Here is a 56779-nt window from a genome sequence, read left to right on the forward strand (position 1 = left end):
ATCCGCCACGCCGTAGGTGATCTGTTCGATGCCGAGTATCGTCATGATGTGCGTCTCCGTGCGCGCTCAGGCGTTGGCCCAAGGCAACGCGCTTTCATTCAAACCCCAGTACAGGCTCTTTTGCTGCATGTACTCGCGGATGCCGAGCCGGCCCTTCTCGCGGCCCATGCCGCTCTCCTTCCAACCCGAGAACGGCGTTGCGATCGAAAACAGCTTGTACGTGTTGATCCAGACGGTGCCCGCCTCGAGCGCGCGTGCCGTGCGCCAGGCGCGCTTGTAGTCGCGCGTCCAAACGCCGGCCGCCAGACCGAACACGCTGTCGTTGGCTTGTTCGATCAGCGACGCTTCGTCGTCGAACGGCATGGCGACGAGCACCGGTCCGAAGATCTCTTCCTGGCAGATGCGCGCGCCGTTCGACAGGCCTTCCAAGATGGTCGGCTGATAAAAGAAGCCGTTCTCCCTGCCGTCGCCGACGGGCCGCTCGCCGCCGCACAGCAAACGCCCGCCCTCTTGAAGCCCGAGTGCGACGTAGCGCTCGACCGACTCGCGATGCTTCGCCGAGATCAGCGGGCCCATCTGCGTGTCGGGCCGGGTCGGATCGCCGACGCGCAGCTTGCGGGCGCCTTCGACGAGCCGCTTCATGAATGCGTCGTAGATCGAGCGCTGCACGAACAGCCGTGAGCCTGCGATGCAGGCTTCACCCGACGAACTGAAGATCCCGTAGAGCACCCCGTTCACGGCGTGGTCGAGATCGGCGTCGTCGAACACGATCGTCGGCGACTTGCCGCCCAGTTCGAGCGAGACCGGCATCAGCTTCTCGGCCGCGATCCGCGCAATCCCACGGCCCACGTCGGTGCCGCCCGTGAACGACACCTTCTTCACGAGCGGATGGCGCACCAGCACGTCGCCGATCACCGAGCCCTTGCCCGGCAACACGCTGAGCACGCCCTTGGGCACACCCGCCTCCTCGCAGATGCGCGCCAGCGCCAGCGATGTGAGCGGTGTGATTTCGGCGGGCTTCAAGACGACGGCATTGCCGCCCGCAAGGGCCGGCGCAAGCTTCTGCGCATCGGAGGCGATCGGCGAATTCCACGGCGTGATCGCGGCAACGACACCGATCGGCTCGTGCACGCTCATCGTCAGATAATCGCCGCGCGAGGGCGTCAGCTCCTCGTCGAGCGTCTCGAGGCACGCGGCGTAATAGCGGAACGTATTCGCGGCGCTCGCGACGAGCGCGCGCGTTTCGCCAATCGGCTTGCCGTTGTCGCGCCGCTGCAATTGCGCGAGCGCTTCGTGCCGCTGCATGATGAGATCGGCGATGCGGTACAGCACGAGTGCGCGCTGGTGCGGCTTGAGGCCCGCCCAATCGGCGCGGCGCCAGGCGGCATCGGCCGCTTCGACGGCCTCTTGCGCGTCCTCCGCGCTCGCCGTTGAAATCTCCCTGTTCAGCGACTGGTCCGCCGGATAGATGCTGGCGTAGGGGGTGGCACGTCCGCGCCGCCACTCGCCGCCGATCAGGATGTCGCCGTTCGGGACGAGGCTCGTATCGAATGCAGTCATGTCTTGGATCCCACGGGTCAAATCACGCAGCGCGCGGCGCGATTGCGCACGGCGCGAATCGCGCTGTACGCGGTCAACGCCGACGTCTTAGGGTTGTCCGGCAGCGGACGGCCGCACATCTCCAGCGACATCTCGCCGAACGCGCCGCGCGCGACGATGCGGTGCACGTTGCGCTCGACCTCCGGGTCGGCGATCAAGCGCACCTTCGTCTGATCGAGGCCGAGCCCCGCGAGCGCGACGGTCGCCGCCACGTTCGCGTTCTTCGGGAATAGACGAGCCGCTTCGCGCGCGCTCCCTTCGAAGATCACGCGCTCGCTCGTGAGCGAACGCAGATCGCAAAGCGCCTCGGCGGGCGTGTCGAGCCAGCCGAGCGGCGGCTTGCGCCCGGTGTAGAGCACTTCGTCGAGGCCGCCGAGCTTGGCCGCCGACAGTGCGTCGATCCCCCCGATCGCGCCCGAGAGCAGCGTGAGCGTCGCGTGGCCCTCGTCGGCGGCCAACGAAAGCTGCTCGAGCAAGTCGACGTGAGACAGAGCGCCGATCGACGCGACGGCGCAATCGGTACCGGCCTTCAGCAGCGGCATGACGTGATCGACGAGCGCGCCGTGGCCCGCGCATTCGAGCGCGAACTGCGGACGGCTCGACAGCGCCTCGACCGACGACACCACTTCGACGATCGCATCCACCTGCGCACGCACGAGATCGGCGTGATGCGCGGGGACGATCACGTGCGACACGTGCACGAGCGGATCCGCCTCGACCGCGCGGTAGACCGTCTGCCCGATCGCGCCGAAGCCGATCATCGCGATGTCCACGGGCGCCGGGTGTGGCCGCGGATCACGCATGTTGCGGCTCCTGCTTGCGCACGGGCGGGCCGGCGAATGCCGTCTCGAAGCTGCCGACCGATTGCATGTCGACTTCGACGAGGACGGGGCCGTCGAATGCGAGGCCCTCGCCGATGATCGCTTCGGCTTCGTCGAGCGACGACAGCCGATAGTGTTTGAGACCGAGGCTCGCGCAGAACGCCGAGAATTCGGGCTGATGCAGATCGACGTAGTAGCGGCGGCCGCCGTACTGCGCGTCCTGGATGTTGCGGATCACGCCGTAGCATCGATCGTTCATCAGCACGATCATCATGTTGGCTTTTTCCTGCACGGCCGTCGCGAGTTCGCCGACGTTCACCATCAATCCGCCGTCGCCGACGAGGCAAACCGTCTTCGCCGCCGAGCCCGCGAGGGCCGCGCCGATCGCCATCTGCATCCCTTGGCCGATACCGCCGCCGAGCGCGTGCACGCCGGCGCGCGGGTTGAAGATCTTCAGCATCCGGTTGCCCCAGGTGCTGTTCGAGATCGTGACGTCGCGCACCCAGTTGTAGTCGCGACCCACGGCGCGTTGCAGCGTCTCGACGAGACGCCGGTACGGGCCCAGTCCCTTCGCCGTCTCGGCAACGGCGGTTTCCCGCGCCGCGGCGAGGTCGGCGGCAAATGCGGGATCGATCTTCAGCTTGCCTTCGAGGCGAGTGGCGAGCGCGTCGAGCACGGCGGCCGCATCGCCATGGATGAACAAGTCGTTGCGATAGCCGCGATTGTCGGCGAGCGCGTCGGCATCGACCCGGTAGAGCGGCTGCGGCAATGCGAGCTTGTACTTCAGCGTTTCGTTGCCGCGCAGACGCGAGCCGACCACGACCATCGCATCGCAAGTCTTATAGAAGCGCTCCACGGCCGCGTGCACGTTGAACGCCCCGAGCGTGGCCGGATGATCTTCGGGCAACACGCCGCGGCCCTGCACGCTCGTGACCACGCCGAAGCCCAGCGAGACGAGACGCTCCACCGCGGCGCGCGCATGACGCGTCCCGCCGCCGAGCCACAGCAGCGGACGCTTTGCCGTGGCGAGCGCCTGCGCGAGTGCATCGACACGTGCATCGTCGTGCGTGAGCGTAGTCAGGTGCGGTGCACCAAGGTCGGCCGGCCAGGCCGTCAGTGCCGCTTGAATATCGATCGGAATCTCGACGCTCACGGGGCCGCTCGGTGCGGTTTGCGCCACGCGGACGGCTTCGCGTATCGTCGGCAGCGCCGTTTCGACCGAACGCACGCGGAACGCGGCCTTCGAGATCGACGAAAGCATCGCGAGCTGATCCGGTGCTTCGTGGATATAGGCGAGGTCTTGGTCGAGATATTCGGTTTCGATCTGGCCGGTGATGTGAAGCATCGCGGTGCCGGCCGTCAACGCTTCGACCATCGCGCCCGCCGCGTTGCCGGCCGCCGTGCCCGTGCTCGTGAATGCCACGCCGAGGCCGCCGGACACGCGCGCCAGCCCGTCCGCCATGTTGACGGCACCGGCTTCGCCGCGCGCGCCGACATAGCGGATGTTGCCGCGCCGGCCGATGGCATCGAGGATCGGCATGTTGTGGATCGAGATCACGCCGAACGCCGTCTTGACGCCGCATTGTTCGAGAAAGGCGGCGATCAGTTCGCCGACGGTAGTGGTGTTAGACATGTCGTGCAACGCCTCCGGATACATCGATGTGACTGCCCGTCGTGTAAGACGACAAGGCGGTCGCCAGATAAAAGAGCGCTTGGGCGGCTTCCTCGGGAAGACCGAAACGGCCCAGCGGAATGTGCTTCTTGCGAGCGAGCTCGCTCGTCCAGTCCTGCCAGCTCTGTCCGGGCTGCGCCTGCGTTTCGTAACGCCGGCGCCACTGCCCCGACTCGACGATGCCGATCAGGATCGAGTTCACGCGAACACGCTCGGGCGCGAGTTCGGTCGCGAGCGACTTGATCAGGCTGAGCACCCCGGCCCGCGCCGAGGACGTCGCCACCATGTGCGGCTCGGGCTGCAGCGCGAGCAGCGAGTTCACGCAGACGATCGACGCGTTGCCCGTCGATGCCGCCGCGCGCAGCATCGGCAAAAACGCGCGCGTCGGGCGGACGATGCTGAAATACTTGAGTTCGAGTTCCTCGCGCCAAGCCTCGTCGGTCGTATCGGCGAACGTCGAGACCCGCCCTTGGCCCGCGTTGTTCACGAGCATGTGCGCAGAGCCGAAGCGCGCCTGCACCGCGCTCGCGAATGCGCCGACGTCGTTTGCGTCGAGCACGTCGCAGCGCACGGCGAGTAGCGGGGCCTGAGGAAAGCGGTCGTTCAGGCGCCGCTCCGCTTTCGCCAAGCGCTCGGCATCGCGTCCGCAAATCGCGACCGACGCCCCTGCTTGCAGGAACAACTCGGCAGTCGCGAGCCCGATGCCCGACGTACCGCCGGTGACGACGGCGACCTGCCCCGTCAAATCGATTTGAATCATGAGAGCCCCAATGCCTTCATGTATTGGCTGCGCGCGGGCGGCCGGTAGTTGAGCCGCTTCGAGAGTTCGCCTGCCGCATGGCGGACCTTGTCGATCAAGCCCGCATCGAGCAAGGCCGTGTCGATGCCGGGGCGCGGAATCGTCGTCGTGATGACGGCGACGATGCGCCCAGTGTCGTTGCGCACGGGGGCCGATACGACCGAGATTCCGCGCTCGAACGACGACTCGCTCACCGCGTAGCCGCGGTCGGCGTCTTCGCGAATGCGTTCGTAAAGCATCTCGACCGTCTCGGGCGTCTGCGGCGTGAAGCGTTCGAGCTTCGGCTCCGGATACAGCGCCCGCAGTTCGGCGAGCGTCAAATCGCCCATCAGCACCTGCCCGTGCGTCGTCGCGTGCGCCGGCAAACGCGTGCCGACATTCACTTTCACCGAGCTGAATATCGGCGCGTGGCTCTGCGCCTTGGCGACGAACACGATGTCGCGTCCGTCGCGAATCACGATGTGTGAAGTCAGGCCGGTTTCATCGCGCAACATCTCGATCAGGGGCAGCCCGAGATCGGTGAGTTCGAGCGAACTCAGATACTCGAAGCCGAGCCGCAGCACGGCCACGCCCAGGCGATAGTTGCGATCGCGATCCGCGCGCTCCAGGAAGCCCAACGATTCGAGCGTCTGCAGCAAGCGAAACACGGTCGTGCGAGGAATGCCGAGACGCCGCGAAAGCTCGGGCGCATCGAGCACGGGCTCGCGCGGAGAAAATTCGGTGAGGATGCGCAGTCCTCGTTCGAGACCGGGCACGCGGTAGGCCGTGTCGCCGCGGTCGTCATCGGCGCCGGCGGCCGCGCGGGCGGATTCGGGCGTCATTTAGATACTCCGTTGTTCGAGCGCGATGCGATAAAACGCATCGATCAGCGCGTTGTAGGCATCGGGCGCTTCCACATAGCCGGCGTGCCCCGCGCCCGGCACGATCTGCAGCGGCACGCGTGCTGCTTGGGCGATCGCTTCGCAAGCGGCGGGCGGGGTGATCGCGTCTTGCTCCCCGACCGCCACGTGAATCGGCCCCGCGTAGGTAGCGGCCGAGGCCGCGAGGTCGGCGGCAAGATCCGCGTTCGCGAGCAGATGCGTCGCCTGCGCATAGCCATGCGGCACCACGCGCGACATGTTCCATCGCACCCATGTGCGCACGGCTTCGCCGGCACCGGGCGAGACCATGTTGCCGCTGCGCTGCCGCGCGAGCCCGTCGGGACCGAGTTCGTCGAGCATGGCAAGGCGCGCGTCGCGCTTTTGTTCGCGCACGGCCTGCGGTGCGGCGCCGTAGCCGGCCGCGGGCGAAATCAGCAACAAGCCGGCAAGACGCTCGCTCGATACCGCCGCGAACGCGCCGGCAACGATCGCACCGAGCGAATGGCCGACCAGTACGCAGCGCGCGACACCGAGCACATCGAGCCAGCCGCGCAGGCGCAGCGCGTAATCGGCGGCGACAGGCGAGTCGGCGTCGACGGGCGTCGATACGCCGTAGCCGGGCGCATCCCAGGCCAGCATGCGATGCGTCGATCCGAGCGTTTCGAGCTGCTGCACCCACGACGCCGCCCCCGAGCCGATCCCGTGCAGCAAGACGATCGGTATCGAAGCCCGTCCTTCGTGTGCCGCTCCGGCTGCCTCTCGGTAGCTCACGCATGCGCCCTCCACGGCCGCTTCGCGGACGGGGAAGCGGGCGAGGCGCGCTTCAAGCAGCGCAGTCGAATCGACTGCAGGGGACGGGGCGACGTAACTCATGGCTTCAACGAACGGTTTCGGATGCAATGGCAAAGGCAATGTCGATTTCGGCGACGTGGACAACGTGGCCGATGGCTTATCGCTTGATCTTGGCGAGCGGCGAATCGGGCGGATAAGTCGGCGTGATCGGCTTCGACGAACCGAGCATCACGCACATCAGCGCGTCTTCCTCGCCGATGTTGATTTCGGTCCGATACACACCCGGCGGAACCGAAATCAAGTCGCGCTCACCGAGCACCGCCTCCCAGGTTTCGCCGTCCTTCTCGCAGATCACCTTCATCTTTCCGCGCAGGACGAAGAAAATTTCCTCGACGTCGGTGTGAATGTGGCTCGGCCCGATGTTGCCGGCCGGAATCACCATCGTCGAAAACGTGAACCCGCCCGCGGGCACGGTGTTCACATCCTTGGCTACGCCCGTGCCGCCCGTGCCGACATAGCGCATCTGCGCGCGGCGGTACTTCGGGTCGTAGTCGGCTTGGAACTTCAGCGCATCCCAGTCGTAGCGGCGCGTTTGGTAGCGCGCGACGCGGGTTTCCATCCATTGTTCGAAGCTGGCATCCGCGGGACGGTCCCACGACTTGCGTTCGATATCGGCATCGGCCATCGATTTCTCCTTGCGGTTGAACTTGCTACGTTCGTTCAGTTCGTTCAGTTCGTTCATTTCATGACGAAGCCGCCGTTCACCGGCAGCAGCTGTCCGGTCACGAAGCGCGCGGCGTCGGACAGCAGGAACAGAACCGGACCCGTGACGTCTTCGGGCATCTGGGGCCGGCGCAGCGCGCGGCCTTCGAGGTAGTACGCGTGACGCTCGGCGGGAACATAGGCGGTCGCCTCCACTTCGGTGAGGCCCGGTGCGATCGCATTGACGGTGATTCCGTCGGCGCCGAACTCGCGCGCAAGCGAGTGCGTCATCGCGACGACGGCGCCTTTGCTCGCCACATAGGCAAGCAGCTTCGGCGCGCCCCAGAGCGCTGTGTCGGATGCGATGTTGACGATCGCGCCGCGGCCCGATTCGCGCAGCCAGCGCTGCGCAGCGATGCTGACGAGCCAGGTGCCGCGCACGTTCACGTTCATCACCGCATCCCACGTTTGCACCGCGAGTTCGCTCGCGAGCTTGCCGCCGGAGTTGGTGATGGCCGCGTTGTTGATGAGGCCGTCGACACCGCCCATGCGCTGCGCCGCGGCTTCGACGAAGGCGTTCACGCTGTCGGGGTCCGCCAGATCGAGCGGCAGGTAGCCGACGTCGTGCCCTTGCTGCGAAAGCGTCTCGGCAAGCGCGACACCGGCATCGTGCAATACGTCGCCGAACGTCACGCGCGCCCCCGCCTCGGCCAGTGCTTGCACGAAAGCGGCACCCAGCCCTCTGGCGCCGCCCGTGACGATCACGCGGCGGCCCGCAAGCGCGGTTTGCGCGATCTCACGCATGGCTGTGCTCCGCATCGCCCGCTTGGCCGGCACGCCAGGCGTCGAGGTCGGAGAAGTGCTGCTGCGCGCGCTGGCGCAGCATGCGCCGCACCCGCGTCATGCCGACGTCGTGCTGATAGAGGAATTCATGATCGCGCGCATGCGGCGCCATGCTTTCGAGCACATAGCGGTCTTGCTCCAGCACGGCCCAATGCAGCCCTTCCAGGCGATTGCGGTACATGAATCGCCATGCGTCGCGCTGCCAGCCCGACACCTTGCGCGTGCGCCAGAAGTAGACCTGGCAGTTGTTTTCGTCGACGGGCACGGCGAACCCGATGATCCCGAAGTTGCCGCCCGGGCCGAACTTCTTCTTGTACGGAATCGCGAGACGCATCCACAAGCAGCCTGTCTCGCCCAGTTCGACCCAGTCGAAATTGACGTCGCGCTGGCCGATCTTTTCGAATACCAGGCCGGATTCGGTCTTGCGCACGCGCATGTCCGCCTGCTTGTCGCCGTCGGCCATCGAATGCGAGGTGGCATGCAGGTAGGCGCCGTGCATCGGGTCCATCACGTTGTCGATCGCGTACTGGTAGTTGCACTTCCAGTTCGACATGCACAGAAAGTGCGAATAGGCGTCGTCGACCAATTCTTCCGGCAGCACGAGCGGTGCGGGTTCTTGATGCGCATCGTCGCCGAACCACAAGAAGATCGCGCCCGCGTGCTCCTGAACAGGATATGACTTCACGCACTTGCTCCCTTCGAGCGGGCAAGCGGATACGGCAGGCACGCTCTTCACAGTGCCGCCGCCGTCCACTTCGATACCGTGATACCAGCAGGCCACGCGATCGCCGAGATTCCAGCCCAGCGACAGACGCGCGCCGCGATGCGGGCAGCGGTCTTCGAGCGCGTGAACGCTGCCGTCCTTGTCGCGCCAAAGAACGATTTGATCGCCGAGGCGCGTGAGCCCGATCGGCGCGTTGCCGACCTGCCAGCTCGGCGCAACGGGATACCAGTAATTGCGCAGGCCTTGGTCAAGGTAAGCGCGGATCGGATCGGCGCCTGCGGCTGCGAGTGTGGGAGACGTCATCAAAGAACTCCGGGTACTTGATCGATGTGACAGGGCACGGCCGGCGCGAGGCTCGGCCGGGCGCGTTCGCTCATTCGGCGAGCCGGCGCAATTCCGCAGCGAGACGCGTCTCGTCCCACGCGGCGCCCTCGGGCGTGCGGAAGCCGATACGGTTCAAACCCGCCACGACTTCGTCGAGCTCCGCCGCGCCGGCCTCGAACGCTTGTTCGAGTGCATCGCCGAAGTCGTTTTCGTATTGCGTCGGCTCGGCCTTGCGCGTTTGCCAAACGAAGTTTTCCGTTTCGCCCGGCTTTTCGATCACGCCCTTGCCCGCGACGTTGTTCGGCTGCGGCGCGAGCCAGGGCTTGAGCCACGGATTGAAGTTCACGGGGATTTCTCGCATGTCATTCCACCTTGATCTGAATTTCTTCGCCGGCGAGACGCACCGAATACCGCTTCAAGTCGCGGCCGCCAGGCTCTTTCAGGCATTTGCCCGTAGGGATATGGAACACGGCTTCATGCAGCGGGCACTCGACCGTGTCGCCGTCGACGAAGCCCTGCGTCAGCAATGCGTACGCATGCGGGCAGACGTTTTCGAGCGCGTAGATCTCGTCGCCTACCTTGTAGATACCGATTTCCGTCTCGTCGAGCTTGTACTCGAGCGGGGCATCCTCGGTCAGGTCGCCGGCATGCCCGGCGCAGCGCCATTCTTCAGCCATGTTTCACCTATCTTGATCTGATTAGTTTGTTCCATATAAGGAACATCAGTTCGTGTATGGTTCATTATAGGCACGGCGGCTCGGCGAAAAAACAGAAATCTCGCCACCCTCGGGAAAACACTAGGTGACCCGCCAAGAAGGGCGCGATCAGGCGTATTCACCTGTTGATTCCAGGACTTACAGACGATGTGTCGGCCCGGCCCCTTGCTCGGGACCCAGGGTTTTCACTGCCCCAAAAAACTATTTCTCCGATCGAAGAGTGCCCCTATACTTTTCCATAGGTGTTACGTTGATTCATATATGGAACACGCACTCCAAGCGAGAACCGACCCAAGCAGCGGCGGATACGTTGGAGGTCAGGAGCCTGAGCCGGCCGCGATGCGCTGCCGGTCATTCGTCAAAACATTGAGGAGTCCTAAGTTGAAGAAAATCGTCGCCGCGGGGCTGACCGGAATCTGTGCCGTTTCCAGCGCGTGGGCGCAAAGCAGCGTCACGCTATACGGCAGTCTCGATGCAGGTGTCGCCTATATCAGCAACGTGGGCGGCAGCGCAAAGTGGATGGAAGAGCAAGGCAACACGCAGCCCGACCGCTGGGGCCTGCGCGGCATGGAGGATCTGGGCGGCGGCCTGAAGGCCGTCTTCCAATTGGAAAGCGGCTTTTACACGAACACGGGCGCTTTCGCGAAAGCGGGCACGCTGTTCAACCGGCAAGCCTTCGTGGGTTTGAGTTCGGATCGGTTCGGCACATTGACACTCGGCCATCAAACGCCGTTCTCGTTCGACGTGCTCGGCCCGTTCAGCACCGCCTATCTCGGCAGCAGCTGGTATGCGTTCCATCCGGGCAACATCGACGAACTCGCGGATACGGGCGTCGTGCCGTTCGACAATTCGGCCAAGTATCGCTCGCCTACGTTCTACGGCTTCACCGCGGAAGCGATGATCGGGCTCGGCAACACGACGAACTTCTCGAATGGCCGCACGATGAGCTACGCGCTCACATATGTGAACGGTCCTTTCAAGGCCGGAGCCGCGTGGTCGAACGAACACAACCGCACGGTTTCGATGGCGACGACCGATCTGGCGACGTTCCAGGGCCAGCCGGCTGCGACTTATGTTGCCGACAAGGTCGAGAACATGGGTATCGGTGCCTCGTACGGGTTCGGCAAGCTGCTCGTGCACGGCTTGTACACGCGGACGAAGCTGCAGTCGAACGGCCATTCCGATACGTTCCAGAGCTACGACGCGGGCGCGGACTACCAATTCACCGCGGCCAATTCCGTGGTGGGCGGCGCCGCGACATCGACGCTCGCCGGCCAGCGCTGGACGCAATTCATGCTCGGCGACGTCTACTCGCTCTCGAAGGCCACGCAGCTTTATGCCAACGTGCTCTACGAACGCGCGAGTTCGAACGCGCAAGCGGCCTTCTTCACGGCCGGCGTGGCGAGCGGACGCAATCAGTCCGTCGTGCTCGCCGGCATTCATCACTCGTTCTGAAACTTCGACATGGCGTGCGTGCAAGCTGTCCGCGCGCCTCTTCCGCCGCACCGCTGCTCGGCTGCCGCGCGATCGCCGATCGTGCGCCGCCGCGCGGTATTCAGCCTGCCGTCAGCGTGCGCAGACGCGCCGCTTGTTCGGCCGTGGGATCGTTCGCACGCTGTCGATAGTTCAAGCGCACCGAAAGGTCGATCGCGGCGGCGCACACGGTGGCGATCAGCCGCGCACGCTCGGCTTCGTCTCCGATGTCCGAACGCGGCACCGTCACCGTAATCGCCGCGACGATCCGGCCGGAATGATCGCGCACTGGCGCGCTGACGACGGAGATTCCCGCTTCGAACGCCCCCTCGCTGATCGCATACCCCTGCTCCGCGCTCTCTTGCGCACGCCCGTATAGGTCGGCGACGGTCGGCGGCGTACGCTCCGTATAGCGTTCCAGTTGCTTCTCGGGATAAAGCGCACGCAGCTCGCTCAACGTGAGATCGCTCATCAGCACTTGGCCGTGCACCGTGGCATGCGCCGGCAAGCGCGTGCCCACGTGGACCTTGACCGAACTGAACATCGGGTCGCGCGTTTGTGCCTTGGCGACGAAGACGACGTCGCGCCCATCGCGGATCAACAGATGGGCGCTGAGCCCTGTCGTATCGCGCAGATGGTCGAGCACGGGCGTGCCGACATCGGTCAGCTCAAGCGAACTCAAGTATTCGAAGCCCAGCCGCAGCACGGCAACGCCCAGACGAAACTGGCGATCGCCGTTCACGCGCTCGAGAAAGCCGAGTGCTTCCAGCGTTTGCAACAGGCGGAAGGTGGTCGTGCGCGGAATGCCGATGCGTCGCGACAGTTCGGGCGCGCCGAGCACGGGCTCGCGCGCCGAGAATTCGGTGAGAATGCGCAGGCCGCGCTCCAAGCCGGGCACGAGATACGTGGACGAACTCGCGCCCTCTTCCTCGGCACCCGCGGGTGCCGGTACATCCGACGATTCAAGCGCGGCGTCTTGCGCGTCGGCGGCCGGCGTCTCATCCTTGCTCGGCGCGGTGCCGCGGTGCGCGCTGCCTGTCATGTTTTGCTTAGCCATGGGCGGCTGATAACGCTTCTAGATTCATTGACCCTTGGCATGATAGCGCGAAGCGCGCCGGGCTTAAGCAGGGCCACGTCCGGGCGGCCGCGCTGCATCGATACCAATCGCTAATAGTCGTAGACGTGCTCGACCGTCAGCCCCATCGCATTCGCTTGCGCGAGAAACACCGACAAATGGCCGACCGGCATCAACAGCGCGATACGCCGCGTCGCCGCGGGCAACGTAAGCGACTGCTCGAACAGCACCTGGAAGTCGCCCGCCGGGAGCGTCGTTCGATCGCTCGCCCAAACGGTGACGAGGATCGGCTTCGACGCGCCGTTGCCCGCGATGTCGTCGATCGTCACGCCTTGCTGCGCGAGTTCCGTCGCTGCGATACGGAAGTCGAAATAGCGCGGCAGGGACAGCAGCGCGCGGCCATCGGCCAGGCGTTGCAATACGGTCACGCGTTCGGGCGGCGTAAAGCCTTCTGGTAGATGATCGACGACGACGTCGGTCGTCATCAACGCCGGCGTATAGGTGGCTCGCGTCGCCTTCTCGATCAACTTGCCGTAGACCGCCTTGACCGCATATTCGGTCGTCAGCGCATAGCGGCGCTCCCATTTGCGCACGAGCCCCGGCCCCCACCAAGGAACGTCGGTCCACAAATGCTCGAGCCGCGACGTGAAGTCGAACAGATACCACGGCTCCTGGCGGATGAAATCGACGTATTCCTGCGCGGCTTTCGCCCCGTAGCGATCTTCGTCGGTCAGGCGATCGCCGTCGAGCAGCCAACTTGCGCGCCCGAGCGTGTTTTCGTAGATCGAGCGCAGCGCGTATTCGACCGTCGTACTCGTCGAGATCACCATGATCATGACGTGATAGCCGAGATTGAGCGGGTAGTGCCCCCGGAACTGTGCCTCGGTCACGGTGGCATAGCTCGACCAGAGCTGCTCCGTCTGTTCGATGAACGGAAACCTGTGCGCCGGCTCCTGGCGCACGATGCGCGCGTATTCGGCGGGACTATGCACGAGATACCACTCGGGAAACGTCAACAGCGTCTGCTCGGTGTCTCGCCGCGCATCGGGCGGTACCGCGCTCGCGGAATCGGACCCGGCGGCGAACGCCATGATGGAAGCGAACGCCAACGTACCGACTGCTACGGCCGCACGCCACCGGTTGCGCATCATGCCGCCTCTCCGGTCGTGTCGACGTCCGTGTTCGCATTGGCTTGCATGCTCGCCCCGAACCGCTTGGCCTCGCCCGTGCGGATATCGGCGGCTGCGTTACGCACGAATGCGAGCAACAGATTGTCCGACGGGTCGCCCTCCTGCGCGAGCCGCACGCCCGTATGCCGAAAACCGGCGGCCTCGATGCGCGCGATCCATGTATCGACGCTCGCGAAATGCCGCAACTCCCGTCGATTGGTCTCCCATGATTCGCCGAGCCCGGCATTGAACACCGTATGCGCGAGCGAAACGAACGCATCCATCGCGGGCGTGGTCACGTCGTGGTCGCGAACGATGAAGTAGCCACCCGGCCGCGTGATCCGCGCGATCGAATCGAGAAACGGAGCAAGCTTCTCCGGTGCCATGTGATGCAGACCGACGAAACAGCTGACGAGATCGGCGCTCTGCTCGGGAAGCGCAATCGGCGTGTAGTCGTTCAATTTGACGAAGCCGCCGATTTTTCCGAATTGACCTCGCTCGACGACGTCGACCGGGCTCATGCCAGGCGCCACGTCGTGCACGAGCGTCACGTTGCCGGTCAAGCGCAGATGCTTTTTCATCGCCCGCACGTAGCGGCCGGTCGTGCCGATCTCCACGTAGTCGCGCAGCGCGGCGTCGCCGATGAGCTTGGCGGCCTGCCGCCCCATCTCGGTCTTTTGCACAGCAAGCGACGGCAGCGCGTGCGTCAGCATGGCGAGTGCCGGCGTGATCGATTTGAGTCCCGCCTGGATGCCCCGATAAATCGCCTCGTCGTTGTCGTGCTTCGCGGCTTCGGCTTGGATCAGCGTGTGCAGCCGATCTTCGGGCAACACGTGGAAGATGTTTTGCAGGAATGTGTAGAAGCGATCCGACTCGCGGCGATCGCCATAGACCTGTGCGAACAGAGACGACGAAGGTACCGGGTGCCGCGCCCCCCCTGCGTCATGCGCGAGCGCCGACGCTCGAGCGAGCAGCGGCGCGTAGTAGCGGTCCCACAACGCCCCGCGCAGCCGATAGTGCGGATCGAGTTCCGCTTTCAGCGCGAACATGTCCCGTGCGCGCGGATACGCGCGATGAAACTGCTCGTCGGTCGCGTGGAGCTGGTATGGCAAATAGTAAGTGCCGCCTGCCGCGAGCACCGCGTCGATCAGCGCGCGCGTCCACACGGCTACGCGCGTCTTCGCGCTCTCGCGCGTGCGCTGCTTGTAGTACAGGACGAACGCGAAGGTCTCGCCGCGCGCCCATGCCATGACGGTTTCGTTGTCTGCCAACGCATGCCGGATGGAAATGTTGACGACGTTGACCTTGTGCTTCTCGAGGATCGCGCCCATCGCCTGCGCGAAATCGCCGACCGCATCGGCCGGCACGAAATACTCCTGCAACACGTAGGTGCGCCGCGAGCGCCCGACGGGTTCGAGTTCGGCAACATCGTAGCCGGCCTCGTAGTTGCGCCAATGCACCTTGTGGCCCAGATGAAGCAGCGGGTCGTAAAAATACTCGCGCCGGAACTTGCCGAGCGGCGTTTCGGTGATCGCCCACAGCAGATATTTCGCCAGCCAGAACCCCCGCGCGAGCGGCTGCAGTCGCGGCGCGGTAGCGGGCGCTTCGGTCACCGTCCAACTCACGGCGCGGCCATGCGTGTAGTGCGGCGGATACAGATCGAAGTTGTGGAAGATGACGTCTTCATGGCCGCGTATCTCGGCGTCGAACCATGTTTTGTACTGCGTCGTATCCATCTTGCGGTCGCTGCGCGCCACGCGCGTGTTTTGCGCGAGTGCGAGTTCCACCTCGACGATGACACCGATGCCGCCGTAGCCGCCGAGTGCCGCCTTGAACAGCGGCGTGTTGACCGTGCGCGAGGCTTCGACGATCTCACCGCTCGCAAGCACGAGCGTGATCGTGCGCACCGACAGCACGACGGGGCCGAGCCCCATGTAGCGGCCGTGCGCGTTCACGGACAGCGCGCCGCCGACGGAGAAGTTCGCGTACGTCTGCATGATCTTCACGGCAAAGCCGTGGGGATCGATGAAACGCTGAATGTCGCACCAGCGGATGCCCGCCTGCACGCGGATGATGCCGGCTTGCGGATCGAAATGCAGCACGCGGTTCATCTGCCGCAGATCGAGGTGCAGCGTGTTGGGGCTGGCCGTGTGGCCGCCCATGCTGAAGTGGCCGCCGCCGATCGAGACCGGTAAATCGGTGTGGGTCAGCACGTCGACGACATCGCGCGTCGACGTGGGCGTGACGACCGACATGACCGGGATGCGGTTCAGCTGAGTGACGTCGTTGACTGTGGGCATGGTGTCCTCCGTCACTCCGCGATGTTGACCTTGAGATAGTCCGCGCGGGCGGCCGGATCGGCGCCGAAGCGATTCGCGTGTTCGACGCCGCGCTTGAGCAGTTGCACGACAACCCAGATCGGGCCGAGCACGGGCACGATGGCGAAGACAAGTACACTGCCGCGCCGGCCGATGTCATGCAGGCGCTGAGTGGCGAGCGCGATCGCCATCCAGATGAATAGCAGCGCGAAGAGTCCTGAGCCGACGTCGCCGAATGCATTACCGGCCAGATTGCCGAACGCGGCGCAAACGAGCGCGGCAATCGCAACGCGCGTGAGCCATTCGCTTCGCGTGATGCGGCCGCGCGGCAGGAAGAAAGCGGAAAAGAGAGGAATTAACGGCATGGTCGCGTCTTCCTTGTTAGCGTGGCTCCGGCGGCCTCCCGGAGATGCGGCTAATTATAGAGGCACGCGGTGTATCCCTCTTGCTTTGAATCGCCGTGGGACCGGCGCCACGCTTGAACCGCCGAGACCATGCCAACGGCTCCTCGGCTATCACGCGCATTGATGCGCTCCCTTCTTATCCATTCCGCTCGCGATTCAGCTTGTTCCGCCGAGTAAAAGCCGTCACCGCCGACGCGAAAAGAAGCGTACCGAAGAACAGCACTATTCCCATCTGGGCCCAAAAACTGGATGTCCACGGGCGTGTGTATCGCTTGTAGTATTTGAAAATAGGATCGTAGAAGATGGTTTCATGTTCTCCGAGCCGAAGCGCTGGAGGTGCACCGTTCATCCGGCTTTTCCATTGATCGGGACTCAGTCCTCTCCATTTGGAATACGTATTGTCAATGACAGCGAACGCGCCGCCGTCCGCACGCTCGACCTTGCATAGCGGATTCCGGTACTCGATCTTGTAGACCGTTTTCTGGTCGAACCCGATCACCTCGCAATCGAGTGCGGGCCGTTGTGCTCTAAGGTATTCATCGTAGGTGACTGGGTACAGAGTCAACACGAAGAAAAAGACGGCACCGAGACCGGAGAGCACGCCCGTCATCGCCAATTGACTTGCATCGCTCGAAAACATCGGCAACGAGCGCAGCCTCGCGCCTACGAAAATAAGAAGCGATCCCGCTCCGAAAGTCTTGAACCCGAGCGCGACATTATCGTGGCCAAGAAGGAAGAGCCCACTGGCGAGGAGAGCCCCCCCGGCCAAGTAAATGAGCGCTTGAAGCAACCGAAACATTGAGATCGTCTCCTTTTGCTATTTCATGGCTAGTCGCAATCTGGATCATCGGCGTCCGGACTTCCTGCGTCGTCGTCCATGCAGCTTCCTGTTATGGTTGGAGCCGTGAGCGTTCCACCGCTCTGCAGGCCGGTGATGTTAATACCCAAGGCCGAACCGAGTTGGGTTTGTGTTAGCGAGTCCAGCACGCTGCTCACTTCCCGTCATGATGAGATCGACGCTCGATCGCATCATGACGCTGTTGTTGAGATGCAAACCGATGAGACTGCGTTCGTTCGCGGTCGAAACGGTGTTGGCCGAGAACGCTTGCACGGCTTGCCAGTGGTTCCTGGCCGAGCCGAAACTGATCGTCAAATAGTTCAGGAAGTTCTTCGAGATCTCGTCTGGAGACACACCGTAGGACGCAACGGTCGGCAAGTCGATGGTCGTGACACTCAGCGTGTTGGTGGTCACCCCGTTTTGAGTCACGTCTCATACAGCACGCAATCTGAAGATGCCGGACTTATCTTTACAATTGCATTATCTTGGATCATCGCCCAGCAAGAATACGCAAACCCGAAAACATCGCAGCTAATTATGGTGGCCGGCGACACCGCCTCAAAGGCCCACGGCAGTACATTCCGCGCGCTCGAGCCAATTTTCCATCGTCACAGCCTAAAGTTTCCCCGTGAGCTGCCGATATCTACAGACGGCGGGAATAAGAACCGGATCCGGGCTCCTCGCCGAGCAACAAGAACAACTCGATAAGTAAAAGGCCAATCTTCATGAAGAAAATCATTGCAAGCGCAATCGTCGCGGCTGCCGCCAGCTTCACGTTAGCTGGATGCGTTACCGGCAACGCATCGATTACGGACGAGCAAAAAGTCTCATCGATTCAAATCGGAAGGTCGACGACGCATGACGTCGAAAACATTCTCGGCAAGCCGGGCGACGTTGAACTGCAGCAAGGCGGCGAGCAAGTCTGGACGTATCAGACCGTCAAAACCAATGCCGTGGCCTTCATCCCGTTCGCCAACATGATGGGCAAGTCGGAACAGGAAAATAACCTGACCGTGCGCTTCAACAGCAAGGGCGTCGTCACCGCCATGGGTCGCGGCCAGCACAACATGTAATTTCGGTTCGGTCGAAATCGAAAGCGACAAGCCTGTAACCGGTATCACCCGGTCACAGGCTTTTAATTTCGGTCGACGAGAAGCCGGGACCCTACTTCCCGCGCGACAGCGCTTCCTTGCGCAAGACATCCGGCTGCGCCAAAGCGTGCTCGACAGGTGCGTCCGCTTGATGGGCTTCCGGCCGATTGCGATGCACGTCCCGCGTGACGAAGCCGATCTCATGGCTCGGAATATCGAACCACTCGGGGTGGCCGAACGAACGGCGAATGTCTTCGAGGCCGCTCGACCAATGTTCGAGCATCGTGCTGTTGCTGAACTCGTAGTCCTTGTAGTGCCCTTCGAACGACTTGTTCTTGTAGATCAGGTGCACGACGTTCACCGCGCCGCCGTTCGCCGTCTGCTGCGCCTCGAGCAGCAGAGGATGCGTACGGCGCACCTCTTCCGGAACGTGCTCGAGCAGCGCCTTGATCATTCGCGCATGCTTTTGGTTCTGCGACATGAACGCCGTAATCGCTCTCGTCCGGCTCGAGTACTGAATGTCCTTGGTGCGTTCGCTGACGTCCATAAGATTGCCCGGAAGCGTGCCGCGCGAACTCCATAGATCGACTTGAAACACGAGCGTGTCCCGATGCTGGCACTCTCTGACGATCTCGGTGAGCGGCGTGTTCGACACGAGCCCGCCGTCCCAATAGAACTCGCCGTCGATCTCGACCGCCGGAAATCCGGGCGGCAACGCGCCGGATGCCATGAAATGCTCCGGTGCGAGACGCATCAGCAAATTGTCGAAATAGACGAGATTGCCGGTTCGTACGTTCACGGCCCCGACCGAGACGCGAATGTTCCCGTTATTGATGCGATCGAAGTCCGCGTATTTCAGCAGCGTTGCACGCAATGCCGAGGTGTCGTAATAGCTCACCTGGTCGGGGCTTTTCCGCGCGAAGCCGGCGAAAGACGCCTCCACGCGCGGCGAGAAGAATCCCTGCTGCCCTTCGAACAGCGTGCGCGTCGCAGACCACGCGCTCGACCACGTGCGCCGCATGTCTTCGAGCCCAGGCCACGCCGGAATATGCGAGCCGAAGTGGGAAAGGAGATCGGCCTTCTGGCTGATCGTGCTCCAGAAGCCGCGCAGCGCCTCGACGCGATCCGCCGGCGCATTGCCGGCGATGATCGCGGTGTTCAGCGCGCCAATGGAGATGCCCGATATCCGCGTCGGCTCGATCCCGACTTCGGCCATGCCCGCATACACGCCGGCCTGATAGGAACCCAACGCCCCGCCACCCTGCAGCACCAGCGCGATTTCGTCGTAGGCGGGAAGCGTCAGATGGTTCGGTTGTTCGAGCTTGTTGCGCCGGCTCGCGTGCATGGCCGTCTCCTTATTGGACTTGTTGAGCTTATTGCATGAACCAGCCGTGGCTGACCACGATCGACTGCCCGGTCAGCGCGTTCGACTCGAAGCCGGCCAGGAACGCAACCGTATCGGCCACGTCGGCGACCGTCGTGAACTCGCCGTCCACCGTCTCCTTCAACATGACATTGCGGACGACTTGCTCTTCGGTGATACCGAGTTCCTTGGCCTGCTCGGGGATCTGCTTTTCGACGAGCGGGGTTCTGACGAACCCGGGGCAGACGACGTTGGCGCGCACGCCGCGCGGGCCGCCTTCCTTCGCCAAGACCCGGGCCAGACCGAGCAGCCCGTGCTTCGCGGTCACGTAGGCCGATTTGAGCTGCGACGCCTCGTGCGAATGGACCGAACCCATGTAGATCACCGAGCCGCCTTTGCCGGACGCGTACATGTGCTTGATGGCGGCCTTGGTCGTGAGAAACGCGCCGTCGAGGTGAATCGCCAACATCTTCTTCCAATCGGAGAATGCGTAGTCTTCGATCCGGTTGACGATTTGAATGCCGGCATTCGACACGAGCACGTCGATCCCGCCGAGCCGGCTCACCGTCTCGGCAATGCCCGCCTCGACCGCTTCCTCGCTCGTCACGTCCATGGCGACGGCGATGGCTTTGCCGCCGTTGCGCTCGATATCGTCCGCGACTTTTTGCGCGTTGGCGAGATTCAAGTCCGCAATCACGACGGCCGCGCCTTCCGCGGCCATTTTGCGTGCGCACTGCTCGCCGATACCGCTTGCCGAGCCCGTCACGAGCGCGACCTTATCCTTGAGTGACATAGAGATGCTCCGTTAAGAACGATTACGAGCTTTTGACGACTGCTTGCTATAGCTTGCTATTGCTTGCTGTTTATTGATTGGCCACGAGCTTCACGGGCTCTTCGGGCGCGAGATAGTCATAAGCGACTTCGCCGATGTCGAGCGTCAGATTCGCAATGACATGACGCGCGCCGATGATCTTGCGCACGGGCAAGTCGGCGACAGGCGCCAGCGCGTGCGGATGCAGTTCGAGCGCCGCGGGGCCTTCCCATGCGCCGAGCACCTCGACATCGCGCAAGAAGAAACGCACGAGTTCGCACACGCGGGCGGAGCCGTCGACGTGCGGGATCACCTTGAGCAGATAGTTAGGCGTATCGGCAAGCTTGCGGCGCTCGAGCTCCTTGTCGAGTTCGCCATACTTGTAGCCCATGGTGCCGGTGGCGATACGCTGCGTGCCGTAGTCGAGCGTCCCGAGCAGCGTGTCCTTGCCGTCGACGGACAGCCGAGGCGAAGCGAGCTTCTTCGGAAAGCCCCAGATCTCGCGGCCGCCGGCGATCGGGCCTTCGTCGTCGAGGTACATCGCGTGCGTATAGCTGCCGCGGTTGCCGTCCTCGTCGATGACCGAAATCACCTGGCCGCTTTCCGTGTAATCGCCGAAACCCGACGAATCGGGCATGCGGATGAATTCGTAGTGGACGATCGGCGAATCGACGGTCAACGGCGCGGGGACAACGGCCTTGAGCGCGTCCATGTCCGTTTCGTACGAAATAATGAAGTATTCGCGATCGACAAAGCGAAAAGGCGGGCGCGGATAGGCCGGATTGAGTACGGGCATCGCAAACGCGTTGTTGCGGATTTCTTCCTCTGTCACGGGTCGTCCCTCGATGAATGGTTGAGTGCTACGTATCGCGGATCGCAACGGCTTTGCCGTCGCGGCCAATGAAGTGCGTCAGCGGCGGGCGATGAGGACAGCTACGCGCCTTCGCACGATGTGCGGCGATGTCGTATTGCCTTACGGTCTTATTACTGCATGACTGCTTCAGACGGGTTGCCCGGCCACTGTCAGGGCAAATCGTACGCGCGACCGCCGAACGACGGTAGCCGCGAGAAGGAACTCAGTCTGTTGCACCCGCAGCAACAATCGACGCTGATGTTACGACTCATTCCAGCATCGCGTGTTGCTTTTTGACACCGCCGCGACTGTTCAACGGATTTAACAAAAGAATGTGACCGGATGCTGACGTTTGGGGTTGTTTCTGAGATCACATCAATCTCGATGCACATCGAATTGGATCTCACCGATGCGGTTCGTGCGTCAATGAACGTTTCCGGAAAAGCAACATTTGGCGCGACCGTACCTAGTTCTAGCATCGCCGACAGCCCCGCAGCGGCGCAGCCGATTCCGACTTTCAAGTCACACGCTTGCGTTCCGTCTTGTTTTTAGCGCGAGATGCGGCGCCCCGACCGGTTGCCAGTAGGCTCGCCGGATTGCCGAAGCTCGAAGGGGTCCGAGCCATCGAGAGCACTAGCCAGTTAGATGCCGCGACGGCATCGACATCCGTGCCGTTGGCAAGAGGCGAAGACAATCAGCGGAGCATGACCGAAGGATGAGCAACAACTCAATGCAGAAGGCGCCGTTTCCCCTGCGCGAAGATAGATCGCGCCCGGACGCTGGCAGCTACACAGGCGCGACCAATGTTCAGGGAAAGTACAGCAACTTCGTCGTCTACGTCGACGAAAGTGGCGATCAATGTCGCGGCAAGAGGGAAGACAACGAGCTTGAACTCGAATTCCGCCGCGTTTGCGAAGGAGCTAACGGGCTCGGAAAACCGTTGCCGTTCGACATCATCTTTGCGAACAAGAAGGTGGATTCGCCAGGGCTTCAACTCGCTGATCTAGTGGCTCGACCGGTCGGGATGAGCGTCGTTCGGTCCGGCCAAGAGAACCGCGCGTTCGACGTGCTGAAGCGCAAGTTTTTTTGCAACGGAGGGCGCGAGCGGGGGTACGAGGACTGGGGACTAAAGATTTTTCCGACAGCAGAAAGCGAAAAGCCCCGGTGAAATCACCGAGGCTCCGACGCCGACCGGGTACTCCCAGCCCACTTGGAAATTATTATGAGGGAGACGCGCCCGGTAGGCAAGAGCCAAAACGGTAAGCCATGGACCGCGCCTATGCGCCCCTTCCCTCTCGTGGACATGACCGAAGGCCAACTTGTGCCTCGGACAAAAGTCCGCGTCAGGTGCGCTCAGCGCTTCCCGGTGAAGAAACGCTCGGCAGCCTACAGCTGCACACTCGCTCAACCCGGTGTCACGAGTTCGGCGGCACCGGCCATGTTGAAAAGGGGCGCCTAGCGCGCCCGAAGAAAGCGACTACGAGGAAGGACGGCCTCGCGAACCAGACTTCCTCACCGAAGAGAATAGCCGGCTTCGGTTCGCAATTTCCCCTCATCCGACCCCAGCAACCTCAGGCCTTCGCAGCTCCGCCGACAAATTTTCTGCTGTCTGCGTAGTCGACTTTCATTGTCGATCAAGACCGGCACGAACGCAAAGATCACGACCACCACAAGTTATCCGGCCGCCGCGCGCGGCGTAACGGAGCGTCGCGAATTTGACGTTCGATGTCGAAGGCGAGGCCGCCTGCCAGTTTCGGAGCAGTCAGGGGGCGTGCTCGGATTTAGGGTGAAGCGACGCGGCTTCTGACAACCACATCGTGGGGCTCCTAGGCCAACGGTGAGACAGAGAATCGCAGCCAATTGCAAGAAGACGAACCGCCCATCTTGTAGCACGTTTGCGCTACAGGAAAACCCAATTCCTCTGAATATACTCGTGCCAAACGAAGAATGAAGGACCGGGGAATTCGCCATGTCACGTACAACTCGCTGGATCGCCATCTCCTACGAAAACAGCCCGCGCAATGCCCTATGCGGCAACTGCCACGGCATAGCTGCCGCATCCGATCCGCCGAGATAAGCGGCAGCACTCCCCATCAAGAGTCAGCAGGACATTCGAGGCACATAGTTCAACTCGGCAAAACGTGCAGTCTTGCCGACATTCAATTAAATCAAACAATCTTTACGATCCCGGGGACGGCCATTCCCGGAATGGTTCAGTGCGTTCATTTCATGAGATTGAAAATGAGTACACCCAATATCGAAGTGCTCGTGCACGTTCAAAACGTCGGGGACGTCAAAGTCGGTCCGAACGAATATGCCGGCGTGCCCGGAAAAGAACATCGCATAGAAGGCTATGAAATCAAGTTCACGGCACCGGCTGGGCTTGGTCTGCTCTGCATGGCCCATGTGAGCGACAGAGGCGACATCGGGTGGTTCAAAGACGGAGAATTCGTAGGCGGCCGCGGCCAGAAGCAACCTTTGCAAGGATTCGCGATCAAGCTGACCGGAGAGAACGCCGCGCAATACGAGATTCGCTACATGGCATACCAGCATAACGGCGCCCAAACCGGTTGGGCCAAGAACGGCGAATTCTGCGGAACGCGCGGTCAGAACATGGCCCTCGATGCCATCGTCGTCAAGCTCGTCCCCAAAATGCTTTTCCAGCGCGACTATACGCAGTACAACACCAATCGCGGCGTTCCGCCGTCCGTCTGCGCCTTCGGCGGGCAATTTCATTGCTTCTATCAGCAGCCAGGCAATGACCGACTGACGCATATCCGATCGTCGAACGGCCTGTATTGGCATAGCAAGCGTGAGATCGCCAATATCGACCTCCGCGACAAGACATCCATCGTCACCAGCTCCGGCCCTTGCAGCATCGTTTTCAACAATAAGCTATATGTCTTCTTCCGCGCGGAACGAGATAACAGGGTGTATTACATCGTCTCGCCCGACGGCGAACAGTGGAGCGGCCCTCAAGCGACGGACGCTCGTGCCATGTCGCATCTGTCCGTTGCCACGACGGGCGACTCCCTTGTAGTCGCCTATCGGAATTTTGAAGGCGACGGGATCATGTATTACAAGCTGCGGACCAATGGCCAATCCACCATCGGAAACACCGGCCATAACACCTCCGCCAATCGTCCCGGCATTGTCGCTTTCAAGGGCAAATACCATATCTTCTACAAGGACGGTGGGACGAAACACGATTTCCCGAGGGTCAAGCCGCGGTTCAACACCGGTGTCATGCATATCGTGTCCGCCGATGGCCAAAGCTGGCAGGCAGCAAGGGATTTCCACGTCCTGAATACCCAGACCAGCGCATCGCCCACCGCAGTCGCCTACGACGGAGCACTGCACCTCTTGTATCGAGACGACAGCGGCAACGCCGTCTTCCACGTCTTTTCCACAGACGGCGACGCGTTCGAATGGGCGGAGCCCTATAACACCGGCTTCGACATCGACGAGGGCCCGTCCGCTGCCGTGCTCGAGGACACGCTGTGCCTATTAGGCGTAGATGCCGGCGGGAAGAACGGCATCATGCGGGCCGTCCACTTCCCCTTGATCGAGTCTCCCCTGAAAGGGTGGGATTGCATCGTGGCATTGGACTCGGCGCTCGTGCCGAAGCACTTGCGGCCATGCTCGCTCGCCTCCCGAGAAATGGAACTGCCGGATACGCTACGAGACCACTTTCTAGGCGCACATCTTGAGCCGGGCATTGTCGATGCCGCAACGAACGAAAGCGATACCGCTCCGATTGTTTCCTTCCCCGTCAGCGTCCGGCTGAAAGGCGAAGAGCGTGGGGAAGCGGCGAACATACGCCTGATCGTGGCGCCATCCCCGAAGGTCGTTCCCTCTCAGGATCACGCCGGGGGCTGGGACATCGTGCTCGACTTCGAACACCTTTCGTCGCAGCCTCGGCTCGACGGCATGCATGGCGATCCCGCTGCAATCGCGCAACTGCGCGACATGCTTTCCGCCCAAGTCGTGTCCCAGCCCGCGTTGCGGCTCGGGTCGATCGACGCACTGATCGGCAACGCGGAAATGTTCAAAATGCCGCGATTCCGATGCGTGGAGGATCCCAAGCGGCCGAACGGGATCTTGCTCGTACTGTTCTCCACCAAGGACAAAGCGCCTGACGTAGACGATCGCACCTTCACGCCGTCCATACTGCCGGACGGAAGCGACGCCGCGCTCTACGTATGCAACGACAGGGTGATTCGCCTCGTCGGCGGTGCGGTTCAAGCGAAGCTCCGGCAAAGCATGGGCGACCAGAAAAAGCACGGCGCCAACGATCTAACCTATCAATACGAACCCGTGCCGAACGCGTGGCCGCGCGTGCGCGCCTCCACCGGCAACGAAAACTGCCGCTTCTGGCACAAGAGCCGCGAGCCGAAGGTCGACTGGTCCTGGGTCGACGCGGCGCATTCACGGGTAACGGTCGATCTTCGATTGCGCGTCACAGTCGTGCTGGACACGACCGCTGTCTACGTCGAAGCGATGCCTTCCCTCACGATGCAAATCGGCGACGAAGGACGGAAGATCTCCTTCCAATTGGAGACGCCCATTCCGAGATCGCACGAGGAGAAGGGCATGGTGAAGTGGTGCGCGGACGATGAAGCCACCGATGGCGCCAACGAGCTAGCCAAGGAATTGGGCGACACCCTGTCTGGTATCGCACCGATCGACACTCGAGGCTTCGCGCAATTCACCCATGCATCGATCAATCGACTCGGCGAGTTGTTCATCGCTGCCAAACGAAAGAAGTGAACTGAAGTAACCGAGGGGAATCGCCGTGAAAGCATTGAACAACGTCGAACATTTCATCGTGCTCATGCAGGAAAACAGGTCGTTCGACCACCTGCTCGGATTCATGCAATCGCCCGAATATCCGATCGACGGATTGCGGGGCGACGAATCGAATCCGGGGAATCCGAACGACGCCTCGTCGCCCCGCTACACGGTGAGCAACGACGCGAATCGCGGCGATCCCCCTCTCGACCCCGGGCATAGTTTCAACCCGGCGTCGATCACCCAGATGTTCGGTCTGAGCAAGGAGGCCCGGCAGAAGCTGTCGCGGCTTCCCGATACCGAGCCGACGAACAATGGCTACGTCTACGACTACCAACAGCGTATTGGTGGTCGCCCCGAAGACGCCATGAAGTGCTTCGCGCCCGCGAACTTGCCGGTCTTGACCACACTGGCCCGCGAGTTCGCGGTCTGCGACAAATGGTTCAGTTCAGTGCCGGGCGCCACCTGCCCCAACCGCCGGTTCGCCCATGCGGCGACGTCGGAGGGGTATCTAGGCGGCACGCAAAAAACGACCGAGGCTCGCACGATATTCGAAGTGCTTAAAGCGCGCGGCCTCAGCGCTGCAATCTATTACCACGACATTCCGCAGTCGCTGACTTTCACTAAGCTGCTCGGAAAGCAATTCTTCAAACCGATCCAACGATTCTGGGTCGATCTGGAGAAAGGCACGCTGCCCAACTACGTGTTCATAGAGCCGCGATATCTGAATTGGCCGGGCTTTCCGGCCAACGATCAGCATCCCTCGAACGACATGCAAGAAGGCGAGAAGCTGATTGCCTCCCTGTACAACGCCGTTCGCAAGTCATCGTTGTGGGAGAAATCGGCCCTCATCATCACCTACGACGAAGCCGGCGGCACCTACGATCACGTGCCGCCGCCGCGAACGGTGAAGCCGGATGCGAACAGCGGCGCGGACGACGACGAAGACGGAAAGTACATCGCGTTCGATTTCGACAGGCTCGGCTTCCGAGTTCCGGCGGTCGTGGTGTCTCCGCTAATTCCGCGGATGACGATCGATTCGCGCGTGCACGATCACACGGCGATTCTCGCACTGGTCGAGAAGCGCTTCGGCCTGCCCCATCTGACCGAGCGCGATAAATGGGCCGGCGAGAACGACCTCTCTACGTTGTTTTCGCTGACACAAGCGCGAACCGATACGCCAGTGAAGGTGATGCCGGCCGCAAGTAGCGAAGTGCAGTTCCATGCGCAGGCCGCGTCGCTCAACGACCTTCAGGTCGAACTCGTCGAATCGGCGGAATCGCTTGTGGAACACGATGCGGCGCTGGCTCAACTCAGGCAGCGTGCGATAACGGAGCGAAACCAAATCGACGCGGCGAATTACCTGAGCGAGGTCATGCGGCGCGCGGGGATCGAAAGCGAAGCTAGCCCGCCCCCTCACGATGGCCCATGATGCCGGCGAAGGTCGCGGACAAAATCAGCGCGCCGCCGGCCAACACGCTCGCGTGTAGCGTCGCACCGCCCCACCACACGGCCGTCAGCGAGGCAAACAGCACCTCGGCGGGCATCACGACGGCCGTCACCGTGGCCGACAGCCGTGCGGCGCCGTATTGCAAGCATAGGTTCGACAGAAGGAAAGCAACGGCCAGCCCCGCTGCCGGTATTGGCCAGGCCATCGACAACGCCGGCCACGCCACCCCGACCGCCGAGCCGTGCGGACCGGACGACAGAAACGCCGCTACTGTGCCCGCCACGGTCGCGCCGCCCAAGAACATCGCAAGGGCGCGGCCCTCCTCCGGCTCCGCCGCAGCGCGCTTGAGCATCACGTTGTTCAATGCGAACGCAAAGCCGCCGATCAAGGCTAACGCTTCGGGCAGCGAGAAGCCCTCTAACGCGTGGGCGGCGGCGCCATTCGCAGGCTCCGCGGGATGCCAGAGCACCAGCATCGCACCCGCCATCGCAAGCAGCACGCGCAGAATCGCCCCGCGCGTCATACGCTCTTTCAGCACGATCCGCGCGAGAAGCAATGCCCATAGCGGCATCAGGTAAAACAGCAGCACCACGCGCACCACGTCGCCGATGCTGACCGCCCAATTGAAGGCCGCGTTCGTCGTGCCCGAAGCTAGGAAGATCAACCATAGCGCCGGCTTCGTCGCCAGCTGACGCCAGGCGCGCCGACGCCACAGCCCGATCACGAAAACCGACAGCAGGTAGACGATTGCCGTCGTCCATAGCGGGTGCAGCCCCATCGCTTGCAAACGACGGAACGGCCACCACGAAACACCCCAGACGAAGGCGTTCACGAGCAGCGCGAGAACGGGCGTCAAAGCGTTCGCGGGTGACGCACGAGTAACACGAGCAGCGGATGTCATCGGGGTGCGTCGGTAAGGGACTTTTCCATGAAGACGCTGTTCGGATCGTCCTCATACGAGCCAAACGGCCCCCTGAGTCGATACCCGGACCGCTCATAGAAGGTGATGGCGTCCGGCTGCAAGTAACCGGTTTCCAGCATGAATCGCGCGCAGCCATGAAGGCCGGCCGAGTGCTCGAGGAGCGAGAGCACCGCCTTCGCCACGCCTTTGCCACGGTGGCCCGGCACCGTATACATCCGCTTCAGCTCTCCGTACTCGGCACCAATGACGATGGCACCGCAAGCGATCGCCTCTCCGGCGTCGCCGCGCGCCACCGCGAACAGCACGTTCGGCTGGCTCAGCGCATCGATGTCGATGCCATGGTGGCTCTCCGCCGGATAGAGCGGCCGTTGATAGTCATCGAGCTGGTCGATGAGAGCCAGCACTTCCGGCTGCATCGCGGGTTCTAGTGCGACATTCATTCGAAGTTGGGGTTTCGTCGGGATGATGAGACGACGCGGCCGAAAAAAAAGCCTGCAGCTTCAAGACTGCAGGCCTTTTGGCAGCACCTACTTAAAAGTGCGTCTTAGAACGGAATATCGTCATCCATATCATCGAGCCCACCGCCGGCAGGCTGACTCGGCCGGCTAGCACCACCACCGCCGCCGCCGCCGCTACGTCCACCGCCACCGCCCATCGACCGGCCACCGCCGCCACCGCCACCGCCACGCGACTCCGACGGCTCACGGCTATACCCACCGTCATCCCCGCCGCCCATGCCGCCGCCGCCCGCACCGCCGCGGCCGCCGAGCATCTGCATCTGATCGCCGACGATTTCCGTCGAATACCGATCTTGACCGTCCTGGCCTTGCCACTTGCGCGTACGCAAACGCCCTTCGATGTACACCGACGAGCCCTTCTTCAAATATTCGCCGGCGATCTCGGCCAAACGCCCGAAGAACGCGACGCGGTGCCACTCCGTCGCTTCCTTGAATTCGCCCGACGCCTTGTCCTTGTAGCGATCCGTCGTTGCAAGCCGGATGTTGGCGATCGCGTCCCCGCTCGGGAGGTAACGAATTTCGGGATCGGCGCCGAGATTGCCGACGAGAATGACCTTGTTTACGGATGCCATGAATATCTCCAGTTAATCCATTTGCGCAGCCGCGCCCGCTCCCCGGGCACGCGCCGCGCAACGCCTCGTTCGCATCAAACCTTACGAGGCGCCTTCATATTGGCGGCGATTATAAGCCACGCGAAAACGAGCCCCGAGCACGTGAAGAACACCGCGTTCTGCCCAACCGACTTCATCAGCCAGCCGCCCACGACGCCGCCCAGCGCCAGGCCGATCGACTGCGTCGTGTTGTAGACGCCCGCGGCCGCCCCTTTGCGCGCCCCAGGCGCCAGCTTCGACACGAGCGACGGCTGCGATGCCTCGAGGATGTTGAAGCCGAGAAAGTAGACGAACAAAATCACGGCCACGGACAAGATCTTATGCGGCGCCATCCCGAGCAACAATTGGCCGATCAGGATAAGCGCAATCGCACCGCACAAGACAGGCTTCATCTTGCCCCGTTTTTCGGCCGCGATGATGGCGGGCACCATCATGACGAACGACAGGCCCATGACGGGCAAATAAATTTCCCAATGCGACGCGACGGGCAGCCCGCCCGCCACCAGTATGCGCGGCACGACGAGAAACAGCGCCGTCTGCGTCGCATGCAGCACCAGCACGCCGAAATTCAGGCGCAGCAGCTCGACGTTGTGCAGCACTTCGGCGAACGGCGCGCGCACGTGCACCGGCGGCTTGGGCGCGTTGGGCACGATCCAGAACACCACGCCGATGGCGATCAGCGACAGCACGCCGACGAGTGCGAACAGGCCGTTCATGCCCACCCACTGATAGACGATCGGCGCTCCGATGATCGCCACGGCGAACGACATGCCGATGCTGCCGCCCACCATCGCCATCGCCTTGGTGCGGTGCTCGTCCGCCGTGAGGTCGGCGATGAACGCGATGATGGCCGACGATATCGCCCCCATCCCCTGAATGACGCGGCCGACGATGATCCACGTCATGTCGTGCGCCATCGCGGCGACGAAGCTGCCGATCGCGAAGATGAGCAGGCCCGTGACGATGACGGGCTTGCGCCCGAGTTTGTCGGAGGCCCAGCCGTAGAAGATGTAGAGCATCGACTGCGTCACGCCGTAGGCGCCGAGCGCAATGCCGACGAGCCATATGTTGTCGCCGCCGGGGATCGTCTTCGCGTAGACGGTGAAGACGGGCATGATCATGAACAAACCGAGCATGCGCAGCGCGAAGATGCCGGCAAGCGACATGGTGGCGCGCATCTCGGGCGCGCTCATACGCGAGGAAGTAGCGGACGGATTGGACATCGGAGCGGGCAAGGAGGAACCGTGGCGGCGCCGTGAATGCAGCCTTCCGCTCCCCGAGCGGATCGCCCGGGTGCAGCGAACGCAACGAGCGTGGGGCTCGTTCATTCCCGCGCGCTGTAAGGTCGCCGTAACGGCGGTCTGGAAAAGTCGTTATAGTAGCAGGTTTGGCCCCCTCCCCTAGTCGGGTTCACAGGTTTCATGGAACAGATTCGCATCCGTGGGGCGCGCACCCACAACCTGAAGAACGTCAATCTCGACCTGCCTCGCCATCAACTGATCGTGGTCACCGGCTTGTCCGGGTCGGGCAAGTCGTCGCTCGCGTTCGACACCCTCTACGCCGAGGGTCAGCGCCGATATGTGGAGAGCCTTTCGGCTTACGCGCGCCAGTTCCTGCAATTGATGGAGAAGCCCGACGTCGACTTGATCGAGGGCCTCTCGCCCGCCATTTCGATCGAACAAAAGGCGACGTCCCACAATCCGCGCTCGACGGTCGGCACCGTCACTGAGATTCACGACTACCTGCGCTTGCTCTACGCGCGCGTCGGCACGCCGTATTGCCCCGATCACGAGATCGCGCTCGAAGCGCAAAGCGTCTCGCAGATGGTCGATGCCGCGCTCGCGCTGCCCGAGGAAACGAAGCTCATGATCCTCGCGCCCGTCGTGGCGAATCGCAAGGGCGAGCACGCCGAGCTGTTCGAGCAGATGCAGGCGCAAGGTTTCATCCGGTTCCGGATCCGCTCGGGAGGCGGCACGGCCAACGAAGGCACGGCCCAGATCTACGACGTGGAATCCCTGCCGAAGCTGAAGAAGAACGACAAGCATTCGATCGACGTCGTCGTCGATCGCCTGAAGGTGCGCCCCGATATGAAGCAGCGCCTGGCCGAGTCGTTCGAGACGGCCCTGCGTCTGGCCGACGGCCGCGCGATCGCGCTCGAAATGGATACGGACAAGGAGCATCTGTTCAGCTCGAAGTTCGCCTGCCCGATCTGCTCGTATTCGCTGCCCGAACTCGAGCCGCGCCTGTTCTCGTTCAACAATCCGATGGGCGCTTGCCCCGATTGCGACGGGCTCGGCCAGATCACGTTCTTCGATCCGAAACGCGTCGTCGCGCATCCGACGCTCTCGCTCGCGGCCGGCGCCGTCAAGGGCTGGGATCGCCGCAATCAGTTCTACTTCCAGATGCTGCAGAGCCTCGCGGCGTATTACGAGTTCGACATCGACACGCCGTTCGAGGAACTGCCCGAAAAGATTCGCAAGCTGATCCTGTTCGGCTCCGGCAAGGAGCAGATTCCGTTCTCGTACATCAACGAGCGCGGCCGCGCGACGGTCAGGGAGCACGTGTTCGAAGGCATCATCCCGAACCTCGAGCGCCGCTATCGCGAGACCGATTCCGCCGCCGTAAGGGAAGAACTCGCGAAGTATCAGAACAATCAGGCGTGCCCGTCGTGCGACGGCACGCGGCTGCGCCGGGAAGCGCGCTTCGTGCGCCTGGGCGCCGACGGCGACGCCCGCGCGATCTACGAAGTGAGCGGCTGGCCGCTACGCGATACGCTCGGCTATTTCCAAACCCTCAAGCTCGAAGGCGCCAAGCGCGAGATCGGCGAAAAGGTCGTCAAGGAAATCGTCGCGCGGCTCATGTTCCTGAACAACGTGGGGCTCGACTACCTGTCGCTCGATCGCAGCGCCGATACCCTCTCTGGCGGCGAAGCGCAGCGCATCCGGCTCGCCTCGCAGATCGGCTCGGGCCTCACCGGCGTCATGTACGTGCTCGACGAGCCCTCGATCGGGCTGCACCAGCGCGACAACGACCGCCTCATCGCCACGCTCAAGCATCTGCGCGATCTCGGCAATTCGGTCATCGTCGTCGAGCACGACGAGGACATGATCCGCATGGCCGATTACGTCGTGGACATGGGGCCCGGCGCCGGCGAACACGGCGGCATGATCATCGCCGAAGGCACGCCGAAGCAGGTGCAAGCCGATCCGGCTTCGCTCACGGGCCAATACCTGAACGGCGAGCGCCGCATCGAATTTCCCGACGAGCGCAAGGAGCCCGACGAGCGGCACCTGCGCATCGTCGAGGCGCACGGCAACAACCTGAAGCACGTCACGCTCGATCTGCCCGTCGGCCTGCTCACCTGCGTGTCCGGCGTCTCGGGCTCGGGTAAATCCACCCTGATCAACGACACGCTCTATCACGCCGTCTCGCAGCATCTGTACGGCTCGTCGGCCGAGCCCGCGCCCTACGAGCAAATCGAGGGGCTCGAGCATTTCGACAAAGTCATCAACGTCGACCAATCGCCGATCGGCCGCACGCCGCGCTCGAATCCGGCCACCTATACGGGCGTGTTCACACCGATCCGCGAGCTCTTCGCGGGCGTGCCGTCCTCGAAGGAACGCGGCTACGATCCGGGCCGCTTCTCGTTCAACGTCAAAGGCGGGCGCTGCGAAGCGTGCCAGGGCGACGGCGTGCTGAAGGTGGAGATGCACTTTCTGCCCGACGTCTACGTCCCGTGCGACGTCTGCCACGGCAAGCGCTACAACCGCGAGACGCTCGACGTCCAGTACAAAGGCAAGAACATCAGCGAAGTGCTCGACATGACGGTGGAGCATGCGTACGAGTTCTTCAATGCCGTGCCCGTGATCTCCCGCAAGCTCAAGACGCTGCTCGACGTCGGCCTCGGCTACATCCGGCTGGGACAATCGGCTACGACGCTCTCGGGCGGCGAGGCGCAGCGCGTCAAGCTCTCGCTCGAGTTGTCCAAGCGCGATACGGGGCGCACGCTCTACATCCTCGACGAGCCCACGACGGGCCTGCACTTCCACGACATCGCGCTGCTGCTGGAAGTCATTCACCGGTTGCGCGATCATGGCAATACCGTGGTCATCATCGAGCATAATCTCGATGTGATCAAAACTGCGGACTGGGTGATCGACCTGGGTCCGGAAGGCGGTGCGGGCGGCGGGCAGATCATCGCGCAAGGCACGCCCGAGCAGATCGCGAAATCGAAGGCAAGCTTTACCGGGCGCTACCTCGCACCGTTGCTCGAGCGCCGCTGATCGCGGCGAAGGACCGCGGCGCGACATGCCCCCGCACGCCGCGCCGCCCGACACCGGTTGGAGATCAAGAACATATGGCTAAGCGCAACGATGCCCCCGAAGACCCCCACATCCGAGAGGTCGGGGCACGTCCCGTGCGGCTCACGAGCGACATGAGCCTGCCGAAACTGTCCGCCGTCGAAATCGGCAGCTACCTGCTGGTCTTCTTCGGCATGTGGGCCGTCCTGCACTACAACTTGCTCGGCGCGCTGCTCGGCGGGATGCTCGTCTATCAACTCGTCCATACGATCTCGCCCGTTATCGAGCGCCACATGCCGAGCCATCGCGCGCGCTGGGTGGCCGTCGTGGTCATTGCGAGCGTCGTGGTGGGCGGCCTCGCCGGCCTCTCGATCGGCATCACCGAGCACTTCGAACGGACGGTTCCGAACATTCAAACGCTGCTCGATCAGGTGATGCAGATCGTCGACCAAGCCCGCTCGCGCGCGCCCAGTTGGGTGTCGACCATGCTGCCCGGCGACGTCTCGGAGATCAAGCAAAGGGCCGGCATGCTCATGCACACGCACATGAGTCAGTTGCAGCAGGGCGGCAAGAACGTCGCGCGCGGCTTCGGGCATGTCCTGTTCGGCATGATCATCGGCGCGATGATCGCGATCACGAGCGAGCGCCACGTGCAGCGCCTGCCGCTATCGACGGCGCTGGCCGCGCGGGCCTCGCGCTTCGCCGATGCGTTCCGGCGGATCGTCTTCGCCCAGGTGAAGATTTCGACGATCAACGCCGTGTTCACGGCGCTCTATCTGCTCGTCGGGTTGCCCGTCTTTCATCAGCGCCTGCCGCTGTCGAAAACCCTTGTGCTCATCACGTTCATCGCAGGGCTATTGCCCGTCATCGGCAATCTGATTTCGAACTCGCTGATCCTCGCCGTCTCACTGGCGGTAAGTCTGCCGACGGCGATCTCCTCGCTCGTCTTCCTCGTGCTGATTCACAAGTTCGAATACTTCTTGAACGCGAGGATCGTGGGTGGGCAGATCGAGGCGCGCGCATGGGAGCTGCTGCTCGCCATGCTCATCATGGAAGCGGCGGCCGGCGTGCCCGGGCTCATCGCCGCTCCGATCTTCTATGCGTATATCAAACGCGAACTCATCTACCTGCGGCTGATTTAGCGGAATTATCGGAACACGACCGTCTTCGTCCCGTTCAAGACGACCCGATGCTCGACGTGCCACTTCACCGCACGCGCGAGCGTCACGCATTCGACGTCGCGGCCGATCGCCGTCAATTGATCGGGCGTCATGCTGTGATCGACGCGCTCCACTTCCTGCTCGATGATCGGACCTTCGTCGAGATCGGTCGTGACATAGTGCGCGGTTGCGCCGATCAGCTTCACGCCGCGGTCGAAGGCCTGGTAGTAAGGCTTCGCGCCCTTGAAGCTCGGCAAAAACGAATGATGGATGTTGATCGCCCGGCCCGAGAGGTGCTCGCACAGATTCGGCGACAAAATCTGCATGTAGCGCGCGAGCACGACGAGATCGGCCGAGTGCTGATCGATGACTTCCAGCACGCGCGCTTCCTGCGCGGCTTTCGCGGCGCCCGTCGATTCCGTCAGCGGAAAATGATGGAACGGAATGTCGTAGCTCGCGGCCAGCTGATAGAAGTCCTTATGGTTCGAGATGATGGCCGGGATTTCGATCGGCAGCTGCCCCGTGCGATAGCGGAACAGCAAATCGTTCAGGCAATGTCCGATCTTCGACACCATGATGACGACTTTCGGCTTGAGCTCGGCATCGTGGATCTCCCAGCTCATTTCGAACTCGCCCGCGAGCACGGAGAACGCCTCGCTCAGCGAATCGAGCCCCGGGTCCCCGCCCACTTGCTGGAAGTGCACGCGCATGAAGAACTCGCCCGTGCGGCTGTCGCCGAATTGGGCCGAGTCGAGAATGTTGGCGCCGCGCTCGAACAGGAACCCCGATACCGCGTGAACGATGCCGGGCCGATCGGGGCACGACAGTTTCAGAATGAAGCTGTGTTGGGTCGACATAGGACCTGTGAACTCCTTTAATTGACTCGCATCGACTCGCGAACGCTCAGCGCGTGACGAGCGGCGCGGCGAAAAGCGATTCGATGCCGGTGCAGGCGTCGTCGTCGATCCAGCGATGGCGCAGCATGCAGTCGAGCGTCGCCAGGCTCGCATCGACCGTCATCTCGCCGTCTTCGATCCAGCGCGCGACTTCTTCGATGCGCGCGAGACGGTGCTCACCGACTTCGCCGTCCTGATTGCGCGGCGCGAAATCCTCGGGCAGCGCCAAGTCGTAGACGAACACTTGCTCGGCCTGCGTGCCCTCGGGCAGCGACTGCAGCACGTGCACGGTGCGCCCCGGCTCGGCTTTGCAAGCCAGCGCGGCCTCGATGCCCGCTTCTTCCCAGCACTCCTTGACGATCGTTTCGCCGATCGAAAAGCCCCAGCCGATACCGCCGGCGACGACGTTGTCGAGCATGCCCGGATCGGTCGCCTTCGTTTCGCTGCGACGCGCGATCCAAAGCCGCGGCGCGCGGTCGGCATATTTTACGATGCCGTTCAGATGCACCGCGTACGTCATCGTGCCGAAGAAGCGGGAGGCCGCACGCTCGATGAACGCGAGCGGCGGGCCGTCGAACGTGTTGCGAATGGCGTAGGTCTCGTCGCGCCAGCCGACGATACGCCCTTGCCCCGCCAGCGCGCCGATGACCGTGGCGAGCGCGGCGGAACGGCTATCGGCATCGACGTCGAAGCGTGCCGCGAGCGCCACGCCGGCCGCATCGATCTCGAACACGTCGGGCCAATGCGCGAGCAGCGGCACGTCGCTTTCGCGAATCCACCCGACCTGCTCGGCCGACATGAAGAGCGGCCGGTGCGCGCTCGGCTCGAAGCGGCGCGCACTGGCGATGCAGGGCAAACTCATGGCACTCCTTGCTCAGTCCTTCGATCGTTGCGATGGTACGTCCCTACGTCCCTACGTCCCTACGCCTTTCATTCTTTCGCTCAATCCCTCAATCTCGCAATGCGACGCGCAGCCCCAGTGCGATGAAGGTCGCACCGGCGAGCCGGTCGAGCCACACGCCCACGCGCGGCCGACGTTTGAGCCAAGTCCCGAGCGCCCCCGCGAAGAAGCCGAATACCGAAAAAATCGCGAACGTCTGCAGCATGAAGATCAGGCCGAGTTCGACCATCTGCACGCCAATGCGCTGCGTGCCGCTCGGATCGACGAACTGCGGCAGGAAGACGACGAAGAACAAGGTCACCTTCGGATTCATCATGTTGCCGACGACGCTCTGGCGAAACACGGCCGAGAGCGGCTGCGGCGGCCTCTCGTGCGCGCGGGCCAAGCCCCTGCTCGTCAGCGCCTTGATGCCGATCCAGATCAGATACAGGCCCCCGGCGATCTTGACGATCTCGAACGCGTGCGGCGACGAACGCAAGAGTGCCGCCACGCCGAGCGCCGCGAGCGTCGTATGGAACGTCAAGCCGGCGGCGAAACCGAGCGCGGCCACGAGACCGGCGGCGCGGCCTTGCGAGATGCCGCGCGCGAGCACCTGCAAATTGTCGGGACCGGGCGCGGCCGTGATGGCGATGGATGCGGCAAGAAAAAGCGGAAGGTTCGGCATGGTGCTGTCGCTCTATCGAATGCGCTGGAAAATGAAAAAAGCAGCCTCTATCTCAGTGGCCGCCGAACTCCGTCACGGTGTACAGCGGCAAGCCGCTCTCGCGCAGCAGCTTCGAGCCGCCGAGATCGGGCAGATCGACGATCGCCGCGCCCTCGACGACGACGGCGCCGAGCCGCTCCAGCAGCTTCTTGCCGGCCATCATCGTGCCGCCCGTCGCGATCAAATCGTCGACGATGACGACGCGCTCGCCGGCCCGGCACGCATCTTCGTGGATTTCGACGGTCGCCGTACCGTATTCGAGCGCATACGATTCGGCCACGGTCTTGTACGGCAGCTTGCCGATCTTGCGGATCGGAATGAAGCCGATGTTCAGTTCGTAGGCGACGATCGGCGCGATGATGAAGCCGCGTGCATCGAGCCCCGCGACGTAGTCGAGCTTGGCCTCGACATAGCGCTCGATGAACAGATCGATGAGCACGCGCAACGTCTTGGGCCGCTGCAGCAGCGGCGTGATGTCGCGGAACTGCACCCCGGGCAGAGGCCAATCGGGAACCGTGCGAATTTGGCTCTTGATGAACGCCGGGGCGTCAAGGGGCGCATCCGCGGGCGTATGGGACATGAAAATCTCCGCTGGCAGTAGTTCGCTCGCGCTCGGCGAGCAAGTCGTGTTGCATGAATGGGCGCGGGACGTGCCGTCTCAAGCGGCCGTCACGCCGGCGCGGCGGTTGCGCAGCAACCGTTCCTCGGCCAGCGCGAGCGCTTCCGGCAGCCCGCGCAAGACGAGGATGTCGGCTTCCCGCAGCTTCGTTTCGGGGCCGGGTTCGACGCCGCGAATGCCGTGACGCCGAATCGCCGTGACTTCGACGCCCATCGAGGCGAGCCCGAGTTCGTCGAGCGTGCGCCCGACGGCGTCGGCGTTACCGTCGACCGACACCGATTGTAGCCGCACCTGGTCGTGCCCGTCCTCCTCGCCCAGATCGTCAGCGCCGTGAAAATAGCCGCGCAGCAGGCTGTAGCGCGCGTCGCGCATTTCCTCGACGCGCCGCACGACGCGCCGCATCGGCACGCCCATCAGCACGAGCGTGTGCGACGCCAGCATGAGGCTGCCTTCGACGATCTCGGGAATGACCTCGGTCGCGCCGGCCGCGAGCAGCTTTTCCAGATCGGCGTCGTCGACGGTGCGCACGATCACGGGCAGCGCCGGCTCGAGTTCATGAACGTTGTGCAGCACGCGCAGCGCCGAGGGCGTGTTCGCGTAGGTGACGGCCACCGCCGCGGCGCGATGGATACCGGCCGAGACCAGCGATTCGCGCCGCGCCGCATCGCCGAACACGACGGATTCGCCGGCCGCGGCCGCGGCGGAGACGCGATCGGGATCGAGGTCCAGCGCGACGTAGGAAAGCCCTTCGTGTTCGAGCATCCGCGCGAGATTCTGTCCGGCGCGGCCATAGCCGCAAATGATGACGTGGGCGTTTTGCCGCAAGCTTTGCGTCGCAATCCGCGTCATCTGCAGCGACTGCTGCATCCATTCCGTCGACGAAAGCCGCAGCACGATGCGGTCGGCGTTCTGGATCATGAACGGGGCCGCGAGCATCGACAGCAGCATCGCCGCGAGGATCGCCTGCAGCATCGCCGCGCCGACGAGATGCTTGTCGAGGATCAAGTTGAGCAGCACGAAGCCGAACTCGCCCGCTTGCGCGAGCCCGATGCCCGTGCGCATCGCCACGCCCGGCGTCGCGCCGAACAGGCGCGCGAGCCCCGTGATCATGACGATCTTGAGCAGCACCGGAGCGATCAGGAAAGCGAGCACGAGCAGCGGATGCGCGATCAGCACTCGGGGATCGAGCAGCATGCCCGTAGTCACGAAGAAAAGGCCGAGCAGCACGTCGCGAAACGGCTTGATGTCCTCTTCCACTTGGTGGCGGTAAGGCGTTTCGGCGATCAGCATGCCGGCGATGAACGCGCCGAGCGCGAGCGAGAGCCCGAATTTGTCGGTGATGAACGCCGCGCCCAGCGTGACGAGCAGCAGGTTCAGCACGAACAATTCCTGAGAGCGCCGCCGCGCGACGACGTTGAACCAGCGCGTCATGAACTTCTGGCCGACGAACAGCAGCAGCGACAGCGCGACGACGATCTTGAACGCCGCGATGCCGAGCGTCATCGGCAGATCGTGCGAATTGCCGCCGAGCGCCGCGATCACGATGAGCAGCGGCACGACGGCCAGATCCTGAAAGAGCAGCACGCCGAAGATGTTGCGTCCGTGCTCGGTTTCGATCTCGAGCCGCTCCGCGAGCATCTTGCTGACGATGGCCGTCGACGACATGGCGAGCGCGCCGCCGAGCGCGACGCTGCCTTGCCAGGTCACGTGCATCCAGCGTTCGAGCAGCAGGCCGACGAGCACCGACACACCCACCGTGCCGATCACCTGCAGCAGCCCGAGCCCGAACACGAGCGTGCGCATCGCCCGCAGCTTCGCGAGCGAGAACTCGAGCCCGATCGAGAACATGAGGAAGACGACGCCGAATTCCGCGAGGTTCTGCGCGCGCGAGGAATCGGGCGCGATCCCGAGCGCGTGCGGCCCGACGACGATGCCGACCGTCAGGTAGCCGAGCATCGGCGGCAGATTCAACGAGCGGAACAATACGACGCCCACCACTGACGCGAGCAGCAGGAAAAGCGTCATTTCGAGCGGAGAAATCACGTGCGAAGCGTCCTCGTTCGTCAGCGGAACACGGACACGCGAACGCGCCGCGCATTCGGCGGTTTAGAGCGCCTTGATGCGGCCAAGGGCCACGATCGGCCATGCAGCGGCCCGGCGCGGCGAACAACGCCTTTGCTATACTCCGGCGAATGATAGCGAAAATCAATGGCGACCGGGCGTTAGCGCTCGCCCGGGAAGTCCTCGACATCGAAGCCGACGCCGTGCGCGGGCTTCGCGATCAAGTCGACGAGCGCTTCGTCGCAGCCGTCGACTTTCTTCTGAGTTGCCGCGGCCGCGTCGTCGTATCCGGCATCGGCAAATCCGGCCACATCGCCCGCAAGCTTGCCGCGACGCTCGCGAGCACCGGCACACCCGCGTTTTTCGTGCACCCGGCGGAAGCGAGCCACGGCGATCTCGGCATGGTCACACAGGACGACGTCTTCATCGCGCTCTCGAATTCCGGCGAATCGGAAGAACTCGTCGCGATCCTGCCGCTCGTCAAGCGTCTCGGCGCCAAACTGATCGCGATGACGGGCCGGCCGCAATCGACGCTCGCCACGCTCTCCGACGTCCATTTGTATGCCGGCGTGGAAAAGGAAGCCTGTCCGCTCGAACTTGCCCCCACGGCGAGCACCACCGCCGCGCTCGCGCTCGGCGACGCGCTGGCCATGGCCGTGCTCGACGCTCGCGGCTTCAGCGCGGACGATTTCGCGCGTTCGCATCCGGGTGGAGCGCTCGGGCGGCGGCTGCTCACGTACGTGCGCGACGTCATGCGCACGGGCGACCAGCTGCCGAAGGTGAACGCCGGCGCCACGGTGCGCGATGCGCTGTTCCAGTTGACGGCCAAGCGCATGGGCATGACGGCCGTCGTCGACGAACTCGGCCGCGTCGAAGGCATCTTCACCGACGGCGACCTGCGCCGCGTACTCGAACGCACGGGCGATTTCCGCGATTTGCCGCTCGTCGACGTCATGACACGCGCGCCGCGTACGATCGGCGCCGATCATCTCGCCGTCGAAGCGGTCGAATCGATGGAGCGCCACCGCATCAATCAAATCCTCGTGGTCGATGCCGACGGCAAGCTGATCGGCGCGCTCAACATGCACGACTTGTTCTCGAAGAAGGTGATCTGATGGCTGCCGCGCCCCTCACGGCAAGCGAACGCGCGAGCCGCGTGAAGCTGATGATTTTCGACGTCGACGGCGTGCTGACCGACGGCGGCCTGATGTTTACGGCTCAAGGCGACACCATGAAGTCGTTCAATTCCATGGACGGCCACGGCTTGAAGCTGCTCGGCGAAGCCGGCATTCGCACGGCGATCATCACAGGGCGCCGCTCCGAGATCGTGGCCGTGCGCGCGCGGGAACTGCACATCTCGCATTTGTACCAGGGCGTGGCCGACAAGATCGAGGCATTCACGGAACTCATGCGCGAGGCGAACGTCACGGCGGAGCAATGCGGCTACATGGGCGACGACTGGCCCGACCTGGGCGTGCTCACCCGTTGCGGGTTCGCCGCGGCGCCGGCCAACGCCCACCCCGAAGTGATCGCCCGTGCCCATTGGGTTTCGGAAGCGCGCGGCGGGCACGGGGCGGCACGCGAAGTCTGCGATGCGATTCTACGCGCGCAGCACCGCTATGAAGCGCTGCTCGCGGCCGCGTGCGGAGCATCTCGAGCATGAATGCCTCGCGCGCCACGTCCCTGGTGTCCCTGATCGCCCTCGCGGCGCTTGCCGGCGGCACCTATTGGCTGCTGCAAGCGACGCGGCCGCCGGCCTCGCAGGACGAGAACGGTCCGATGACGCATACGCCCGATTATTTCGCCGGTAACTTTTCCGTCTCGGAACTCGACGAGTCGGGCACGACGCAATACCGGCTGACGGCCACCAAGATGGTGCATTACGAGGACGACGAGAACAGCGATCTCACGCGCCCGGCCATACGCGCGTTTCAGCCCGGCAAGCCGATTGTCACGGCCACGGGCGACCGCGGCACGGTCAACGGGGACGCGTCGATCGTCGACTTGTACGACAACGCTCACATCGTTCGCGCGGCCGGCGCCGGCGACCCGGAGATGCAGGCGGATTCGTCTCACTTTCGCGTCTTCGTGAACGACGATGTGATTGTGTCGAAAAACCCGGTTAAACTTCGGCGCGGCCCGTCCGTCGCGACGGCGGATGCCATGAATTACAACAATGTTACCCGCGTGATGCAGCTTTTCGGCACGGTCCGGGGCTACATCGCGGCTTCGGACATCTCGGGCGGCGGTACACCCGCCGCCGGTTCGAAGTAATCGGGTCCTATCCTTTCGTAGTGTGACTGCATGAACGAATCGTTCTCTCTTAGCGGACGCCGGCCTACGCGAGTCGGCCTGGCGGCGGCGCTCGTGCTCCTGTTGAGCTGCTTCGCGTTCGGGCCTGCCGCCCATGCCGAGCAGGCCGACAAAGACAAGCCGATGAACATCGACGCCGACAACATGACCTACGACGATCTGAAGCAGGTCACGATCTTCACGGGCCATGTCATCGCAACAAAGGGCACGATCCTCATCAAAGCCGACCGGGTGGAAGTGCATCAGGACCCGGAAGGTTATCAATACGCAACCGGCACGATGGCGCCGGGCAGCAAGGATCTCGCCTATTTCCACCAGAAGCGCGAAGGGGTCGACGAGTACGTCGAAGGCACGGCCGAGCGGATCGACTACGATGGCAAGCAGGATTTGACGACGCTGACCACGAACGCCACGGTCCGCCGCCTGCAAGGGCTCACGACCGTGATGGATCAGGTGCACGGCAGCGTCGTGACGTACGACGGCCAGAACGACTTCTACACCGCGCGCTCAGGCAAGGACGTTGCCGGCCCCGGCAACCCGACTGGCCGCGTGCGCGCCATGCTTTCGCCGCGCAACGGCGCGCCCGCTCCGCTCAATGGCGCGCCCGCCAAGCTCGCGCCGGCGCAAGCGATTCAAGGAAACGGAACGCAGTGAACACGCTATCCACCACAGACGCGGCGACGAACTCGGCCGCCGCGACCGAGCGCGTGCGCACGAGCAGCTCGCTCGTCGTGCGCGATCTGAAGAAGCGGTACGGTTCGCGCACCGTCGTCAAGGACGTCTCGCTCGACGTCAAGAGCGGCGAGGTGGTGGGCCTGCTCGGGCCGAACGGCGCGGGCAAGACCACGTCGTTTTACATGATCGTCGGCCTCGTGCCGCTCGACGCGGGCGAAATCGTGCTCGACGGCAAATCGATCAGCCTGCTGCCGATTCACAAGCGCGCGTCGCTCGGATTGTCGTACCTGCCGCAAGAGGCCTCGGTATTTCGCAAGTTGACGGTCGAGGAAAACATCCGAGCCGTGCTCGAGCTGCAGCGTGACGAGAACGGCAAGCGGCTCGCGAAATCGGTGATCGCCGCTCGCACGGATGCGCTGCTCGACGAGCTGCAGGTCTCGCATTTGCGGGAAAACCCGGCCCTCTCGCTCTCGGGCGGCGAGCGCCGCCGCGTCGAAATTGCTCGCGCGCTCGCGACGAACCCGAGCTTCATCCTGCTCGACGAACCGTTCGCGGGGGTCGATCCGATCGCGGTGCTCGAGATTCAGAAGATCGTCAAGTTCCTCAAGCAGCGCAACATCGGCGTTTTGATCACCGATCACAACGTGCGCGAAACGCTCGGCATCTGCGATCACGCCTATATCATCAGCGACGGCTCCGTCCTCGCCGCCGGGGCTCCGCACGAAATCGTCGAGAACGAAAGCGTGCGCCGCGTCTACCTCGGCGAGCACTTCCGCATGTAAGGTCCGGATCTCCGGGCCCAGCAATTTTTACGCAATCGGCGTAAGCAGCCGCGGCGCGCCGTCGCGCGGCCGCGCTTCAATGGCGCCGCAAGGTTCCCCGCGCGTGGCAAAGTCTCTACAATGAAAGACACATTGCCATGAAAGCCAGCCTCCAACTCCGCCTATCGCAGCATCTTGCGTTGACCCCGCAACTGCAGCAGTCGATCCGATTGCTGCAGCTGTCGACGCTCGAACTACAGCAGGAAGTCGCGATGGCGGTCGCGCAAAACCCCCTGCTCGAATCCGAAGACGAATGGATCGCGAGTCCGCTGCGCGTCGCCGCAGACGGAACCGTGATCGCACAAGCGCCGACGCCGTCCGCGCCCGAACCGATGAGCGGCAGCGGGCCTTCCGCGGAAAGCGGCGAGCGCAGCGAACACAGCGACGGGGCCGGCTCCAGCTCCGAAGAGTACGGCTCGCTCGGCAGCAGCGACGGCGCCGATTCCTCGCAGTGGAATCTGGACGACTACGGCCGCTCTTCGGGTGCGTCGGACGACGACGATCTACCGCCGCTGCAGATCCACGAATCGACTACCACCCTGCGCGATCATTTGATGGCGCAGTTGCGCGTCACGCAAGCCAGCCTGCGCGATCGCGCGCTCATCACGTTCCTGATCGAATCGCTGGACGACGACGGCTACCTCACGTCCTCGCTCGACGAAGTCATGGCCGATTTGCCCGAGGAACTCGAGGTCGACCTCGACGAACTCGGCGCGGCGCTTGCGCTGCTGCACAGCTTCGACCCGGCCGGCGTCGGCGCCCGTTCCGCGTCCGAATGCCTCAAGCTGCAATTGGTGCGGCTGCCGGAATCAGCCACGCGCAAGCTCGCGCACGAAATCGCCGCGAACCATCTCGAATTGCTTGCCGCCCGCGACTTCACGCGTTTGCGCAAGCAGCTCAAGGCAAGCGACGACGAACTGCGCGACGCGCACGCCATGATCCGCTCGCTAGAACCGTTTCCGGGCGCGGCCTACGGCAAGGCCGAAGCCGATTACGTGGTGCCCGACATCATCGTCCGGAAAACGTCGGCCGGCTGGCTGGCCGAACTCAACCCCGAGGTCGTCCCGCGGTTGCGCATCAACCATCTGTACGCGAACATCTTGCGCAACAATCGCGGCGATCCGGGCAGCGGCTCGCTGCGCCAACAGCTGCAGGAGGCGCGCTGGCTCATCAAGAACATCCAGCAGCGTTTCGAGACGATCTTGCGCGTTGCCCAGGCGATCGTCGAGCGGCAGAAGAACTATTTCGTCCACGGCGAAATCGCCATGCGCCCCTTGGTTTTGCGAGAAATAGCTGATACGCTGGGCTTGCACGAATCGACGGTATCGCGTGTGACGACCGGCAAGTACATGCTCACGCCCTTCGGGACGCTCGAGTTCAAGTACTTCTTCGGGTCGCACGTGTCGACCGATACGGGGGGCGCGGCTTCGTCAACGGCCATTCGCGCGCTCATCAAGCAACTGATAGGAGCAGAAGACTCGAAAACGCCTCTTTCGGACAGCCGCATAGCCGAACTGCTGGCGGAACAAGGATTCGTGGTCGCACGCCGGACGGTTGCCAAGTACCGCGAAGCACTCAAGATCCCCGCAGTCAATTTGCGTAAGTCTCTTTAGGCTTTCCGCGTTTTGCGGAAAGCGTTTACCGGCCCTGACGCCATTGGCGGTACCGGCCGGCCGATACGACCCGCCGCTCGTCAGTCTCGCGGGGTGATGACTCGAGCGGGCCGCTCCCGACCGGCAATGCCGCACCTTTGGTGCCAGGCAGCCATTCGTTTGGAGAGCACTATGAATCTGAAGATCAGTGGACACCATCTCGAAGTAACGCCGGCGTTGCGAGAATACGTGATCACCAAGCTCGATAAGGTGCTAAGACATTTCGATCAGGTGATCGATGGCAATGTGGTCCTCTCGGTCGACAACCATAAGGAAAAGGATAAGCGGCAGAAGGTTGAAATCAGCCTTCACTTAAAGGGCAAGGACATCTTCATCGAAAGCGCGAACGGTGACCTGTACGCCGCGATCGATCTGATGGTCGATCGGCTCGATCGGCAAGTCGTGCGCCACAAAGGGCGCATCCAAGAACATCAGCATGATGCGATCAAGCATCAAGACGTGCCGCCGATAGGCGAACAAGCGTAGCCTTCGTGAGACGGCCCGCGCCGAGGCCGCCCACCCCGCGTGAAAAGCCGCCCTTGCCGGGCGGCTTTCTCATTGGTGCGACGCCGCCCAATATCTCGGTTGGCGCGGCGCACCATATGCTTCGGCCCTGTTCTATAATGTGGCGGTTATTGAGGGGCAACCGGCCGTAGGAATACCCGACGGAGTCGGCCCACCGAGCCGACCCGCGAGGCCGAAAATCGACAACCAGCCAGTTGCCGCGAGGACCGCCCGGGCGACGCGTTAGCCTGCCAACATGAATCGTTTAGCCAAATTTCTTCCGCTCGAAAACGTCGTCGTCGGCCTTTCGGTTACCAGCAAGAAGCGTGTTTTCGAGCAAGCCGGCTTGATTTTCGAAAATCAGAACGGAATCGGCCGCAGTGCAGTCACCGATAATCTCTTCGCCCGCGAACGCCTCGGCTCCACGGCCCTAGGCGAGGGCGTCGCGATTCCTCACGGGCGCATCAAAGGTCTCAAGCAGCCGCTGGCCGCGTTCGTGCGGCTCGACCAGCCGATCCCGTTCGAGGCGCCGGACGGGCAGCCCGTCGGCCTGCTGATCTTCCTGCTCGTGCCAGAACAAGCCACGCAGCAGCACTTGGAAATTCTCTCGGAAATCGCGCAACTGCTGTCCGATCGAGAAGCGCGCGAACGTCTGCACACCGAACCGAATCGCGAAGAGTTGCATCGCCTGCTCACCCAATGGCACCCTTGAGCTTGCTCGTCGCGCCTGCCCCTCGCGGTTAGGCGTGCCGGCGCACCGGCGCGGCCGGTAGCGCGCGGCTGGCTCAATTAGCCTTGGCGGGCAGGTCGACGAACGTCGTCGCCGCGCGCGTCGCGCTCAACCTGGAGCAAGGGAGTCATGGATACGTCCAGCATCAACGCCCAAAGCATTTTCGACGACAACGCCTCCATGCTCAAACTGAGCTGGCTGACGGGGCACGAAGGCTGGGAGCGCGGCTTTTCCGCGGAAACCGTCGCGAACGCGACGTCGAGCGCCGACCTCGTCGGCCACTTGAACTTGATCCACCCGAACCGGATTCAGGTGCTGGGCGAGGCCGAGGTCAATTACTACCAGCGGCAGTCAGACGACGATCGTTCCCGGCACATGGCCGAGCTGATCGCACTCGAGCCGCCGTTCCTGGTCGTGGCGGGTGGCGTCGCCGCGCCGCCCGAGCTCGTGCTGCGCTGTACGCGCTCGTCCACGCCGCTGTTCACGACGACAATGTCTCCGGCCGCCGTCATCGACAGCCTGCGCCTGTATATGTCGCGCATCCTCGCGCCTCGCGCGACGCTGCACGGCGTGTTTCTCGACATTCTCGGCATGGGCGTGCTGCTGACGGGCGATTCGGGCCTCGGCAAGAGCGAACTCGGCCTCGAGTTGATCAGCCGCGGGCACGGCCTCGTGGCCGACGACGCCGTCGACTTCGTGCGGCTCGGGCCCGATTTCGTCGAGGGCCGCTGCCCCCCGCTGCTGCAAAATTTGCTCGAGGTGCGCGGCTTGGGCCTGCTCGACATCAAGACGATCTTCGGCGAAACCGCCGTGCGCCGCAAAATGAAGCTCAAGCTGATCGTGCAGCTCGTGCGGCGGCCCGACGGCGAATTCCAGCGTCTGCCGCTGGAGAGCCAGACGGTCGACGTGCTGGGGCTGCCGATCAGCAAGGTGACGATCCAAGTGGCGGCGGGCCGAAACCTGGCCGTGCTGGTCGAAGCCGCCGTGCGCAACACGATCTTGCAGTTGCGCGGCATCGACACTTTGCGCGATTTCATGGATCGGCAACGGATCGCGATGCAAGATCCCGATAGTCAGCTTCCCGGCAAGCTCATGTAACAGGTCGAGCACCGTTCGGGCCGGCTTGCCGCGCGGCCCGCGAACGACCTGTCGGGCCTATCGCCGGCACGACCGAGCCCGGATGCAAGTGCTATGATGAAACGAACTGGTCCTCCCCCATGCGCATCGTTCTAATCACCGGCATTTCCGGCTCCGGCAAATCGGTCGCGTTGAACGCGCTGGCCGACGCGGGCTATTACTGCGTCGACAATCTGCCCCCGCGCTTTCTGCCCGCGCTCGCGCAATATCTGGCGAGCGACGACGAAGGGCACGAGCGGCTGGCGGTCGCGATCGACGCGCGCTCGAGCGCCTCGCTCGACGATATGCCCGGGATCATCCGCGATTTGGCGAGCGAACACGACGTGCGCGTGCTGTTTCTCAATGCGAGCACGCAGTCGCTGATACAGCGCTTCTCGGAAACGCGCCGGCGCCACCCGCTCTCGGGCTCGCCCTCGCACGATGCCGACGTCGGCCTGCTGGCCTCGCTCGAGGAAGCGATCGAGCGCGAGCGCGAACTCGTGGCGCCGCTCGCGGAGTTCGGTCATCAGATCGATACGAGCAACCTGCGCGCGAACGTGTTGCGTGCGTGGGTCACGCGGTTCATCGAAGAGCAGCGCGAAGGTCTGATGCTGATGTTCGAATCGTTCGGGTTCAAGCGCGGCTTGCCGCTCGACGCCGACTTCGTTTTCGACGTGCGCGCCCTGCCCAACCCGTATTACGATCATCGTCTGCGACCGTTGACGGGGCGCGACCAGCCCGTCATCGATTACCTCGACGCGTTGCCGGTCGTGCATGAAATGATCGACGACATTTACGCCTTCGTCCTGAAGTGGCTGCCGCGTTTTCGCGAAGACAACCGCAGCTATCTGACCGTCGCGATCGGCTGCACGGGCGGGCAACACCGCTCCGTGTTCATCGCCGAAACGCTCGCAGCGCGCCTTTCGCGCGAGGCGACCGTGATCGTTCGGCATCGCGATGCGCCGGTCTCCATCGACGAATCGTCACGTTTAGTGGCCTAACCTGCCGCGGCCTACGCGGCAATTCGAAGCGTGCGCCATGTCCTCCACTCCCGCCGTCTACGCTGACCTGCCGCTCTTCCCGCTGCACACCGTGCTGTTCCCGGATGGGCTGTTGCCGTTGAAGATCTTCGAGGCGCGCTACCTCGACATGGCGCGCGCCTGCTTGCGCGACGATTCGCCGTTCGGCGTCTGCCTGCTGAAAAGCGGCGGCGAGGTCGCCCAGGAAAACGTGCCGTGCGTGCCCGAGATGGTCGGCACGCTCGCACGGATAGAACAATGCGATGTCGACGACTACGGCATGCTGCTCGTGCGCGCGCGCGGCACGCGGCGATTTCGCCTGCTCTCCCACCGCAAGGAGCCGAGCGGGCTCATCGTCGGCATGGCCGAGCCCTTGCCGCAGGACGTCCCGCTCGAAGGCACCGACGTCCTCGCGAAATTCGGCGCCTGCGCCGAGGTGCTCGAACGCATCATCGGCACGATCCGCGAGCGCGACGCCGACAGCGTGCCGTTCGCCGAGCCGTTTCGCTTCGACGACCCGAGCTGGGTCTCCAATCGCCTGTCCGAAATTCTGCAGATCCCGCTTCGCGCGCGCCAAAAGCTCATGGAACTCATGGATGTCAGCGAGCGCATCGATGCCGTCCATCACTACATGCAGCAGCATCAGCTGCTTTAGCGGCGGCCCGGCACCGCGCGCTGCCGGGCGTATCGCAACCTCTCGCAACCTCTCGCAAACGCTCAGATGAGCGAGCCTTTGAGCGCGTCGAGCAGCTTGCGCACCGGTGCCGGCACGCCGTAATCGTCGATTTGCGCGAGCGGCACCCACGCGGTCTCGTTGTCGCGCGCCTCCAGACCGCCCGCTCCGGGTGCGGCGTTGAAGTCGGCGCAGCGCGGCTCGATGTCGAGCTTGAAATGCGTGAACGAATGCGTGATCGGCGCCAGGCGATGTAGCCCCCGCGTGTCCCGCACCGCCCCCAATGCGTAGGCTAGTTCGGCGATCGCCGCTTCGTCGGCCGCCTCGGGCAAGCTCCACAAACCGCCCCAGATGCCCGACGGCGGCCGCCGCTCGAGCAGCACGCCGTCGCCGTCGCACAGCACCAGCATCCATGTACGGCGCGTCGGTACCGTCTTCTTCGGGCGGGCCGCCGGCAGCTCGCGCTGACGCCCGGTCGCGTGCGCAACGCAGTCGGACGTAAACGGGCAGCGCCCGCAGTCGGGCTTGCCGCGCACGCACAACGTCGCGCCGAGGTCCATCAGCCCCTGAGTGTAGGCACTCACATCGTCGCCGGACGCCTGCTCGCCCGGCATCACGCTTTCGGCTAGCGACCACATCGCGTTTTCGACACGCTTTTCGCCCGGAAAGCCTTCGACGCCGAACACGCGCGCGAGCACGCGCTTGACGTTGCCGTCGAGAATCGCGGCACGGGCGCCGAACGCGAACGAGGCAATCGCCGCGGCGGTCGAACGGCCGATGCCGGGCAATTCGGCCAGTTGCTCGGGCGAATCGGGAAATGCGCCGCCGTGCCGTTCCACCACGGCCTGCGCGCACCGATGCAAATTGCGCGCGCGCGAGTAATAGCCGAGCCCGGCCCAGAGCGCCATGACCTCGTCGATCGGCGCCGCGGCCAGCGCCGCGACGTCGGGAAAGCGGGCGAGAAATTTTCCGTAATAGGGAATGACGGTCGAAACCTGCGTTTGCTGGAGCATGATCTCGGACAGCCAGATCCGATACGGATCGCGCGTGTTCTGCCAGGGCAAATCGTGACGCCCATGACTGCGCTGCCACACGATCAGCCGCGTGGCGAAAGCCGCTTGCAGCGGCGCGGCGGGTTGCCCCGCAAGGATTGGAGAGGCGGACATGAACGAAGTGAAGTCAGCGCTGGCAGTGCGCGCAGTAATAAGTGGAGCGTTGCCCTTGAACGATTTGGCGAATCGGCAAACCGCAGACGCGGCACGGCTCGCCGGCGCGATCATAGACGAAGCACTCGAGCTGGAAATACCCGCTTGCCCCGTCGCTGCCGACGAAGTCCCGCAGCGTGCTGCCGCCGCGCTCGATCGCGGCGGCCAGCGTCACGCGCACCGCATCGGCCAGACGCTCGCAGCGCGCCAGCGAGACGCGGCCCGCCGGCGTGGTGGGGCGGATGCCGGCGCGAAACAGGCTCTCGGACGCATAGATGTTGCCGACGCCGACGACGATCTCCCCCGCCAGCAGCACTTGCTTGATCGACGCCGTGCGTCCGCGCGTACGCCGAAAGATCAGCGCGCCGCTAAACTCATCGCTGAACGGCTCGACGCCGTGGCTCGCGAGCAGCGGATGCGTGTTCACGTCGCCGTCGGCGCGCGCATGCCAAAGCACGGCGCCGAAACGCCGCGGATCGCGGTAGCGCAGCACGAATTCGTCGAAAATCCAGTCGATGTGATCGTGCTTGGCCGGTTCGCTCGCCTGCTCGTGCCGCAGCACGCGCAGCGTGCCGGTCATCCCGAGATGGACGATGAACCAGCCCGCGTCGATTTCGAACAGCAGATATTTGCCGCGCCGCTCGACCTTTCGCACGGCTTGCAGCGCGAGGGTGCGCGCGAGATCGGCGGGCACGGGCCAGCGCAGCGCGAGCGTGCGTACGTCCACCCGCTCGACGCGGCGGCCGGTGACGTACGGCTCGATGCCGCGCCGGGTAACTTCAACTTCCGGCAGCTCGGGCATGGGGCGGGAATGGATGTGTAACTTGGTGTGTAACTTGCGTGGACCGACATGGTCCAATTCTGCGCGTATTGTAGCGAGCGCGTTACAATCGACCGAAACCTCGAACGGATCTCCATGATTTTGTCCCTCAAGCAGCTTTTCACGCGCCCGGTCGGCGCTCGCCCCGCATGGCGCACGGCGCCGGCGGGCCGCATCGTCGGCGCGGTTCTGTGCGCTTGGACGTTGGCCGCGCTGCCTGCGCATGCTCAGGATCCGGGGCCGTCGGACGATAACACCCCGGCAGCGACGGACCTGTTCGGGCCCTCGCTGCCGGACGAGACGAAGGACCTCCCGGACGTCCCCCTGACGAGTCAAATCGTGTTTCAGGTCCTGGCCGCAGAAATCGCCTTGCAGCGCGACCAGCCCGCGCCCGCTTACCAGACCTACCTCGCGCTCGCCCGCGATACGCACGATCCTCGCATGGCGCAGCGGGCGGCCGAGATCGCGCTCACCGCGCAAAGTCCCTCCGATGCATTGGCCGCCGCGCAGCTATGGCGCCAGTACTCGCCCGACTCCGAGCGAGCCTTGCAGCTCGACGCGTCGCTGCTCGTCTTGTCGGGCAAGCCCGACCAGGCGGAGCCCATGCTCGCGAGCGAACTCGCTAAAGTGTCGCCCGAGAACCGCGGCGGCGCTTTGATCGCGCTGCAGACGCTGATTTCGCGCGGCCCGAACCGCGTCGGTGGCCTGCAAGTGCTTCAGGACTTGCTGAAAAACGATACGGACCGCCCCGAGGCGCAGCTCGCGCTCGGCCGGCAGCAGTTGCTCGCGGACGACCGCCCCGGCGCGCGCGCGTCGTTCGAGCAGGCCTTGAAGTTGAAGCCCGATTTTCTGCCGGCCGCGCTCGCGCTCGGTCAAATGGGCCCCGACGAGCGCAAGGAAGCCATCGCGTCGTTCGAGTCGTACGTGCAGCAAAACCCGAAGGCTCGCGATGCGCGGCTCGCGCTGGCGCAGCTGTACTTGACGGGCAACCAGCTCGACGATGCGCAAAAGCAGTTCGAGGCATTGCGCGCGATGGACGCGAAAGATCCGATGCCGCTGCTCGCGCTCGGTCTCATCAAGGTTCAGCAGAAGCAGTACGACGCGGCGCAGAAGTATCTGACGCAATACGCCGATTTGACGGAAAAGACGCCGGGCGCCGACCCGGGCCAGGCCTATCTCTACCTTGCGCAGCTCGCGCTCGAGCAACAGCACGAGGATGAAGCCGCGAAGTGGCTCGACAAGGTGCCGGCGTCGAGTCAGCAGTACGTCACCGCACGCGTCACGCGCGCGCAGCTGATGGCCAAGAACGGCAAGACCGACGACGCGCGCAAGATGCTCGCCGGCATCCAGACGGACGACCCGCACGAGCAGGCGGCGATCGCGCGCACGGACGCGGCCCTCCTGTTCGACGCGAAGCGCTACCACGAGGCCGAATCGCGCCTGCAAAAGGCGGATGCCGCGTTTCCGGACGACCCCGAGATTCAATACGACTACGCGATGGCGGCCGAGAAGAACGGCCACTACGACCTGATGGAAAGCGTGCTGCGCAAGCTCATGCAAGAGCAGCCCGACAACCCGCAGGCCTACAACGCGCTCGGCTATTCGCTCGCCGATCGCAACCAGCGCCTGGACGAAGCCGGCAAGCTGATCGAGAAGGCATCGGCGCTCGCGCCTAACGACGCCTTCATCATGGACAGCCTCGGCTGGGTCAAGTATCGCCAGGGCGACACGACCGATGCCGCCAAGCTGCTGCGGCGCGCCTACGATATCCAGCCGAACGCCGAAATCGGCGCGCACCTCGGCGAGGTGCTGTGGAAGAGCGGCGACCAGAAGCAAGCGCTTGATGCTTGGCGCCGCGCGCACAAGCTCGAGCCCGACAACAGCACGCTCGTCAAAACGCTCGAACGCTTTCAAGTCAACGTCAACGATCTCTGATGCAGGTTTCGTCTCTCCTAACCCTCGCTCCCGCACGACGCGCGGCGCTGCCCTTTGCCGCCGCCTTCGCCGTCGCGCTCGCCGGCTGCGCGGTCACGCCGACGCGCGGCCCTTCGACGTCGAACGCCACGCCTGAGTTGTCGACGCAGACGATGCACGCCTACCACGGCCGCTTCTCGGTTCGCTACGTCGACCAAAACGGACAGACGCGCAACGCCTACGGAAATTTCGACTGGCAGCAGCAAGGCGATACGGTCACGCTGCAGCTTCTGAATCCGTTCGGGCAGACGCTCGCGATCATCACGTCGTCGCCCGCGTCCGCCACGCTCGAGGTGCCGAACAAGCAGCCCGTGACGGCCGACAACGTAACCGAACTGATGCGGCGCACGCTCGGCTTCTCGCTGCCGATCGAGGGGCTCCGGTATTGGCTGGAATCCTCGCCGGCCCCCACGTCGCACGCGAAGACGATCACGGATCCGCAGCAAAGCTCGCGCCTGAAGGAGATCGATCAGGAAGGCTGGACGATCGAGTACCTCGCTTATGCCGATGCGCCCGCCACGGGCGTCAAGCGCCTCGATCTGACGCGCGCGGCGCCTCCGCTCGCCATCAAGCTCGTCCTGGACCGTTGAGCGCGCACGGCAAGCCACTTCATCGCCTCACACCGCTTTTCACATGATCGAAACGCCCGACTCGCTGCGCGACTGCGCGGCTCCCGCCAAGCTGAATTTGTTTCTGCACATCACGGGCCGCCGGCCCGACGGCTATCACGCGCTGCAGACGGTGTTCCAGCTCATCGATCAGGGCGATGTCCTGCATTTCACGCTGCGCGGCGATGGGCTCGTTAGCCGCAAGACCGATGTGCCCGGCGTGCCCGAAGCGAGCGACCTCGTCGTGCGCGCGGCCATGCTGCTCAAGGCGCATACGGGCACGGCGTTCGGCGTGGACATCGAGATCGACAAGCGCCTGCCGATGGGTGCGGGCCTCGGCGGCGGCAGCTCCGACGCCGCCACGACGCTGCTCGCGCTCAATCGACTCTGGAAGCTGAACCTGGCCCGCGACGTGCTGCAAGCACTCGCGTTGCAGCTGGGCGCGGACGTGCCGTTCTTCGTCTTCGGGAAAAATGCGTTCGCGCAGGGTGTCGGAGAGGCGCTCGAGGCGGTACAATTGCCGCCGCGTTGGTTCCTGGTGGTCACACCAAGGGTGCACGTTCCGACGGTCGCGATTTTTTCCGATAAGTCGTTGACAAGAGATTCGGAAGCCGTCACAATTACGGACTTTCTTGCACAGCAAAGCTGCAGCGCAAGATGGCCTGAAAGCTACGGCCGGAATGACATGCAGCCCGTTGTCGTGGGAAAATACGTGGAAGTCGCGCAGGTGCTTGAATGGTTTGAATCCATCGCACCGGCACGGATGACCGGATCGGGCTCGAGTGTTTTTGCCGCGTTCCGGAGCATCGCCGAAGCGGAAGCGGCGCAAGCTAAGCTGCCTGCAGGTTGGGTCAGCGCCGTGGCATCGAGTTTGGATACGCATCCACTCTTCGCTTTCGCGTCATAGGTTTAGCGTCGTCGGGGCTGTCTCGCAGGCCCGGCGAAGCGCAGAGTCAGTGTAGGGGAGTCGCCAAGTTGGTCAAGGCACCGGATTTTGATTCCGGCATGCGAGGGTTCGAGTCCTTCCTCCCCTGCCAAATATTCCCGCAGTTCCCGCCTCTCCAGCAGCAGGTGCACGATGAGCAGCCATGACGGCCTGATGGTTTTTACTGGCAACGCAAATCCCGCGCTTGCTCAGGAAGTCGTCAAAATCCTCGGTATTCCTCTCGGTAAAGCCATGGTCAGCCGGTTTTCGGACGGCGAGATCCAGGTCGAGATTCAGGAAAACGTGCGCGGCAAGGACGTCTTCGTCCTTCAATCGACTTGCGCGCCGACGAACGACAACCTGATGGAGCTGATGATCATGGTCGATGCGCTCAAGCGCGCGTCGGCCGGTCGGATCACCGCGGCCATCCCCTACTTCGGCTATGCCCGTCAAGATCGCCGCCCGCGTTCGGCGCGCGTCGCGATCTCGGCGAAGGTCATCGCCAACATGCTGGAAATCGCCGGCGTCGAGCGGATGATCACGATGGATCTGCACGCCGACCAGATTCAAGGCTTCTTCGATATCCCGGTCGACAACATCTATGCGACGCCCGTGCTGCTCGGCGATCTGCGCAAGCGCAGCTACGAGAATCTGCTCGTGGTCTCGCCTGACGTCGGCGGTGTCGTGCGTGCGCGTGCGCTCGCCAAGCAACTAAACTGCGACCTGGCCATCATCGACAAGCGCCGTCCCAAGGCGAACGTCGCCGAAGTGATGAACATCATCGGTGAAGTCGAAGGCCGCACCTGCGTGATCATGGATGACATGGTCGATACGGCGGGCACGCTGTGCAAGGCCGCGCAAGTGCTCAAGGAGCGCGGCGCGAAGCAAGTCATGGCCTATGCAACGCATCCGGTGCTGTCCGGCGGCGCCGCCGAGCGCATCACGAATTCGTCGCTCGACGAACTCGTCGTTACCGATACGATCCCGCTGAGCGAAGAAGCGCGCGGGTGCGCGAAGATCCGAACCCTCACGTGCGCGGGCCTGCTCGCCGAAACGTTCTCTCGTATCCGCCGCGGCGATTCGGTGATGTCGCTGTTCGCCGATAGCTGAAGCAAAGCATCACGTATTAGCTCGAGGCCGCCGCATCCGGGGCGGCTTCGGCAACTGGGCGCGGTTCGGTCACCGAAACGCGCCGTTTTCGTCTGGAGCCGGACCTGCCCCGCGGCATTCGCCGCAGTGTGCGGAGGGCTCCGTTTCACTGCCTGGTCGCGGGCAGCAATTGGAGATAGAACATGAAAGTCGTCGCCTTCGAGCGTAACCTGCAAGGTACGGGTGCGAGCCGCCGCCTGCGTAACTCCGGCAAGACGCCGGGGATTATCTATGGCGCAGCCGCTGAACCCCAACTGATCGAACTCGATCACAACGCGCTGTGGCATGCGCTGAAGAAGGAAGCCTTCCACTCGTCGATTCTCGACCTCGAAGTGGCCGGCAAGTCGCAACGCGTTCTGCTGCGTGACGTGCAATACCACCCGTTCCGCCAGCTCGTGCTGCACGTCGACTTCCA

General features: G+C 63.5%; 55 protein-coding genes and 1 tRNA gene (2 of these 56 running past the window's edge). 24 read left to right on the forward strand and 32 right to left on the reverse strand.

All coding sequences use genetic code 11. From position 1 onward, the window contains the following. The 12 genes from DWV00_RS05455 to DWV00_RS05510 all read right to left on the reverse strand — a co-directional run. Positions 1-45: the 5' end (the start) of a VOC family protein gene (locus DWV00_RS05455; RefSeq protein WP_115532528.1), read on the reverse strand. The gene continues 924 nt to the left of window position 1, outside the view; 45 of the gene's 969 nt are visible here — the first part of the coding sequence; its start codon is at positions 43-45; the stop codon falls past the left edge of the window. Between the two features lie 21 nt (positions 46-66). Then, complete coding sequence (locus DWV00_RS05460; protein ID WP_115532529.1) at positions 67-1560, reverse strand: aldehyde dehydrogenase; 1494 nt, start codon at positions 1558-1560, stop codon at positions 67-69. Positions 1561-1577: 17 nt separating this feature from the next. Continuing rightward, entirely contained in the window at positions 1578-2402 is an 825-nt protein-coding gene (locus DWV00_RS05465) for an aspartate dehydrogenase (protein ID WP_115532530.1), read from the reverse strand. After that, on the reverse strand, positions 2395-4053 hold the full coding sequence (locus DWV00_RS05470) for a thiamine pyrophosphate-binding protein (protein ID WP_115532531.1): 1659 nt from the start codon (positions 4051-4053) through the stop codon (positions 2395-2397). The genes DWV00_RS05465 and DWV00_RS05470 overlap by 8 nt, the downstream gene beginning before the upstream one ends. Beyond that, entirely contained in the window at positions 4046-4852 is an 807-nt protein-coding gene (locus tag DWV00_RS05475) for an SDR family oxidoreductase (RefSeq protein ID WP_115532532.1), read from the reverse strand. Before DWV00_RS05475 ends, DWV00_RS05470 begins: the two co-directional genes overlap by 8 nt. Next, a complete protein-coding gene (locus DWV00_RS05480) occupies positions 4849-5712 on the reverse strand; it encodes an IclR family transcriptional regulator (RefSeq protein ID WP_115532533.1) in 864 nt (287 codons plus the stop codon). Before DWV00_RS05480 ends, DWV00_RS05475 begins: the two co-directional genes overlap by 4 nt. Beyond that, the gene (locus DWV00_RS05485) at positions 5713-6624 is read right to left on the reverse strand and encodes an alpha/beta fold hydrolase (RefSeq protein WP_115532829.1); all 912 of its coding nucleotides are present in this window, start codon (positions 6622-6624) and stop codon (positions 5713-5715) included. A gap of 76 nt (positions 6625-6700) precedes the next feature. After that, positions 6701-7228, reverse strand: a complete 528-nt coding sequence (locus tag DWV00_RS05490; protein ID WP_115532830.1) for a cupin domain-containing protein — start codon at positions 7226-7228, stop codon at positions 6701-6703. Positions 7229-7281: 53 nt separating this feature from the next. After that, on the reverse strand, positions 7282-8049 hold the full coding sequence (locus DWV00_RS05495) for an SDR family oxidoreductase (RefSeq protein ID WP_115532831.1): 768 nt from the start codon (positions 8047-8049) through the stop codon (positions 7282-7284). Beyond that, positions 8042-9115, reverse strand: coding sequence for an aromatic ring-hydroxylating dioxygenase subunit alpha (locus tag DWV00_RS05500; RefSeq protein WP_115532534.1), 1074 nt, complete (start codon positions 9113-9115; stop codon positions 8042-8044). The genes DWV00_RS05495 and DWV00_RS05500 overlap by 8 nt, the downstream gene beginning before the upstream one ends. Before the next feature lie 70 nt (positions 9116-9185). Beyond that, a complete protein-coding gene (locus DWV00_RS05505; protein ID WP_115532535.1) occupies positions 9186-9497 on the reverse strand; it encodes a recombinase-like helix-turn-helix domain-containing protein in 312 nt (103 codons plus the stop codon). 1 nt (position 9498) lies between these two features. Continuing rightward, a complete protein-coding gene (locus tag DWV00_RS05510; RefSeq protein WP_115532536.1) occupies positions 9499-9813 on the reverse strand; it encodes a non-heme iron oxygenase ferredoxin subunit in 315 nt (104 codons plus the stop codon). Positions 9814-10191: 378 nt separating this feature from the next. On the opposite strand from DWV00_RS05510, the gene DWV00_RS05515 reads away from it, so the two are divergent. Next, complete coding sequence (locus DWV00_RS05515; RefSeq protein ID WP_181885368.1) at positions 10192-11307, forward strand: porin; 1116 nt, start codon at positions 10192-10194, stop codon at positions 11305-11307. 100 nt (positions 11308-11407) lie between these two features. Here the strand turns inward: DWV00_RS05515 and DWV00_RS05520 are convergent, their stop codons facing one another. The 6 genes from DWV00_RS05520 to DWV00_RS33615 form a co-directional block, all read right to left on the reverse strand. Continuing rightward, positions 11408-12382, reverse strand: coding sequence for an IclR family transcriptional regulator (locus DWV00_RS05520; RefSeq protein ID WP_115532538.1), 975 nt, complete (start codon positions 12380-12382; stop codon positions 11408-11410). A 110-nt stretch (positions 12383-12492) separates the two neighbouring features. Beyond that, positions 12493-13551, reverse strand: coding sequence for a hypothetical protein (locus DWV00_RS05525; protein WP_245964732.1), 1059 nt, complete (start codon positions 13549-13551; stop codon positions 12493-12495). Further along, the gene (locus DWV00_RS05530) at positions 13548-15869 is read right to left on the reverse strand and encodes an FAD-binding protein (protein WP_115532539.1); all 2322 of its coding nucleotides are present in this window, start codon (positions 15867-15869) and stop codon (positions 13548-13550) included. The genes DWV00_RS05525 and DWV00_RS05530 overlap by 4 nt, the downstream gene beginning before the upstream one ends. 11 nt (positions 15870-15880) lie before the next feature. Continuing rightward, entirely contained in the window at positions 15881-16252 is a 372-nt protein-coding gene (locus tag DWV00_RS05535) for a DUF805 domain-containing protein (RefSeq protein ID WP_115532540.1), read from the reverse strand. A 175-nt stretch (positions 16253-16427) separates the two neighbouring features. Then, entirely contained in the window at positions 16428-17090 is a 663-nt protein-coding gene (locus DWV00_RS05540) for a hypothetical protein (RefSeq protein ID WP_115532541.1), read from the reverse strand. 138 nt (positions 17091-17228) lie between these two features. After that, positions 17229-17558, reverse strand: coding sequence for a hypothetical protein (locus DWV00_RS33615; RefSeq protein ID WP_147297844.1), 330 nt, complete (start codon positions 17556-17558; stop codon positions 17229-17231). A 296-nt stretch (positions 17559-17854) separates the two neighbouring features. Here DWV00_RS33615 and bamE point away from each other — a divergent pair, with 296 nt between their 5' ends. Next, on the forward strand, positions 17855-18202 hold the full coding sequence (gene bamE / locus DWV00_RS05545) for an outer membrane protein assembly factor BamE domain-containing protein (RefSeq protein ID WP_115532542.1): 348 nt from the start codon (positions 17855-17857) through the stop codon (positions 18200-18202). Between the two features lie 91 nt (positions 18203-18293). Here the strand turns inward: bamE and DWV00_RS05550 are convergent, their stop codons facing one another. The 3 genes from DWV00_RS05550 to DWV00_RS05560 form a co-directional block, all read right to left on the reverse strand. Continuing rightward, positions 18294-19565 (reverse strand): DUF3734 domain-containing protein, encoded by a 1272-nt coding sequence (locus DWV00_RS05550; protein WP_115532543.1) that lies wholly within the window; start codon positions 19563-19565, stop codon positions 18294-18296. 28 nt (positions 19566-19593) lie between these two features. Beyond that, positions 19594-20376 (reverse strand): 3-hydroxybutyrate dehydrogenase, encoded by a 783-nt coding sequence (locus DWV00_RS05555; RefSeq protein ID WP_115532544.1) that lies wholly within the window; start codon positions 20374-20376, stop codon positions 19594-19596. Positions 20377-20446: 70 nt separating this feature from the next. Then, positions 20447-21226: an acetoacetate decarboxylase gene (locus DWV00_RS05560; protein ID WP_115532545.1), complete on the reverse strand. Its 780-nt coding sequence runs from the start codon at positions 21224-21226 to the stop codon at positions 20447-20449. A gap of 736 nt (positions 21227-21962) precedes the next feature. On the opposite strand from DWV00_RS05560, the gene DWV00_RS05565 reads away from it, so the two are divergent. From DWV00_RS05565 to DWV00_RS05575, 3 genes are all read left to right on the forward strand, one after another. Next, a complete protein-coding gene (locus DWV00_RS05565) occupies positions 21963-22415 on the forward strand; it encodes a DUF3800 domain-containing protein (protein WP_245964733.1) in 453 nt (150 codons plus the stop codon). A 779-nt stretch (positions 22416-23194) separates the two neighbouring features. Beyond that, a complete protein-coding gene (locus DWV00_RS05570; RefSeq protein WP_115532546.1) occupies positions 23195-26017 on the forward strand; it encodes a hypothetical protein in 2823 nt (940 codons plus the stop codon). Between the two features lie 25 nt (positions 26018-26042). Further along, a complete protein-coding gene (locus tag DWV00_RS05575; RefSeq protein WP_115532547.1) occupies positions 26043-27470 on the forward strand; it encodes an alkaline phosphatase family protein in 1428 nt (475 codons plus the stop codon). On the opposite strand, the gene DWV00_RS05580 is transcribed toward DWV00_RS05575, so the two are convergent. The 4 genes from DWV00_RS05580 to DWV00_RS05595 form a co-directional block, all read right to left on the reverse strand. Further along, positions 27442-28344 (reverse strand): DMT family transporter, encoded by a 903-nt coding sequence (locus DWV00_RS05580; protein WP_245964734.1) that lies wholly within the window; start codon positions 28342-28344, stop codon positions 27442-27444. The genes DWV00_RS05575 and DWV00_RS05580 overlap by 29 nt on opposite strands. A gap of 41 nt (positions 28345-28385) precedes the next feature. Next, positions 28386-28826: a GNAT family N-acetyltransferase gene (locus tag DWV00_RS05585; protein ID WP_342766966.1), complete on the reverse strand. Its 441-nt coding sequence runs from the start codon at positions 28824-28826 to the stop codon at positions 28386-28388. A 128-nt stretch (positions 28827-28954) separates the two neighbouring features. Continuing rightward, a complete protein-coding gene (gene ssb / locus DWV00_RS05590) occupies positions 28955-29500 on the reverse strand; it encodes a single-stranded DNA-binding protein (RefSeq protein ID WP_115532550.1) in 546 nt (181 codons plus the stop codon). A 74-nt stretch (positions 29501-29574) separates the two neighbouring features. After that, a complete protein-coding gene (locus DWV00_RS05595; protein ID WP_115532551.1) occupies positions 29575-30762 on the reverse strand; it encodes an MFS transporter in 1188 nt (395 codons plus the stop codon). A gap of 198 nt (positions 30763-30960) precedes the next feature. Between DWV00_RS05595 and uvrA the strand changes: the two genes are divergently transcribed. Both uvrA and DWV00_RS05605 read left to right on the forward strand, forming a co-directional pair. Next, the gene (uvrA, locus tag DWV00_RS05600) at positions 30961-33822 is read left to right on the forward strand and encodes an excinuclease ABC subunit UvrA (RefSeq protein ID WP_115532552.1); all 2862 of its coding nucleotides are present in this window, start codon (positions 30961-30963) and stop codon (positions 33820-33822) included. Between the two features lie 74 nt (positions 33823-33896). Next, entirely contained in the window at positions 33897-34982 is a 1086-nt protein-coding gene (locus DWV00_RS05605) for an AI-2E family transporter (RefSeq protein WP_115532553.1), read from the forward strand. Positions 34983-34987: 5 nt separating this feature from the next. Here the strand turns inward: DWV00_RS05605 and purU are convergent, their stop codons facing one another. The 5 genes from purU to DWV00_RS05630 all read right to left on the reverse strand — a co-directional run bounded on the left by purU (position 34988) and on the right by DWV00_RS05630 (position 40162). Next, the gene (purU, locus tag DWV00_RS05610) at positions 34988-35857 is read right to left on the reverse strand and encodes a formyltetrahydrofolate deformylase (RefSeq protein ID WP_115532554.1); all 870 of its coding nucleotides are present in this window, start codon (positions 35855-35857) and stop codon (positions 34988-34990) included. A gap of 46 nt (positions 35858-35903) precedes the next feature. Beyond that, positions 35904-36758: an NUDIX hydrolase gene (locus tag DWV00_RS05615; protein WP_115532555.1), complete on the reverse strand. Its 855-nt coding sequence runs from the start codon at positions 36756-36758 to the stop codon at positions 35904-35906. An 88-nt stretch (positions 36759-36846) separates the two neighbouring features. Then, positions 36847-37461, reverse strand: coding sequence for a LysE family translocator (locus tag DWV00_RS05620; RefSeq protein ID WP_115532556.1), 615 nt, complete (start codon positions 37459-37461; stop codon positions 36847-36849). A gap of 52 nt (positions 37462-37513) precedes the next feature. Further along, the gene (locus tag DWV00_RS05625) at positions 37514-38080 is read right to left on the reverse strand and encodes an adenine phosphoribosyltransferase (protein WP_115532557.1); all 567 of its coding nucleotides are present in this window, start codon (positions 38078-38080) and stop codon (positions 37514-37516) included. Between the two features lie 78 nt (positions 38081-38158). After that, positions 38159-40162 (reverse strand): monovalent cation:proton antiporter family protein, encoded by a 2004-nt coding sequence (locus DWV00_RS05630; RefSeq protein ID WP_115532558.1) that lies wholly within the window; start codon positions 40160-40162, stop codon positions 38159-38161. A gap of 149 nt (positions 40163-40311) precedes the next feature. Between DWV00_RS05630 and kdsD the strand changes: the two genes are divergently transcribed. The 11 genes from kdsD (at position 40312) to DWV00_RS05685 (ending at position 49665) form a co-directional block, all read left to right on the forward strand. After that, complete coding sequence (kdsD, locus tag DWV00_RS05635; protein WP_115532559.1) at positions 40312-41295, forward strand: arabinose 5-phosphate isomerase KdsD; 984 nt, start codon at positions 40312-40314, stop codon at positions 41293-41295. Continuing rightward, on the forward strand, positions 41295-41843 hold the full coding sequence (locus DWV00_RS05640) for a KdsC family phosphatase (protein ID WP_115532560.1): 549 nt from the start codon (positions 41295-41297) through the stop codon (positions 41841-41843). Before kdsD ends, DWV00_RS05640 begins: the two co-directional genes overlap by 1 nt. Then, a complete protein-coding gene (gene lptC / locus DWV00_RS05645) occupies positions 41840-42454 on the forward strand; it encodes an LPS export ABC transporter periplasmic protein LptC (RefSeq protein ID WP_115532561.1) in 615 nt (204 codons plus the stop codon). Before DWV00_RS05640 ends, lptC begins: the two co-directional genes overlap by 4 nt. 30 nt (positions 42455-42484) lie before the next feature. Then, positions 42485-43147, forward strand: a complete 663-nt coding sequence (gene lptA, locus DWV00_RS05650; RefSeq protein WP_115532562.1) for a lipopolysaccharide transport periplasmic protein LptA — start codon at positions 42485-42487, stop codon at positions 43145-43147. A gap of 53 nt (positions 43148-43200) precedes the next feature. After that, entirely contained in the window at positions 43201-43950 is a 750-nt protein-coding gene (lptB, locus tag DWV00_RS05655) for an LPS export ABC transporter ATP-binding protein (protein ID WP_115532833.1), read from the forward strand. 137 nt (positions 43951-44087) lie between these two features. Continuing rightward, a complete protein-coding gene (locus tag DWV00_RS05660) occupies positions 44088-45602 on the forward strand; it encodes an RNA polymerase factor sigma-54 (RefSeq protein WP_115532563.1) in 1515 nt (504 codons plus the stop codon). A gap of 171 nt (positions 45603-45773) precedes the next feature. After that, positions 45774-46127, forward strand: a complete 354-nt coding sequence (hpf, locus tag DWV00_RS05665; protein ID WP_115532564.1) for a ribosome hibernation-promoting factor, HPF/YfiA family — start codon at positions 45774-45776, stop codon at positions 46125-46127. A 274-nt stretch (positions 46128-46401) separates the two neighbouring features. Then, entirely contained in the window at positions 46402-46857 is a 456-nt protein-coding gene (locus DWV00_RS05670; RefSeq protein WP_115532565.1) for a PTS sugar transporter subunit IIA, read from the forward strand. Positions 46858-47004: 147 nt separating this feature from the next. Beyond that, the gene (gene hprK, locus DWV00_RS05675) at positions 47005-47973 is read left to right on the forward strand and encodes an HPr(Ser) kinase/phosphatase (protein ID WP_115532566.1); all 969 of its coding nucleotides are present in this window, start codon (positions 47005-47007) and stop codon (positions 47971-47973) included. Positions 47974-48092: 119 nt separating this feature from the next. Then, positions 48093-48992 carry an RNase adapter RapZ gene (gene rapZ / locus DWV00_RS05680; protein ID WP_115532567.1) on the forward strand — a complete coding sequence of 300 codons (900 nt, stop codon included), beginning with the start codon at positions 48093-48095 and terminating at the stop codon, positions 48990-48992. Between the two features lie 37 nt (positions 48993-49029). Further along, positions 49030-49665 carry an LON peptidase substrate-binding domain-containing protein gene (locus DWV00_RS05685; protein ID WP_115532568.1) on the forward strand — a complete coding sequence of 212 codons (636 nt, stop codon included), beginning with the start codon at positions 49030-49032 and terminating at the stop codon, positions 49663-49665. A 62-nt stretch (positions 49666-49727) separates the two neighbouring features. Here the strand turns inward: DWV00_RS05685 and mutY are convergent, their stop codons facing one another. Both mutY and mutM read right to left on the reverse strand, forming a co-directional pair. Beyond that, positions 49728-50849 (reverse strand): A/G-specific adenine glycosylase, encoded by a 1122-nt coding sequence (gene mutY / locus DWV00_RS05690; protein ID WP_115532569.1) that lies wholly within the window; start codon positions 50847-50849, stop codon positions 49728-49730. 13 nt (positions 50850-50862) lie between these two features. Then, positions 50863-51690, reverse strand: a complete 828-nt coding sequence (gene mutM, locus DWV00_RS05695; protein WP_115532570.1) for a bifunctional DNA-formamidopyrimidine glycosylase/DNA-(apurinic or apyrimidinic site) lyase — start codon at positions 51688-51690, stop codon at positions 50863-50865. 114 nt (positions 51691-51804) lie between these two features. On the opposite strand from mutM, the gene DWV00_RS05700 reads away from it, so the two are divergent. The 6 genes from DWV00_RS05700 to DWV00_RS05725 all read left to right on the forward strand — a co-directional run. Further along, positions 51805-53643, forward strand: coding sequence for a tetratricopeptide repeat protein (locus tag DWV00_RS05700; protein WP_115532571.1), 1839 nt, complete (start codon positions 51805-51807; stop codon positions 53641-53643). After that, positions 53643-54272, forward strand: coding sequence for a lipoprotein insertase outer membrane protein LolB (lolB, locus tag DWV00_RS05705; RefSeq protein ID WP_115532572.1), 630 nt, complete (start codon positions 53643-53645; stop codon positions 54270-54272). The genes DWV00_RS05700 and lolB overlap by 1 nt, the downstream gene beginning before the upstream one ends. Before the next feature lie 43 nt (positions 54273-54315). Further along, positions 54316-55197 (forward strand): 4-(cytidine 5'-diphospho)-2-C-methyl-D-erythritol kinase, encoded by an 882-nt coding sequence (gene ispE / locus DWV00_RS05710; protein ID WP_115532573.1) that lies wholly within the window; start codon positions 54316-54318, stop codon positions 55195-55197. Positions 55198-55250: 53 nt separating this feature from the next. Next, positions 55251-55327, forward strand: a tRNA-Gln gene (locus tag DWV00_RS05715). A gap of 41 nt (positions 55328-55368) precedes the next feature. Continuing rightward, a complete protein-coding gene (locus DWV00_RS05720; protein ID WP_115532574.1) occupies positions 55369-56325 on the forward strand; it encodes a ribose-phosphate pyrophosphokinase in 957 nt (318 codons plus the stop codon). Positions 56326-56507: 182 nt separating this feature from the next. Next, positions 56508-56779, forward strand: the start of a protein-coding gene (locus tag DWV00_RS05725) for a 50S ribosomal protein L25/general stress protein Ctc (RefSeq protein ID WP_115532575.1). Its footprint extends 349 nt past the window's final position; only the first 272 of its 621 coding nucleotides appear in the window; its start codon is at positions 56508-56510; its stop codon lies off the right edge, out of view.

It is taken from the genome of Trinickia dinghuensis (assembly GCF_003367175.1).
Taxonomy (GTDB): domain Bacteria; phylum Pseudomonadota; class Gammaproteobacteria; order Burkholderiales; family Burkholderiaceae; genus Trinickia; species Trinickia dinghuensis.

Bases quoted from the DNA above. Each gene is read 5' to 3' on its own strand.
- DWV00_RS05460 (WP_115532529.1), bottom strand. From the start codon at position 1,560: ATGACTGCATTCGATACGAGCCTCGTCCCGAACGGCGACATCCTGATC.
- DWV00_RS05465 (WP_115532530.1), bottom strand. From the start codon at position 2,402: ATGCGTGATCCGCGGCCACACCCGGCGCCCGTGGACATCGCGATGATC.
- DWV00_RS05470 (WP_115532531.1), bottom strand. From the start codon at position 4,053: ATGTCTAACACCACTACCGTCGGCGAACTGATCGCCGCCTTTCTCGAA.
- DWV00_RS05475 (WP_115532532.1), bottom strand. From the start codon at position 4,852: ATGATTCAAATCGATTTGACGGGGCAGGTCGCCGTCGTCACCGGCGGT.
- DWV00_RS05480 (WP_115532533.1), bottom strand. From the start codon at position 5,712: ATGACGCCCGAATCCGCCCGCGCGGCCGCCGGCGCCGATGACGACCGC.
- DWV00_RS05485 (WP_115532829.1), bottom strand. From the start codon at position 6,624: ATGAGTTACGTCGCCCCGTCCCCTGCAGTCGATTCGACTGCGCTGCTT.
- DWV00_RS05490 (WP_115532830.1), bottom strand. From the start codon at position 7,228: ATGGCCGATGCCGATATCGAACGCAAGTCGTGGGACCGTCCCGCGGAT.
- DWV00_RS05495 (WP_115532831.1), bottom strand. From the start codon at position 8,049: ATGCGTGAGATCGCGCAAACCGCGCTTGCGGGCCGCCGCGTGATCGTC.
- DWV00_RS05500 (WP_115532534.1), bottom strand. From the start codon at position 9,115: ATGACGTCTCCCACACTCGCAGCCGCAGGCGCCGATCCGATCCGCGCT.
- DWV00_RS05505 (WP_115532535.1), bottom strand. From the start codon at position 9,497: ATGCGAGAAATCCCCGTGAACTTCAATCCGTGGCTCAAGCCCTGGCTC.
- DWV00_RS05510 (WP_115532536.1), bottom strand. From the start codon at position 9,813: ATGGCTGAAGAATGGCGCTGCGCCGGGCATGCCGGCGACCTGACCGAG.
- DWV00_RS05515 (WP_181885368.1), top strand. From the start codon at position 10,192: ATGCGCTGCCGGTCATTCGTCAAAACATTGAGGAGTCCTAAGTTGAAG.
- DWV00_RS05520 (WP_115532538.1), bottom strand. From the start codon at position 12,382: ATGGCTAAGCAAAACATGACAGGCAGCGCGCACCGCGGCACCGCGCCG.
- DWV00_RS05525 (WP_245964732.1), bottom strand. From the start codon at position 13,551: ATGATGCGCAACCGGTGGCGTGCGGCCGTAGCAGTCGGTACGTTGGCG.
- DWV00_RS05530 (WP_115532539.1), bottom strand. From the start codon at position 15,869: ATGCCCACAGTCAACGACGTCACTCAGCTGAACCGCATCCCGGTCATG.
- DWV00_RS05535 (WP_115532540.1), bottom strand. From the start codon at position 16,252: ATGCCGTTAATTCCTCTCTTTTCCGCTTTCTTCCTGCCGCGCGGCCGC.
- DWV00_RS05540 (WP_115532541.1), bottom strand. From the start codon at position 17,090: ATGTTTCGGTTGCTTCAAGCGCTCATTTACTTGGCCGGGGGGGCTCTC.
- bamE (WP_115532542.1), top strand. From the start codon at position 17,855: ATGAAGAAAATCATTGCAAGCGCAATCGTCGCGGCTGCCGCCAGCTTC.
- DWV00_RS05550 (WP_115532543.1), bottom strand. From the start codon at position 19,565: ATGCACGCGAGCCGGCGCAACAAGCTCGAACAACCGAACCATCTGACG.
- DWV00_RS05555 (WP_115532544.1), bottom strand. From the start codon at position 20,376: ATGTCACTCAAGGATAAGGTCGCGCTCGTGACGGGCTCGGCAAGCGGT.
- DWV00_RS05565 (WP_245964733.1), top strand. From the start codon at position 21,963: ATGAGCAACAACTCAATGCAGAAGGCGCCGTTTCCCCTGCGCGAAGAT.
- DWV00_RS05570 (WP_115532546.1), top strand. From the start codon at position 23,195: ATGAAGGACCGGGGAATTCGCCATGTCACGTACAACTCGCTGGATCGC.
- DWV00_RS05585 (WP_342766966.1), bottom strand. From the start codon at position 28,826: ATGCAGCCGGAAGTGCTGGCTCTCATCGACCAGCTCGATGACTATCAA.
- ssb (WP_115532550.1), bottom strand. From the start codon at position 29,500: ATGGCATCCGTAAACAAGGTCATTCTCGTCGGCAATCTCGGCGCCGAT.
- DWV00_RS05595 (WP_115532551.1), bottom strand. From the start codon at position 30,762: ATGTCCAATCCGTCCGCTACTTCCTCGCGTATGAGCGCGCCCGAGATG.
- uvrA (WP_115532552.1), top strand. From the start codon at position 30,961: ATGGAACAGATTCGCATCCGTGGGGCGCGCACCCACAACCTGAAGAAC.
- DWV00_RS05605 (WP_115532553.1), top strand. From the start codon at position 33,897: ATGGCTAAGCGCAACGATGCCCCCGAAGACCCCCACATCCGAGAGGTC.
- purU (WP_115532554.1), bottom strand. From the start codon at position 35,857: ATGTCGACCCAACACAGCTTCATTCTGAAACTGTCGTGCCCCGATCGG.
- DWV00_RS05615 (WP_115532555.1), bottom strand. From the start codon at position 36,758: ATGAGTTTGCCCTGCATCGCCAGTGCGCGCCGCTTCGAGCCGAGCGCG.
- DWV00_RS05620 (WP_115532556.1), bottom strand. From the start codon at position 37,461: ATGCCGAACCTTCCGCTTTTTCTTGCCGCATCCATCGCCATCACGGCC.
- DWV00_RS05625 (WP_115532557.1), bottom strand. From the start codon at position 38,080: ATGTCCCATACGCCCGCGGATGCGCCCCTTGACGCCCCGGCGTTCATC.
- kdsD (WP_115532559.1), top strand. From the start codon at position 40,312: ATGATAGCGAAAATCAATGGCGACCGGGCGTTAGCGCTCGCCCGGGAA.
- DWV00_RS05640 (WP_115532560.1), top strand. From the start codon at position 41,295: ATGGCTGCCGCGCCCCTCACGGCAAGCGAACGCGCGAGCCGCGTGAAG.
- lptC (WP_115532561.1), top strand. From the start codon at position 41,840: ATGAATGCCTCGCGCGCCACGTCCCTGGTGTCCCTGATCGCCCTCGCG.
- lptA (WP_115532562.1), top strand. From the start codon at position 42,485: ATGAACGAATCGTTCTCTCTTAGCGGACGCCGGCCTACGCGAGTCGGC.
- DWV00_RS05660 (WP_115532563.1), top strand. From the start codon at position 44,088: ATGAAAGCCAGCCTCCAACTCCGCCTATCGCAGCATCTTGCGTTGACC.
- hpf (WP_115532564.1), top strand. From the start codon at position 45,774: ATGAATCTGAAGATCAGTGGACACCATCTCGAAGTAACGCCGGCGTTG.
- DWV00_RS05670 (WP_115532565.1), top strand. From the start codon at position 46,402: ATGAATCGTTTAGCCAAATTTCTTCCGCTCGAAAACGTCGTCGTCGGC.
- hprK (WP_115532566.1), top strand. From the start codon at position 47,005: ATGGATACGTCCAGCATCAACGCCCAAAGCATTTTCGACGACAACGCC.
- rapZ (WP_115532567.1), top strand. From the start codon at position 48,093: ATGCGCATCGTTCTAATCACCGGCATTTCCGGCTCCGGCAAATCGGTC.
- DWV00_RS05685 (WP_115532568.1), top strand. From the start codon at position 49,030: ATGTCCTCCACTCCCGCCGTCTACGCTGACCTGCCGCTCTTCCCGCTG.
- mutY (WP_115532569.1), bottom strand. From the start codon at position 50,849: ATGTCCGCCTCTCCAATCCTTGCGGGGCAACCCGCCGCGCCGCTGCAA.
- mutM (WP_115532570.1), bottom strand. From the start codon at position 51,690: ATGCCCGAGCTGCCGGAAGTTGAAGTTACCCGGCGCGGCATCGAGCCG.
- DWV00_RS05700 (WP_115532571.1), top strand. From the start codon at position 51,805: ATGATTTTGTCCCTCAAGCAGCTTTTCACGCGCCCGGTCGGCGCTCGC.
- lolB (WP_115532572.1), top strand. From the start codon at position 53,643: ATGCAGGTTTCGTCTCTCCTAACCCTCGCTCCCGCACGACGCGCGGCG.
- ispE (WP_115532573.1), top strand. From the start codon at position 54,316: ATGATCGAAACGCCCGACTCGCTGCGCGACTGCGCGGCTCCCGCCAAG.
- DWV00_RS05720 (WP_115532574.1), top strand. From the start codon at position 55,369: ATGAGCAGCCATGACGGCCTGATGGTTTTTACTGGCAACGCAAATCCC.